This is a genomic window from Mycobacterium sp. IDUB_5 (genome assembly GCF_055419565.1).
This window is the reverse complement of record NZ_JBVAXX010000007.1, coordinates 1-55,351: the sequence shown is the minus strand read 5'-3', so window position 1 is coordinate 55,351 and position 55,351 is coordinate 1. Positions and strand designations below refer to the sequence as shown.

The following is a 55,351-nucleotide window of genomic DNA, read 5'->3' as shown; positions in this document are numbered from 1 at the left end:
ATCGAGGCCCTGATCGCGCTGAAACCCGACGCGCTGGTGCACTACGGGCCGACCGCCGCGCACGCCGACACCAACATCGAGGTGATCACCCGTTTCCTGCGCGCCGGCATCGACGTGTGCTCGACCGCGATGACACCGTGGATCTGGCCGACCATGCACCTCAATCCGCCCAACTGGATCGAACCCGTCACCGTCGCATGCGAACTGGGGGAGTCATCGTGCTTCACCACCGGCATCGACCCCGGCTTCGCGAACGACCTGTTCCCGATGACGTTGATGGGCTTGTGTTCTGACGTCCGCACGGTGCGTGCCTCGGAGCTGCTGGACTACACCAACTACACCGGTGACTACGACCGGGAGATGGGGATCGGGCGGCCACCGGAGTTCACGGCGATGCTGGAGAACTCCGACATCCTCGTGTTCGCCTGGGGTGCAACGGTTCCGATGATCGCCCATGCTGCGGGCATCATGCTCGACGAGATCACCACGACGTGGGAGAAGTGGGTGACCCCCGTCGACCGGCCGACCGCCAAGGGCGTCATCGAGGCGGGAAACGTTGCGGCGGTGCGGTTCACGATCAACGGCATCTACCGCGGCGAGACCCGCATCCAGCTGGAGCACGTCAATCGCATCGGCAACGACGCCGCACCGGAGTGGCCGTCGGGCACCCAGAACGACGTGTACCGCGTCGACATCGAGGGCACACCCAGCATCACTCAGGAGACGGCATTCCGGTTCACCGACGGGTCGGGCCGCGACGCCGCGGCTGCCGGATGCCTGGCCACCGGTTTGCGTGCGTTGAACGCAGTCCCCGCGGTCAACACGCTGTCCCCCGGTTGGGTCACGGCGTTGGACCTGCCGCTGATCCCCGGGGTGGGCACGATCCGCTGACCTCAGCGGCGCTTCTCCAGCACGACATACGCGAGCGGGATCTGGGTGCGTTCCGGGGCGGCGGCCAGCCGTTCGGCGATGCCCTTTTCCAGCTGTTCGTGCAGGTGGGCGGCGCGAGGATTTGTCAGGCCGCCGTCCAACGCTGTCGTGAGCGCGGCGAAGATCGAGGCTCGCGCGAAGCCGGCCCAGCGCGCCCCGAACTCCACGGCGTCCTTGTCGACCTGGTAGCGCTCCCAGAACCGGTCCTGCGCGTCGACGATCTCCAAATGCGCGATCTCGAGGCGCTCGAAGATCCCCGACGGCGCGAACGGAGCCGTGAAGTCGGCGGCTTGGCGCGCCACGGTCGGGATGCACATCTGCGCGGACTCCTCGGCGCTGATCACGCCGGCGGCCGTCACTTCGGCGAGCGCGTCGGCCATGGCTGCGAGCAGCGGCCGGAACCCCGCGTCGCCGTCGTCTCCGATGCCCATCGTCGTCACGACCAGCCGGCCGCCGGGACACAGCTCGCGGCCGCGGAACGCGACGAACTCGTGCCAGTCGCGCGCGGCCTGACTGGCGTAAGCCGCCTGCAGCTCCCGGTCGCCGCAGGTGGCGACCTGCAGGTGGGGGCCGAGCACCGGGCCGGGCACCCGGCTCAGCCACTGGATCGCCCACGCGCTCCAGCCCAGATTCACGCTGTTCGACGGCATGATCTGCGAATAGAACGAGCGGCCGACCGCGGAGGCGTAGGCCGCCCGATCCTTGGCCAGGTAGGTGTCCGGGTCTTCCTCGAGTGTCCGGAACAGCGCGGTGAAGTCGTTGTCCGGTCGGTCGGTGTGCGCGACGAACACCGAGTGTTCCGGCCGGGTTCTGCTGCGCAGCACCGCGATCGCCGCGCCGATCGGTAACAGCGAATTGTGTCCGGTCGCGGCGCCGTAGTCGGCCAGCACGATCGGCTGCGGCGGGATGGGCAGCGGCACCGCGGCGGCGGCCTCGCTGAAGATCTCGGTCGCCCGCGTCAGCCCGGCAGCCTGCAGCCGCGACCCCGCGGTGTAGGTGCCGCTGTCGACCGGTTCCGGTCGCACCACGATGCTCGACTCGGGCATCTTCGAGACGGTAGTCCTTGGGCGCGGTCCGCGCCGACGAAAAGCGCGGGGTGCGACCCGGCATGCGACACTGTCGCACGTGTTGGGACGGGTCGGGCCCCGCATCGCGCTGATCAGTGCGGTGATGACGCTGATCGTCGGTGTGGCCGGCTTGATCGTCACGCTGGTGCTGAATGCGGTGGTGTTCGACGACTTCGACGCCTACGGCGAGATCCCGGTGCCCGGGTCAGGCCGGGTGGAGCTGCCCGCGGGGGAGGTGACGATCACGTTCCACACTGTGGTGACGGGAGGGATCGACGGCGGCTTCCCGGTGCCACCGCTGAAGTTGGGTGTCGACGCACCCGACGGCGTGGCCGATCCGGTGCTGACCGAAGTCATCAGCTCGACCACCTCGGTGAACAACGATGTGCGCGTGCGGATCTGGACCGCACAGATCGCCCAGGGCGGGGTGTACGACGTGCGCGCGGACGGTCAGGTGGGCGGCTACATCAACCCGCGGCTGGCGTTCGGGAAGGATAGTTCACCCGGCTGGGCGCTGTGGGTCAGCGGCGGCGTGATCGCGCTCGGGCTCCTCGAACTCGCGGTCGCGATCACGTGGTGGGTTCGGTCGGGGCGCCGGCCGCAACCGCTGCCCGGTCCGGTGATCCTCGACGACGCGGTGTGGCCGGGCCCCGTCCCGCCTCCGGTGCACAGTTACCAGCCCACCGACGAGGCGGTGCGCCTGGAGCAGCTCAAGACGCTGGCGGCGCTACGCGACTCGGGGGCGCTGTCGGAGGCCGAGTTCGAGGCGGAGAAGCGCCGCATCCTCGGCACGCTGTAGGCGTGGCTCAGCTGCCGCGGGAGACCCACTCGTCGTAGTGCACGAGCTCGTCGCCCACGGTCGTGGAGTCGCCGTGGCCGGTGTAGACGACGGTGTCGCCGGGCAGCGCGCCCAGGCGTCCCGAGATCGATTCCAGGATGGTGGGGAAGTCCGAGTACGACCGCCCGGTGGCGCCCGGCCCCCCGGAGAACAGCGTGTCGCCGCTGAACACCGCGGTCAGCTCCGGTGCGTGCCAGCAGACCGAGCCCGGGGAGTGACCGGGTGTGTGCAGTGCCCGCAGTTCGATACCGGCCACCTGGAGCGTATCGCCGTCGTTGACCGCGCGGAAGTCGCTGTCTGGGTGCGTCATCCGCCACAGGACGTCGTCGGCGGGGTGCATCAGCACCGGGGCGTCGAGAGCCTTGGCGAGCTCGGGTGCGACGGTGACGTGGTCGTTGTGGCCGTGGGTGCACACCACCGCGATGACGTTGCGGCCGCCCACCGCCTCGATGATCGGGGCCGCGCTGTGGGCGGCGTCGAACACCACCACGTCGGTGTCGTCGCCGACGAGCCAGATGTTGTTGTCGACATCCCAGCTGCCGCCGTCGAGCTCGAAGGTGCCGCTGGTGACGAGCCGCTGGATGGCGCTCACAGCACGACCACCGAACGCAGCACCTCGCCGGCGTGCATCTTGTGGAACGCGTCTTCGATCTGGTCGAGCCCGATGCGTTCGGAGACGAACTTGTCCAGCGGGAACCGGCCCTGCAGATACAGCGAGATCAGCGTCGGGAAGTCCCGTTCGGGCAGGCAGTCGCCGTACCAGGACGACTTCAACGACCCACCGCGGGAGAAGAAGTCGATGAGCGGCATCTCCAGCGTCATGTCCGGCGTCGGAACCCCGACCAGGACCACGGTGCCCGCGAGGTCGCGGGCGTAGAACGCCTGCTTCCACGTCTCGGGCCGCCCGACGGCGTCGATCACCACGTCGGCGCCGAAGCCGTCGGTGAGGTCCTGGATCGTCTCCACCGCATCCAGTTCCTTGGCGTTGATGGTGTGAGTGGCCCCGAAGTGCCTGGCCCACTCCAACTTCCGGTTGTCCATGTCCACGGCGATGATGCGCTTGGCGCCCACCAGCGCCGCGCCGGCGATCGCGGCATCACCGACGCCGCCGCACCCGATGACTGCCACGGTGTCGTCACGGTTGACCGCGCCGGTGTTGATGGCCGCACCCACGCCTGCCATCACGCCGCAGCCGAGCAGCCCTGCCGCGGCGGGGTCGGCGGCCGGATCGACTTTGGTGCACTGACCTTCGTGGACCAGGGTCTTGTCGGCGAACGCGCCGATGCCCAGCGCGGGGGTCAGCTCGGTGCCGTCGGTCAGCGTCATCTTCTGCGCGGCGTTGTGGGTGTCGAAGCACAGGTGCGGGCGGCCGCGTTTACAGGCCCGGCACTGGCCGCACACCGCGCGCCAGTTCAGGATCACGAAGTCACCGGGCTCGACGTTGGTGACACCCTCGCCGACCGTCTCGACGATGCCCGCGGCTTCGTGGCCGAGCAGGAACGGGAACTCGTCGTTGATGCCGCCCTCGCGGTAGTGCAGATCCGTGTGGCAGACCCCGCACGCCTGGATGTCGACGACGACCTCACCCGGCCCGGGGTCGGGGATGACGATGTCCACCACCTCGACCGGCTGGCCCTTCGAACGAGAGATCACTCCGCGCACCGTTTGAGTCATGCCTGAACCCTAATATGTCGTGCACACTTCCAGACATGGCCGATCCCATGCCTGCGGTGTTCCTCTCGCACGGCGCCCCGCCGCTCGTCGACGACGCGCTGTGGGTGTCCGAACTACAGACCTGGTCCGCGGACCTGCCGACCCCGACGGCCATCCTCATCGTCTCCGCCCACTGGGAGGCCGCGCCGCTGACCATCGGGTCCACGGACTCGCGCACTCCGCTGACCTACGACTTCTGGGGATTCCCCGAGCACTACTACGCCACCAGCTACGACGCCCCGGGAGCGCCGGAACTCGCTGTGGCCGTGCAGAAATCGGTGGCATCGCACACCCCCGTACACCATGACGCGGACCGGCGTCTCGACCACGGCGCCTACGTCCCGCTGACCGTGATGTACCCCGACGCGGCGATTCCCGTCCTGCAGATCTCTCTCCCCACACTGGATCCGGAGCAGCTGCTGTCCCTCGGCTCACGTCTGCGGCCGTTGCGCGACGAGGGTGTACTGATCATCGGGTCGGGGTTCACCACGCACGGGCTGCCCTTCCTCGAGGATCCCTCGCCGGGTGCGACCCCTCCCGCGTGGTCGGTCGAGTTCGACCTGTGGGCACACGAACGGCTGGCCGCGGGAGACGTGGACGCGCTCGTGGATTTCGGCCACCGCGCACCGGGCATGCCGTATGCGCATCCGACGGTCGAGCACTTCGCGCCCCTGTTCGTCGCACTCGGTGCCGCGACCGATCCGGCGCTCCCGCCGCGCCAGGTGATCGACGGCTACTGGATGGGCTTGGCCAAACGGTCCGTGCAGCTGACCTGAGCGCCGGCGTCGCTACGCTCATGACCGATGAGCGCACTCGACGCCCTGGCCGACTGGCCCGTCCCCACCGCGGCCGCTGCCGTCGTCGGCCGGGACGGGGCCCTGGCCCACCACGGCGACCAGACGCAGACGTTCCCCCTCGCCTCGGTGACCAAGCTGCTCGCCGCACGCGCCGCACAGATCGCGGTCGAAGAAGGGGTCTTCGAGCTCGACACCCCGGCCGGGCCGCCGGGGGCCACCGTGCGCCACCTGCTGGCGCACGCGGCGGGCTACGAGATGACCTCGGAGAAGGTGCTGGCCGCACCCGGTACCCGGCGGATCTACTCCAACCACGGCTTCGCCGTGTTGGCCGACGTGCTGGAGCGCGAGTCCGGCATCCCGTTCACCGAGTACCTGAGCGAATCGGTGTTCGCCCCCCTGGAGATGTCGGACACCACCCTGGACGGGGGTGCGGTGGCAGCCGGCTACGGCGCGACGTCGACGGTCGCCGACCTGACGGCATTCGCCGGCGAGCTTCTGACGCCCGCTCTGGTGTCGGACCAGATGCACGACTCGGCGATCTCGGTGCAGTTCCCCGGCCTCGACGGGGTGCTGCCCGGCTACGGCCGGCAGAAGCCCAACGACTGGGGGCTGGGCTTCGAACTGCGCGACGGCAAGACGCCGCACTGGACCGGGGCACACAACTCTGTGCGGACCTTCGGGCACTTCGGGCAGTCGGGGACGTTCCTGTGGGTCGATCCAGACGCCGCGCTCGCGCTGATCGTGCTCACCGATCGGCCGTTCGGTGACTGGGCCCATGACGTGATGCCGGCCCTGTCTGATGAAGTTCTGAGAGATTACAGGGCGGACTAGCGCAACACGCGCCTCACAAGGCACAATTGCACCTGAAGAAACAATTTCATCTGCTGACTCACTCGGAAACCACCAGGTCGTTGGGGAAGACGTCCCTCGTGGAGCCGAAGGAGCAACAGATGCGTGCAGCGAATCAATTCGCCGACACGACGACGGGTGTGGTGTACGTGCATGCCTCACCCGCGGCGGTGTGCCCGCATGTCGAGTGGGCGTTGTCGTCGACCCTCAACGCGAGGGCGAATTTGAAGTGGACGCCGCAACCGGCCATGCCCGGGCAGCTGCGTGCCGTGACGAACTGGGTGGGCCCCGTGGGCACCGGCGCCGCGCTGGCCAATGCCCTGCGGTCATGGTCGGTGCTGCGTTTCGAGGTGACCGAGGACCCGAGCCACGGCGTCGACGGGCACCGCTGGTGCCACACCCCCCAGCTCGGGCTGTGGAGCGGCGCGATGAGCGCGAACGGCGACGTGATGGTCGGGGAGATGCGGCTGCGCACGCTGATGGCCTCCGGCGCCGACACGCTCGCGGCAGAACTGGACTCTGTGCTGGGCACCGCGTGGGACGAGGCTCTGGAGGCCTACCGCGACGGCGGCGTGGGCGCCGAGGTCAGCTGGCTCAGCCGCGGCGTCGGATAGCGGGCCTGGTAGCCGGTCCTAGCACCCGCAACGCGCCCGGCACCACGGTGAGCTCCACGGGCAGCGGGCACACATACTCGCCGTCGGCGTAGGCGGTGATTCCCGGGGACTCGACGAGGATGGTCTTGGCTCTGCGCGTCGTCACCTCGTCGAGGTCGACGTGGGTGCCCTTGAACACGGTCGGGAACAGCCGGATCAGCCGCGTGCGTGACGCCGACGCCACCATCGTGACGTCGAACAGCCCGTCGGTCGGGTCCGCGCCAGGGCAGATGAGCATGCCGCCGCCGTAGCTGCGGGTGTTCCCGAACGCGGCCAGTGTGAGCTCGGTCTGCACCACGTCGCCGTCGAAGGTGAGCCGGAAGGGCAGCAACCGCAGCTGCGAGATCTCGGCCAGCATCGCGAAGTTGTAGCGCATCCGCCCGTGCGGCCAGCGCATCCGGTTGGTCCTGTCGGTGACCAGGGAATCGAAGCCCGCCGCCATCACCGTGCCGAACCACCGCCGGGTGCCGTCGGCGCCGGTGATCAACCCGAGGTCGTAGGTGCCGATCGCGCCGTCGACGACCGCGTCGGCGGCTGCCTCGGGCGCGGTGGGGATGCCGAACGCGCGGGCGTGGTCGTTGCCGGTGCCCGCGGGGACGATGCCCAGCGGGGTCGATGTCTCGGCGAGAATCTGCAGCGCCAGCGAGACGATGCCGTCGCCGCCGACCACCACCAGCGCGTCCATCTCGCGCTCCAGTGCGGCCTCGACGAGCTCGCGGGCGTGTGTGGGATCACGGCCGACGAGGGCGACGACGTCGACGCCGCGGGCCTGGAAACGGCTGATCGCTCGTTCGGCGGCGTGGCGGGCGTTGCCGTGACCGGAGGCCGGATTGGTCAGGACGACGATCCGGTTCACGGAATCAGCTTGCCCGGGTTCATGATTCCTGTCGGATCGAGCGCCGACTTGACCGCGCGCAGCACGGCGACGCCGAGGTCGCCGACTTCGTCGCGCATCCAGGGGCGGTGGTCCGCACCCACTGCGTGGTGATGGGTGATCGTCGCGCCCACGCGCATCATCGCCTCCGAGGCGGCGGTCTTGGCGGCACGCCACTGCTCGATCGCGTTGCCGCGCTGGGCGGCCACGACGGTGAAGTAGAGCGACGCACCGGTGGGGTAGACGTGCGAGATGTGGCACAGCACCAGCGCCGGCGTTCCCGAATCGGCCAGCGAGCGCGTCAGGGCCTCGGTGACAGCTGCTTTCAGGGCCGAGACGTTCGACCAGGACGTCGCCGTCTCCAGCGTCTCGCACAGCGCGCCGGCCGACAGCAGCCCGTCCCGCAGATAGGGGGCGTTGAACCGACCGTGCTCCCACGCACGCGCCGGACCTTCGCCGAGTGAAGTTCCACCCTTGGCGCTCAACAGCTCTCGCGTCTCGGCGTGCCGGCTCGCGGCATGCGCCTCGGTGCCCTCGAAGGCGGTGATGGCCAGGCAGCCTCCGGTGATCTGGGATTCGCCGATGCTGTCGGTGGTGGCCAGGTTCACCCCGGTCTCCGCCTCGTCGGAGAGCCGGATCACCGTCGGTCCGGTCCCGGTCTGGGCGACGGCCCGCAATGCGGCTGCGCCGGTGGCGAAGTCGGGGAACGACCACGCCTCGTAGCGCGTGGTCTCGGGGACCGGATGGACACGCACCCGCACTTTGGTGATGATGCCGAAGACGCCCTCGGAGCCGAGCAGGACGTGCCGCAGGTCCGGTCCGGCGGCCGAGGCCGGCGCACGACCCACGTCGAGCACGCCCGCCGGGGTCACGGCGCGCAGACCGCGCACCATGTCGTCGAAGCGGCCGTAGCCGGCGGAATCCTGACCCGACGACCGGGTCGCGGCGAAGCCGCCGATCGTCGCGAAACAGAAGCTCTGCGGAAAGTGGCCGAGTGAGAAACCGCGCTGCACCAGCAGTTTCTCGGCCTCGGGCCCGGTCAGGCCCGCCCCCAGTTCGGCCTCCCAGGAGACCTCGTCGAGCGAATGCAGCTCGTCGAATCGGCGCAGATCCACCGACACCACGGCCTTGAAGTCTCCGCGCATCGGGTCCAGGCCGCCGACCACGCTGGTGCCACCGCCGAACGGGACGACGGCGATACTGTGGTCGGCGCAGAACCGCAGCAGCGTGGCGACCTCGTCGTCATCACCGGGCACCAGCACCGCGTCCGGACCGTCCTGCACGCCGAAGTCCCTGCGGCGCAACAGATCCAGGGTCGACTTCCCGCCCGCGCGCAGCAACCGGTCCCGGTCATCGACGAGGACGTGCTCGGCGCCGACGATCGCGGCCAGGCCGTCGCGGTCGCTCGGCGAGAGCGCCGACGGGCGCACCCTGACCTGCTCGAGGGTGGGCTCCGCCGCGGGCTGGGCGTCGATGCCCAGAGCCTGGGTGAGCAGCGACCGAATGCCGGGGGACAGGGGCGTCGCCGCGGCGGGATCACCCCAGGCGTTCCATGCCATCGGGGGTCGTGTGGGCTGGCCAGCGAGCGAAGACATGCGTTACAGTATTACAGATGGTGTCAATCCGTAACTCCGATTCGGGTGTCGAGAAGCGCATTCTCGATGCGGCAGCGGCGTGCATCCTCGCCTACGGCGTCGAACGGACGACGATGACCGAGATCGCGCGACGGGCCCGGGTCAGTCGGCCCACCATCTATCGTCGCTGGCCCGACATCCGCTGGGTGATCGCCGAGCTGCTGACCGTGCGTATCGCCGGCGTCCTCGAGCAGGTGCCCGACCGGGGCCCCGGCAGGGAGGCGACGGTCGAGCGCGTGGTGGCCGTCGCCGAACACCTTCGCAAGGACGAGATCGTGCAGTCGGTGATCCGCAACGCGCCCAACCTGGCCATGGTCTACATCGCCGAACGGCTGGGCACCAGCCAGCAGATCCTCATCGACGCGCTCGCCGCGGCGATCAAGGCCGGCCAGGCCCACGGCAGCGTGCGCCCCGGCGATCCCCACGAGCTGGGCGCGATGTGCCTGCTGATCACCCAATCGACGATCCAGTCCGCGCAGATGGTGGAGAAGCTGCTCGACGGCACGGCCATCAACGTGGAACTGGCCCGCGCGCTCAACGGGTACCTGGCGCCGTGAGCCGCCCCGTGACCGCGGCTTTGAACGCCGGTCGACGCTCCGCAGAGCTGCAGGAGCTCGGCGACGGTGCGCCGCTGGACGTGCTGGTCATCGGTGGCGGCATCACCGGCGTTGGGATCGCGCTGGACGCGGCGACACGCGGGCTGTCGGTGGCCCTGGTCGAGAAGCACGACCTCGCCTTCGGAACCAGCCGGTGGAGTTCCAAGCTGGTGCACGGCGGGCTGCGGTACCTCGCCAGCGGCAATGTCGGCATCGCCCGTCGTAGCGCCGTCGAGCGCGGAATCCTGATGACGCGCAACGCCCCTCACCTGGTCCACGCGATGCCGCAGCTGGTGCCGCTGCTGCCCGAGATGAACCGTGCCTCGCGCGCACTGGTCCGATTCGGCTTCGCGGCCGGCGATGGGCTGCGGGCTCTCGCCGGCACGCCCGCATCGGTGCTGCCGCGGTCCCGTCGGATCGACGCCGCTGCGGCCATCGCGTTGGCGCCCACCGTGCGTCGCGACGGACTGGACGGTGCGCTGCTGGCCTACGATGGGCAGCTCGTCGACGACGCGCGCCTCGTCACCGCGGTCGCCCGCACGGCCGCCCAGCACGGCGCCCGCATCCTGACCCGGGTCGAGGCGAGCGCGGCGTCGCGCACATCGGTGACGCTGACCGACACGCTGTCGGGCGAGACACTGGACGTATCGGCACGGGCGGTGGTGAACGCGACCGGCGTGTGGGCCGGTCAGGTCGACACGTCGTTGCGGCTGCGGCCCAGCCGCGGGACGCACCTGGTGTTCGATGCCGCGGCGTTCGGCAATCCGACTGCGGCGCTGACGATTCCGATACCGGGCGAGATCAGCCGGTTCGTGTTCGCCATGCCCGAGCAGCTCGGTCGCGTCTACCTGGGCCTCACCGACGAAGACGCCCCGGGCGCGATCCCCGACGTGCCCGAAGCGACTCCGCAGGAGGTGCAGTTCCTGCTCGACACGGTCAACACGGCGCTCGCGACCTCGCTCGGACCGACGGATGTGGTCGGCAGCTACGCAGGGCTGCGGCCGTTGATCGACACCGGCGCCGGCCGCACCGCAGACGTCTCACGAGAGCATGCGGTCACCGAGTCGCCGAGCGGGGTGCTCAGTGTGATCGGCGGCAAGCTGACCGAATACCGTTTCATGGCGGAGGATGTCGTTGACCGCGCGATCTCGCTGCGCGGACTGGCCGCCGGGCCGTGCCGCACCCGCAACCTCCCGCTGATCGGGGCGCCCTCGAATCCTGCTGCCGCGCAACAGGCGTCGGATCTGCCGGAGTCGCTCGTGGCGCGCTTCGGCGCCGAGGCGCCCGACGTGATCGCCCGGGCGACGTGCCCGCGACCCACAGAGACTGTCGCCGAGGGCATCGATGTCACGCGCGCAGAACTCGAGTACGCCGTCACGCACGAAGGAGCGCTGAACGTCGACGACATCCTCGACCGGCGTACGCGCATCGGCCTGGTGGCCGCCGACCGCGAACGCGTCCTCGCCGCGGCGCAGGAGATGCTCGCCGGGAGAACCGGCTAGATCACAGCGGGATGTTCTTGTGGCGGCCGCGGCGCATCGGCGCCTCGGCGAGCGCCTGGGTCAGCTTCGAGCGCGTGTGCGCCGGGTCGATCTTCTCGTCCACCACGCCGATCTCGATGGCCGAATCCACGCCGCCGGCGATCTTCTCGTGCTCGATGGCCAGCGCCTCGTGCAGCGACTCCCGCTCCTCGGGGGCGGCGGCGGCCAGCTTCTTCTTGTGCAGGATGCCGACGGCTGCCTTGGCGCCCATGACGGCGACCTCGGCCTCGGGCCATGCGAACACCTTGGTGGCGTTCAGCGACCGCGAGTTCATCGCGATGTAGGCGCCGCCGTAGATCTTGCGGGTGACCAGCGTGACGCGCGGCACCGAGGACTCACCGAATGCGTGCAGCAGCTTGGCGCCGCGACGGACCACGCCGCCCCACTCCTGATCGACACCCGGCAGGTAGCCCGGCACGTCGACGACCACGACCAGCGGGATGCCGAACGCGTCGCACAGCCGCACGAAACGGGCCGACTTCTCGGCGCTCTCGGAGTTCAGGCAGCCGCCCAGGCGCAGCGGGTTGTTCGCGATTACGCCGACGGTGCGGCCGGCCAGCCGGCCCAGGCCGACGACGATCGACGGGGCCCAGCGGGACTGGAACTCCTCGAACGGCACACCCTCGTCGAGGAGCGCCTCGATCAGCGGGTGCACGTCGTATGCGCGGCGCGCCGACTCGGGCAGCAGCGCCTTGAGGTCGGTGTCGCCTGCCTCGGCCTTGGTGCGGTCGAAGTGGCCCTGCTGGCAGAACAGGCCGACCAGGCGACGGCCGCGCTCGTAGGCGTCGAGCTCGTCGTCGGCGACGATGTGGCACACTCCCGACTTCTTGTGGTGCGCCTCGGGACCGCCGAGGGAGACCATGTCGACGTCCTCGCCGGTGACGCTACGGACCACGTCGGGACCGGTCACGAAGACCTTGCTGTCGGGCGCCATCACGATGACGTCGGTCAGCGCGGGACCGTAGGCGGCGCCGCCGGCGGCGAAGCCGACCACGACGGAGATCTGCGGGATGTACCCGGACGCGCGGATCATGGCCTCGAAGACCAGGCCGACGGCGTGCAGCGCCTTGACGCCCTCGGCCAGCCGGGCGCCGCCGGAGTGCCAGATGCCGATGATCGGGCTCTGCTCGTCGATGGCGACGTCGTAGGCGTCGACGATGTGCTTGCAGCCGTCGACACCCATCGCGCCGCCCATCACGGTGCCGTCGGTGCAGAACGCGATCGTGCGCACGCCGTTGACGGTGCCGGCAGCCGCCAGGACACCGGACTTGTCGCGCTCGTGCAGCAGCTCGACGCTGCCGTCATCGAAGAACGTGGCGAGCCGCAGCATCGGATCGCGCGGGTCGAGGGACTCGTTGACGTCGGTGGCGGGGCGATTCTCGATGGTGGTCATGGATGTCTCCTGCTTTCAGTATCTTCCGAAGGCGAGTGCGACGTTGTGCCCGCCGAAACCGAACGAATTGTTGATGGCGTACTCGTAGTCACCCGGCCGTGGGCCGCCCGCCACGACGTCGAGGTCGATCTCGGGATCGAGGTTCTTCAAATTGAGTGTGGGGGGAATGACGCCGCTGCGCAGCGCCTGGACTGTGAGAATGGACTCGACGGCGCCTACCGCACCGACCGAGTGGCCGAGCGCCGACTTGGGCGCGTAGACCGCGGGTCGGTGTCCGCCCATCGCGTTGTTGATCGCCTTGCCTTCGGCGACGTCACCGACGCTGGTGCCCGTGGCGTGGGCGTTGACGTGGTCGATGTCGCTCGGCGCAAGACCGGCCAGCTCGATGGCGCGGCTCATCGCGTAGCCGGCGCGCTCACCGTTGGGGTCGGGCGCGACCATGTGGAAACCGTCGGAGGTGATGCTGGCGCCCATCAGGCGCGCCAGGATGTTGGCTCCGCGCGCCTTGGCATGCTCTTCGGTCTCGATGACCATCAGTGCAGCCGCCTCGCCGAACACGAAACCGTCCCGATCCTTGTCGAACGGGCGGCAAGCGCCGGCCGGGTCGTCATTGTTGGTCGACATCACGATCCGCATCTGCGCGAAGCCCGCGATCGGCACGGCTTCGATGCGCTGTTCGACACCGCCGCAGATCGCGATGTCGGCCTCACCGAGCACGATGTTGCGCCACGCCTGGGCGATGCCCTCGGACCCGGACGCGCACGCCGAGACCGGGGTGACCACCCCGGCCTTGGCGCCACGATCCAGACCCACCACGGCCGACGGGCCGTTGGGCATGTACATCTGCACCGACAGCGGGGACACGGCCGAGGTGCCGTGGTCCCGCATGCCGTCGTAGGCGAACACCAGCGCCTCGGCACCGCCGAGGCCGGTCCCGATCGACACCAGCAGACGGCTGGTGTCGACGTCGGGTGACCCGGCGTTCTCCCAGACACGACGTCCGAGCACGGTGGCCATCTTCTGCGGGTAGGACATCCGACGGTTCTCGACCTCGGTCAGTTCCCCGACGAAGTCCTCCAGCAGATGGCCACCGATGCGCACCGGCAGGTCGAACTCCTCGACGAAGGGGTCTTCGAGACGGCGGATGCCGCTCTTGCCCTCCAGCAGCGCCTTCCAGGTGCCTTCGGCATCGGTGGCGACGCTCGTCGTCATGGCCATACCGGTCACGACGACGTCGGGGAGTCCGTTCCCTGTTGTCGGTGCAGCCATACTCAGACGCGTGTCCTCTCGGTTCTCGTGAACTCGTCAGGCCTAGTAACGACCGAAGGCCAGAGCCACATTGTGGCCGCCGAAACCGAACGAGTTGTTGATGGCGTACTGATAGTCGCCATACCGTGGCTCGCCCGCGACGACGTCGAGATCGATCTCCGGGTCCGGCGTCTCGTAGTTGAGCGTCGGAGGGATGACACCGTCACGCAGGGCCAGCACCGTCAGTGCCGACTCCAGCGCGCCCACAGCGCCGATCGAGTGGCCCAGCGCCGACTTCGGCGCGTAGACCGCGGCGTGCTCCACACCGGCGACGCGGAGGGCGTTGGCCTCCGCGGTGTCACCGATCGGCGTGGCCGTGGCGTGCGCGTTGACGTGCGAGATGTCCTTGGGGGACAGGCCCGCGGTCTCCATCGCCCGCTTCATGGCCGACCCGGCACGCTGGCCGTCGGCGGCCGGGGCCACCATGTGGAACGCGTCGGAGGTGATGCCGGCGCCCATCAGGCGGGCCAGCGGCTTGGCGCCGCGGGCAAGGGCGTGCTCCTCGGTCTCGATGATCATCATCGCGCCCGCTTCACCGAAGACGAAGCCGTCCCGGTTCTTGTCGAACGGACGCGACGCGCGCTCCGGCTCGTCGTTGCGGGTCGACATGGCGCGCATCATCGAGAACGCCGCGATGGGCAGTGCCTCGATGCCGCCTTCCACGCCACCCACGACGGCGAAGTCCGCGTCACCCATGACGAGCTGGCGCCAACCGTGGGCGATGGCCTCCGACCCCGACGAGCACGCCGACACCGGGGTGATGACCCCGGCGCGGGCGCCCAGTTCGAGACCGGCGACCGCCGCCGCACCGTTGGGCATGATCATCTGAACGGCGAGCGGGGACACCTTGCGGGGCCCGCCCTCGTTCATCGCGTCGTAGGTCTCGACGATCTTCTCGCCGCCACCCAGACCGGTGCCGATGATCACGGCGAACCGGTCCGGATCGACCTCCGGCGTGCCCGCGTTCTCCCAGAGTCGCTTCGACAGCAGCTTGGACATGCGCTGCACGTACGACATGCGACGCATGTCGATGCGGGTCATGTGGCTGTCGACGTCGTCGACCAGGTGACCGCCGATACGCACCGGAAGGTCCCACTTGGTGACGAACTCATCCTCGAGGACGCGGATGCCGCTCTCGCCCGCCAGCAGGCCCTTCCACGTGCTCTCGATGTCGCCTGCGAGTGACGTGGTGGCCTCGATGGCGGTCACCACGACACTCGGGAACCCGCCGTTAGCAGTGGAAGGACGTGTCATTCTGCGGCGAACTTCTCGCGCAGCGCGGCAGCAGCCTCGGGGTTCTCTTCCTCGAGCTTCTGGATGTAGGCGACGACGTCACCGACGGTGCGCAGACCCGCGAGGTCCTCGTCGGGGATCTTCACGCCGTACTTGTCCTCGGTCTGCACGGCGATCTCGACCATCGACAGCGAGTCGATGTCCAGGTCGTCGACGAAGCTCTTCTCCGGGGTGACCTCAGACGGCTCGATGCCGGTCACTTCTTCGATGATCTCGGCGAGACCGGAGATGATTTCTTCCTGAGAGGCGGGCACGGTGGCTCCTTCTATTTATCGGGTGTTACCTGGGGTGAAACGTTGGTTGTGTCGAGATGTGCCGGCTCAGACGGGGCGCAGTGCCTGCGCGAGTCCGTCCAGGTCGGCGGGGGTCTTGATGGGGTGGGTGGGGGTGCCCTTGAGCTCGCGCTTGGCGATCCCGGACAGCGTGCCCGCGGGCGGGAACTCCACGAGTGCCGTCACCCCGAGCTCACGCATGGTGGCGGTGCACAGATCCCAGCGCACGGGACGCGTCATCTGTGCGACGAGCTTGGTCAACGCGTCGTGCGCGGAGGCGACGGGCCGGCCGTCGGCGTTGGACAGCAGCGTGACCGACGGCTCCGACGGGGTGATCCGGTCGGCCACGGTCGTGTACTCGGCCAGCGCGGGCTCCATGTAGCGGGTGTGGAACGCGCCGGCGGTGGCCAGCGGGCGAACCCGAGCGCGGGCCGGCGGATCCTCGGCGAGCTTCTCCAGAGCACTGACCGCGCCGGCGGCGACGATCTGCCCGGCGGCGTTGCGGTTGGCCGGCACGAGGTCGAGCGCCTCCAGCCGGGCGAGCACCTCGGCTTCGTCGCCACCCAACAGGGCCGACATCCCCGTCGGCTCCACGGCGCAGGCCTTGGCCATCTCGCGGCCGCGGGTCGCGGCCAGGGAGACGGCCTCGTCGGCGGTGATCACTCCGGCGATCGCGTAGGCGGCGATCTCGCCGACGGAATGCCCGGCGGCGACGATGTCCTCGTCCCCGGTCAGCACGCCGCGGCGCGTCAGTTCCTCGTAGGCCAGCAGCGTGGCGGCGACGACGAGTGGCTGCGTGACCGCTGTATCGGTGATCTCCTGCGCGTCGGCGGTGGTGCCCAGGCGGGCCAGATCCAGGCCGCTGATCTCAGACCATGCTGCGATGCGCGCCGGCGCACCGGGCAGCTCCAGCCACTCGGCGAGCATGCCGGGAGTCTGGGAGCCCTGTCCGGGCGCGAGGAATGCAAGCACAGTCTTGTCGGGCACGTCTCTAAGAAAACATTGTGAAGGCGGTTTTGCGCCGTGTAAGAGACTATGAACTCTTTCTTAGGTTTTTGTTGACTCCCCACAAAACCGCATGTGATGGGACGTCATCGAGATGCAAGCGCAACATGTCACCTCGCAGGATGGCCCCACGGTGTGACTGACGCAACAGCACCGACCTGCCCGGATCCCGACGATGACGAGGGCCCGGACTGGCTCTGACGCCGCAAACGACCCACCGTGGAGGCGACCCGCAGCACATACGCGTCTCGCGGAACGGTGGCGTCACGTCCCGTGAAGTCGGCGACGCGTTTGAGCCGGTACCGGACCGTATTTGGATGAACGAACAATTTGCGGGCGCACGCTTCGATCGCGCCCCCGGAGTCCAGGTACGCGTCCAGCGTCTCCATCAGCGTGGGGCCTGCATCAGCCAGCGGCCTCATCACCTCTGCTTCGAGGGCGGCCGCGGCCGAGGCGTCGCCCAGCAGAGCGCGCTCGGGCAGCAGCTCGCGGGCCGCCACCGGCCGTGGCGCACCGGCCCAGCCGGCAACGGCGTTCATCCCGGCGATGGCCTCGGTGGCACTCAGATGCGCCGCGCCGAGCGTGGGCGCCATCGGCCCGACCACCACGGGCCCGTCGGCGAAGACCGTCATCAGCTCCGACAGGAACCGGTCGGTGTGCGACAGTCCGCCGGACACCACCGTCACCAGCCAGGTTCCGTGGACGTCGCACAGCGCGGCGCGGCCGTTGCGGGCAGCGACGTCGTGCACGTCCTCCGACGTCAGATCCAGCCGGTCCTGGCGCGGCAGGCCCACGATCACCGTCGCCGCCGCAGTCGCGTCCCAGTTCAGAGCCGCGGCCTGCGACTGCAGATCGGGGCCGATGTCTCCGCGCACCACGGCGTCGATCAGATTCGCCTCCATGCGGGTGTCCCACGCCCCGCGCGCCTCGGCCTGATCCGCGTACGCCATGGCCGCCGCGAACGCCAGGTCGCGGCTGTAGCGCAGGATGCCGGCGGTCAGCGCGGCCAGCTGCTCCTCGTTGCGTGCGAGCAGCGGTACGACCTCTTCGAAGAACTCCATCGTCACGCGCACCATCTCCACCGACTGGCGTAGCGCGATGCGGCGCCGCAGATCCTGCGGCACCACCTCGAAGGCCTGGGCGGTGTAGCTGACATCGCTGTCGGGATGGCGCATCCACTCGACGAAGTTCACCACCGCGGTCTGCACGACCAGCTGCACGCTCGCGCGTTGAGACGCCTCGAGCTCGCCGAAGAAGGGCAGCCGTTCGCCCATTGCCTGGACGGCCTCGGTGGCCAGGCGGCCCGAATACTGACTGAGCCGGCGGAGCACCGAGTCGGGAACGTTCTCCAGCACCTCGACCGTCGACCGGGGCGGGATGAACCGATTGTTGTCGGCCATCCCTAAAATCTACGCCTCGGTTTGGAGAAGTCCTCTAAATCGTCAGGCCACGCTGTATCCGATGTCGTCGGCTACGCGACTCCGGGATCGCTCGTCTGCTCCGGCGCCGCCATCACGTCGTCGATCTCGTACTTGCGCGCCGCCTCGACCGCCACCGCCATGTCGATGTTGCCGTCGCGGGCCAGGCCCTCGAGCACGGCGACCGTGATCGACTCGGCGTCGGTGTTGTAGTACCGCCGCGCCGCCGGCCGGGTGTCGGAGAAGCCGAACCCGTCGGTACCCAACGTGATGTAGGTGCCGGGCACCCACGGCCGGATCTGCTCGGGAACCGCACGCATCCAGTCCGACACGGCCACCACGGGACCCTCGGCGTCGGCGAGTGCCTGCGTCACGTACGGCGTGCCGGCAGGCCGGTCCGGATGGCGCAGCGCCTCCTTCTCGATGGCCACGCCGTCGCGGTTGAGCTCACCCCAGCTGGTCACCGACCACACGTCGGCGGCCACGTCCCACTCGTTGGCGAGCATCTCGGCCGCCTTGAGTGCCGACGGCATGCCGACACCGGAGACCAGGATCTGGGCCTTGTTACTGCGTTTCTCCGACGCCTGCTGGTAGCGGTAGATGCCGCGCAGTAGCCCCTCGACGTCCAGGTTCTCCGGCTCGGCCGGCTGGACGTAGGGCTCGTTGTAGATCGTGACGTAGAAGTAGATGTTCTCCGGGTTCTCGCCGTACATGCGGTGCAGACCGCTTTCGATGATGTAGGCGATCTCGTAGGCGAACGACGGGTCGTAGGCCACGACGGCGGGGTTGGTCGCGGCGAGCAGCAGCGAGTGCCCGTCGGCGTGCTGCAGACCCTCGCCGACGAGCGTGGTGCGCCCGGCCGTCGCGCCCAGCACGAAGCCACGCGCCATTTGATCGGCCGCCGCCCACAGGCCGTCGCCGGTGCGCTGGAACCCGAACATCGAATAGAAGATGTAGATCGGGATCATCGGCTCGTTGTGGGTGGCATAGGACGTGCCGACGGCGGTGAACGAGGCCGTCGAGCCCGCCTCGTTGATGCCCTCGTGCAGGATCTGGCCGACTTCGCTCTCCTTGTAGGCGAGCATCAGCTCCGCGTCGACCGAGGTGTAGAGCTGGCCGTTGCGGTTGTAGATCTTCAGGCTCGGGAACCACGAGTCCATGCCGAACGTGCGCGCCTCGTCGGGGATGATCGGCACGATCCGCTTGCCGATCTCCTTGTCCCGCAACAGTTCCTTGAACGTGCGGACCGTCGCCATCGTCGTGGCGACCTCCTGCTTGCCCGACCCCTTCTTCAGGGCCTTGTAGGTGTCGCGGCCGGGCAGCGTGAGCGCCTTTGTCTTGGTGCGGCGTTCGGGCAGGAACCCGCCCAGGGCGCGGCGCCGGTCGAGCATGTAGCGGATCTCCGGCGCGTCCGACCCGGGGTGGTAGTAGGGCGGCAGGTACGGGTCGTTCTCCAGCTGCTCGTCGGAGATCGGGATGCGCTGGGCGTCGCGGAAGTCCTTGAGGTCTTGCAGCGCAAGCTTTTTCATCTGGTGCGTGGCATTGCGGCCCTCGAAGTGCTTGCCCAGCGTGTAGCCCTTGATGGTCTTGGCCAGGATCACCGTCGGCTGACCCTTGTGCTCCATCGCCGCGTGGTAGGCCGCGTACACCTTGCGGTAGTCGTGGCCGCCGCGCTTGAGGTTCCAGATCTCGCGGTCCGACATCGGCTCGACGAGCGCCTTGGTCCGCGGGTCACGACCGAAGAAGTGGTCGCGCACGTAGCCGCCGTCGTTGGCCTTGTAGGTCTGGTAGTCACCATCAGGGGTGGTGTTCATCAGGTTCACCAGCGCGCCGTCACGGTCGGCGTGCAGCAGTGCATCCCACTCGCGGCCCCACACCACCTTGATGACGTTCCAGCCCGCGCCGCGGAAGAACGACTCCAGCTCCTGGATGATCTTGCCGTTGCCGCGGACGGGGCCGTCGAGGCGCTGCAGGTTGCAGTTCACCACGAACGTCAGGTTGTCGAGCGCCTCGTTGGCGGCGACCTGGATCAGGCCGCGGCTTTCGGGTTCGTCCATCTCCCCGTCGCCGAGAAACGCCCACACGTGCTGGTTCGAGGTGTCCTTGATGCCGCGGTCGTTCAGGTAGTGGTTGAAGCGAGCCTGGTAGATCGCGTTCATCGGACCGATGCCCATCGACACCGTGGGGAACTCCCAGAAGTCCGGCATGAGCCGCGGATGCGGGTAGGACGGCAGGCCGCCGCCGGCGTGGCTGTGCTCCTGGCGGAACCCGTCGAGCTGCTCGGAGCTGAGCCGGCCCTCGAGGAAGGCGCGCGCGTAGATGCCGGGGGAGGCGTGGCCCTGGATGAAGACCTGATCACCGCCGCCCGGGTGGGCCTTGCCGCGGAAGAAGTGGTTGAAGCCGACCTCGTAGAGGGCTGCTGACGACGCATAGGTCGAGATGTGGCCGCCGACGCCGACGCCGGGCCGCTGCGCGCGGTGCACCATGATCGCCGCGTTCCAGCGGATCCAGGCGCGGTAGCGGCGCTCGACGTCCTCGTCGCCGGGGAACCACGGCTCGAGTTCGGTCGGGATGGTGTTGACGTAGTCGGTCGACGTCAGCGACGGGATGGCCACCCGCTGCTCCCCGGCCCGCTCGAGCAGACGCAGCATCAGGTAGCGCGCCCGCGCGGGACCCGACCGCTCAACCAACTGGTCGAACGACTCCAGCCACTCGGCGGTCTCGTCGGAATCGATGTCGGGCAGATAGGACGCGACCCCCTCCCGAATGACGCGAACGCGATCGTGTTCGCCTGTGCTGCTGGAGTTTTGGGCCAGATCCTGGCGCACGAACTCGGTGGTCAACTTCCGCTCCTTGTCAGGCGGTGAAGCACACGCGGTCCGTCGAGTGGGTCTGCTCGCTTCGCGCAGTGCACGGTGGGTTACATCCTCGTCCCATCCTGCCGCAAGTGCAGTGCCGCACGCGAACGGTTGCATTTAGTACACCCGGTGTCGGGGTCGGCCGGTAACGTCTGCAGACCGTGCGTATCGGTGGGCGACGGGCTGCGCCGTTGCGGCTGTCCGCCTTCGCGGCCGGCTCCGCCGCGGTGTTGGCGATGATCGTCGTCGGCTGCACCAACGTCACCGCGGGAGAGGCATCGGCGCCCCCGGGGGAGGCGCCGCAGTACCGCGCGTCGGTGTCGGCGTCCCTGCACGAGTCCGCGGCGAGCTCGTCGGCGCGCGAGTCCGAACGTCAGACGTCGATGACGGTGGAGGCGGTGCACACGTCGTGCGAGGCGATGAGCACCAGCAGCGCTGACGCGATCGCCGCGGTCAACACCTACGTCGATGCGTTCAACACCGACCCGGTGGGCGCAGAGGGTGGGGCGCAGGCGGCGGTCGATGCGCTCAACCAGAGCGCGGACTTGGTGTCGGGCAGCATGACCGACACGCTGCCCGCCGAGCTTCGCGATGCGCTGGGCAGCTGGGTCGACGCTGCTCGCGGGGTTGCGACGGCGATTGCGGGGAACTATCCGGCCGAGGATTTCAACTCCGCGATCGCGGCGTTGAACGACTCGAAGACCACCGCGCTGGACCGTTGCGATGCGGCTTATCGGTGACGGCTCGGGGGCGGATGTTGCCGGGTGGGTTGCCGTGACCCCCAGGCGTGCGACGATAGTGGTCGAACGTGGCACAGCGCACAGCGTGCCGACTAGGCGCAAGGAGGACTGACCGTGGTGTCGGCGGGTGACCCCCCGAACTACGCCCGCATGCTGGGCATCCAAAAAGATCAGGTTGTGCAGGAACTGGGCTGGGACTCCGACGTCGACGACGACATCCGCGCCGACATCGAAGACGAGTGCGGTGGTGAGCTCCTCGACGAGGACTCCGACGAGGTTGTCGACGTGGTGTTGCTGTGGTGGCGCGACGACGACGGCGACCTGGTGGACGCGCTGATGGACGCGATCACCCCGCTGGCCGACGACGGCGTCATCTGGGTGGTGACCCCCAAGACCGGCAAGCCCGGTCACGTCCAGCCCGCTGAGATCGCCGAGTCCGCGCCGACGGCCGGGCTGATGCAGACCTCCTCGGCGAACCTGGGGGACTGGATCGCGAGCAGGCTGGTGCAACCTAAAGCCAAAGCGATCACGAAGCAGCGATGAGCGCTCGCGCGAAGAGCCGACAGCAGCGATGATTGGGGTCGGTGACCCAGCGCCGGACTTCACGCTTGCCGATCAGAACAACCAGCGGCTGACGCTGAGTGCGTTCCGGGGTGCCAAGAACGTGCTGCTGGTGTTCTTCCCGCTCGCGTTCACCGGGATCTGTCAGAAGGAACTCGACGAGATCCGCGACCGCCTCGACGAATTCGTCAACGAGGCGACGGCCACGCTGGCGATCTCGGTGGGCCCGTCGCCGACACACAAGGTGTGGGCCGCTCAGCGCGGATTCACGTTTCCGGTGCTGTCGGACTTCTGGCCGCACGGTGCGGTGAGTCAGGCCTACGGCGTCTTCAACGACGCGTCCGGTTTCTCGAACCGGGGGACGTTCGCGGTCGACCGTGGCGGGGTGGTGCGCTTCGCGGACTGCAAGGAGCCGGGGGAGGCACGCGATCAGGCGGTGTGGGACGCAGCATTGGCCGCTGTCCGCGACTGAGAGCGGATTTCGAGTTCGTCACGGTCGCCGATATGCTGCCCGGGATCGGGCGCGTAGCTCAGTGGTAGAGCTCTGGTTTTACACACCAGCGGTCGGCGGTTCGATACCGTCCGCGCCCACTGCTACGACGCCGCGGTGGCTCTGTCCTCGCCGGCCTGCTCCTTCCCTGTCTCGGCGATGGAGGAGACGTAGTCCGCGGATTCCCGCTCGCGGTCTTTGAGGTACTCGCGCAGTGAGTACGCGAACGCGGCCGCCCATGCGGTGATGATGACCGCGTAGGTGACGTTGCGGAGCAGCGCGCCAGCGTCGATCAGATCGCTGCGGAGCAAGGTCCTGGCGTTGGTGAGCACGATGATGCCGCCGACGGAAGCGCCCAGAAGCCGCGGCGGGAAATGGCGGACCAGCCAGGCGGCCAGCGGCGCAGCCACCATGCCCCCGGCGAGAATGGCGAGCACCCAGCCGACGTTGATGCCTTGCGAGCCAAGGCTGACCAGGAAGCCGAGGCTCGCCGCGATGGCGATCACGATCTCGCTGGTGTCGATCGAGCCGATGACCTTGCGCGGTTCGATGCGGCCGCTGGCCAGGATCGCCGGAGTGCCGACCGGGCCCCAGCCGCCACCGCCCGTCGCGTCGACGAAACCGGCGAGCAGGCCGAGCGGTGCGAGGAACCGCCTGCGCAGCGGCTTGCCGAGATTGTGGCGCGGGATGCCTTGGAAGGTGAACCGGCCCAGCACGTAGAGGCCGAGGGCGAGCAGGATCAGCGACATGACGGGTGCGGCGGCCTCGGTCGACAACTTCGACAGCACCGTCGCTCCCAGAAATGCGCCGACAGCTCCGGGCACGGCGATCCTGCGGACCACCTGCCAGTCGACATTGCCGAAGCGCCAATGGGAGAACCCGGAGATCAGGGTGGTGCCGATCTCGGCGAGGTGGACGGTGGCCGATGCCGCCGCAGGATTGGTCCCGATGGCCAGCAACAGCGTGGTGGTGGTGACGCCATAGGCCATACCGAGGCTGCCGTCGACGAGCTGCGCGGCCAGGCCCACCAGAGCGATCAGGACGATGGTCTTCACGATGTTTTCTCCCACAGGCAGAGCGCAGTGACATGAAGGGGATTCCCCGCTCGTACCATCGCGTCGGCTTTGCGATCACCGTGAGGTGAACTCAGGGTGCCAGCGCCGCGGTTGGCTACATTTGCCGCCGTGGGAGGCCTACCCTGGGGTAAACGCGCCGACATGGTCGTTCACGGTCTGTCTCCGTTCAATGCCGAACCGCCACCGACAGCACTGGCCGGCGCCGACATCACACCCATCGACACGTTCTACAGCCGCAACCACGGCGAGGTGCCCCAGCTGGCGCCGCAGGACTGGCGCGTGGATATCTCCGGACTGGTCGACCGGCCGCTGACTCTCGGCATGCACGAGTTGCGCGACTTTCCGGCGCACACGGTCGAAGCGACCCTGCAGTGCGCAGGCAACCGGCGCGCGGGCCTCGTCGATGTCCGCCCGATCGCGGGAGAGGATCCCTGGGGGCCGTGCGCGACGTCGACGGCGGTGTGGGGCGGCGTTCGCCTGGCCGACGTCCTGGCCCACGCCGGGGTGCAGGGCGAACCCGGCCGGCATGTCGAATTTCTGGGACCCGACATCACGGACCTGGCCGAGCCGCCGCAGGCCTACGGGAGTTCGATTCCGCTGCACAAAGCCCTGTCGGCCGAGGTGCTTCTGGCGTGGGAGATGAACGGCGAACCGCTGCCGCCGGTGCACGGGGGGCCCGTGCGCGCCGTCGTGCCCGGCTACATCGGCGCGCGCAGCGTCAAGTGGGTGCGGTCGATCACGGTCCGGGATTCACCGTCGGACAACTACTTTCAGGCGGTTGCCTACCACCTGCTGCCTGCCGACGTCGACCCTGACACCGTGCCACCGCGGACGGGTATCTCACTGGGTCCCGTCGCTCTCAACGGTGACATCCTCAACCCCGCTGACGGTGACCGGGTACCGGCGGGCACGCTCGCGGTCACCGGTTACGCCTACGCGGGTGACGATCGGACAGTGGTGCGGGTCGACGTCTCGGCCGACGGTGGAACCACGTGGCAGCAGGCCGTTCTCGACCCCCAGACAAGTCCGTGGACGTGGCGGCTGTGGCGAACGACGATCGAGGCCCGGCCCGGGCCCCTGCACCTGCTGGCTCGAGCGTGGGACAGCACCGGGGCTCTGCAACCGGAATCGGCGTCGTCGGTGTGGAATCCCAAGGGTTACGCGAACAACTCGTGGGCGCGGATCTCGGTGACGGTATGCGAGTAGACATCATCGAGACGTCGAGCCTGGGCGATCGCAGCTATGTCGTGAGCGCCGACGGCGTCGCCGTCGTGATCGACCCGCAGCGCGATGTCGACCGAGTCCTCGCTGTGGTCGAGGAGCGCGGTGCCCGCATCACCCACGTCCTGGAAACCCACCTGCACAACGACTACGTCACCGGCGGACTCGAACTCGCCCGCACCGTCGGGGCGCACTACGTGGTGCCCGGCGGCGAGGAGCTGGGGTATCAGCCGCACCGCGTCGGCGACGGTGACGTCGTCGACGCCGGACCTTTCACACTGCGGGTGCTGCACACACCCGGCCACACTCTGGAGCACGTCAGCTATGCCCTCGACGACGCGTCCGGACGTACGGTCGGCGTCTTCACCGGCGGCTCGATGCTGTTCGATGCAACGGGCCGCACGGATCTGCTCGGTGACGAACACACCCGCGGCCTGAGCGCGGCGCAGTTCCGGTCCATCCGACGGCTGGCTGACGAACTGCCCGACGACGCACAGGTGTATCCCACCCACGGATTCGGCAGCTTCTGCTCCGCGACCGCCGTCGACCGTGACGAGTCGACGGTCGGCGAGCAACGGCAGAGCAATCCGGCGCTGACGCGCGACGAGCAGACGTTCGTCGATGAGCTGCTCGCCGGGCTGTCCGACTATCCGGCCTACTACGCCCACATGGGCGTCATCAACCGAGAGGGCCCCGCACCGGTTGATCTGTCACCGCCGCGCCGCACCGACGTCGACGAGCTGCGGCGGCGGATCGAGGCCGGCGAGTGGGTCGTCGACCTGCGTCACCGGACCGCCTTCGCCGCCGGGCATCTCGGCGGCAGCTTCGGCTTCGAACTGTCGGACTCGTTCGTCAACTACCTCGGCTGGCTCTACGGCCGGGGCACTCCGCTCTCGGTCATCGGTGACGACGAGGAGCAGATAACCACGGCGCAAAGGGAATTGGCCCGCATCGGTATCGACCGCGTCGAAGGCGCCGCCCCGTTCGACGGCACAGGGCCCGTGCGGTCGTACCCGGTCGCTGACTTCGCGGAATTGGCGGCCCGTCTGGGTGACGACGGTGTCGTCGTGCTCGACGTGCGGCGCACCGACGAATACGACGACAGCCACATCCCCGGCGCGGTCAACATCCCACTGCACGATCTCACCGATCGCCTGAACGATCTGCCTGACAAGCAGATCTGGGTGCACTGCGTGAGCGGGTACCGCGCCGCGGTGGCCGCATCGATTCTCGATCGCGGCGAGCGGTCCGTCGTGTTGATCGACGACACCTACGGTCACGCAACGGAACTCGGTCTCACGACGTCGACGTGAGGTTGGCTCAGTCCGGCCGGCCGTACACCGCCACGACGACGCTGCGGTCCAGACTGTTGGCCGACCAGACGCCGATGGCGGTGTTGGCGCAGTCCGACATGGTCGACCATGCCTGCGGGTCAGCGTGCCACAGCCGCAGGACCTCGAGACCGCTGATCGCCAGCGCCGGGTTGATCGCGACCGTTTCGGCGACCGGCCCGTGAAATCCGGCGGCGTCGGCGCGGCTCTGCGGAGTGGAGCCGTCGGAGCCGAGGTGCCCGTCGAGCGCGCGGTCGGCGAGTAGGTTCTCGGTGTGCCACTGCGCTGCCAGCCTCAGTTTCGGGTCGATCCGGATATCCGTACGGCATCCCGTGTCGTAGCGGGCGGCGTAGGCGTTGGCCACGACACTGTCGTTCAGCCGGGAGTTGTCGGCACGCGCGACGGCGCAGGCGCCCGTCGTGAGCGCGCACAGGACCGTGAACACCGCCCACAGGGTGAGCAGGTTCCGCGTCGTCGTGAGGTCGCGGGCGGCGGTCATGGCGGTGGGGGGCGGTAGCCCGCAGCCGAGTTCCGGAGTTGCCAGATCTGAGCGGGGCACAGTTCGTTGACCGCCTGGGTGATGAGGTAGGACGCTTGATAGTCGTCAGGATTGGCGAAGTCGGTCTTGACGTCCCCCATCAACTGGGGATAGGTCCGACCTGCCGTGACGGCGTCGCACAGGCGTCGCCCGTAGGCCAGGGCGTCGTCGGCGTTGGCGAAGTGATACCCCGGCCGCACGGTGACGTTGACGAGATAGGCGACGGCGTCAGCACCCGCCGATGGTGAGAGCACCAGCGCGGCAGCGACAGTCAGCGCGGCCGCGCCCCCTCTCACACCGGTTCGAAGTTGGAGACCAGCCACCGGTCACCGACCCTGTCGAGCGTCACCCGAACACTGGACGCGGTGTTGGTCGGCGCCGCACCGTCGATCGTCAATGCCTGGTTCACCGCCAGCAGGACCACCGCGTGGCCTTCAGAGGCAGACACAGATGCCGCTGCCGGTACCGTCGCCACCGCGGTGATCTTCTGTTGCTTGGCGCCCTGCGCGACGACGTCGGTGACCAGCTTCGTGTACTCGTCGCGGAAGTTGTCGGTGAGCCGATCGGCGGCGGCGCCGAGATCCGCGTCGACGGTGTCCGGTCGGTACGACAGCATCGCGATGGCGCTGTCGGTGGCGGCGCGCACCGATTCGGTCGTGGCCGTCTCCGCCGATCGGACCGTGTGGTCCTGCCACTTGAGGAAGGCAGCCGCCAGGGTAAACAGCAGCGCCAGAGCGGGTAGGAGGCCGTAGGCGAGGAGCCGTGGCCACCGGCGCGATCTGCCCTCTGCGGCAACGGTTTCCGCCGTGTCTCGCCCGTCATCGGTAGTGGCTCCGGTGTCGTCGGTGTCGTCGGCCACCTGCTCGACGATATCCAGGGTCATGGGCGGCTCCTCGCTGATCAGTCGGGTGCTCACGGCACGAACTCGACGTTGGACACCTTGGTGGTGTGATCGACGTCCTGCAGGCTGATGCGCAGTCGCCAGCCCCGGGGTGGCTGCTGCGGCGCGGCGGCAGTCGACGTCTTCATCGACACCGTGACCAGGACCTCGGCGTGATCGTCGGATGCCGAGAGCAGACCGGCTTCTGTGACGGTGCCTTCCGACGACGACTGGACCTTCTTCACGACGTCGACGAAGGGCTGCGACCGCTGCTGGAAGTCGTCGCGGAACGTCCCGGTCGCGGAGTCGAGGATCCGTTGCACATCGGCCTCGGCCTGGGTGTAGCTGATGGTGGTGAAATTGATCGCGGCCTGCCGAGCCACCTGAACGTAGTCATCCCGTCGCGTCTGGGATTCGTGTGCCCGGTGATCCCGGAAGCCGAACCACCCCACCAGAGCACCGGTCGCGGCGACGACGACGATGCCTGCGGCGACGGCGGTCCGGAGGCCGAGCCATCCGGCGCGGGGTCCACCGGTCTCCTGAGGCGGGGAGTCGTCGCGGTCCTCGCCGGGTGCGGTGTCGGCGGCGGTCTCGGTCACGGTGTCGGGGGGATCAGCATGTTCTGCCATGTCTTGCCTTTCGGGCCTTCTGCGAGGTCGGACTGGGTATGGGGCCGGCCATCCGGACCGATGTAGGTCCCGGTGGCCGGGTCGTAGGGCACCAGGGCGACCGGCGGTGCGGACGTCTGCGGTGGCGCGGCCGGTGGCGCACCTGCGGGTGGCGGCGCGTCGGTGCCCGGCCAGGGCACGCCGGGCGCGTACTGCGGCACGCCCTGTCCGGTGATGGTGGCGTTCGGGTCACCCTTCCAGTTGAACCCGTCGTTGAGCGGCACGTACTGTTCGTCGCTCTCGCACATCTCGACCGTCGGGGCGCGCTTGGCGGGATTGTTCTCGCACGGAATGTTGCGCACGCCACGGACATTCAGCGACGAGTCCTGGGGAACGCGGCAGTACAGTTCGCCGGCCGGCCTTTCCGGATAGTCCTGTTCGGCCGGGGAGCGTTGCTGCTGCACCGGCAGGAATCCGGTGTTGCACGGTGGCGGCAGGTTCAGGTTCAGATTGAAGTCCAGATAGATTCCGCGGTAGTCCTGTTTGGTTCCCGAGTTGGGCAGCGCGATCGCCGACATGACCGCCGTCCCCTGCGGATAGAGCACCAGGAGCTGCTCGATGTCGGCCCGATAGGTGACCGCGATCTCGCCGAGACTGACCATGTTGGCCAGCAGCACGGGAAGAGCGGGTGCGACGCGGTCGAACAGCGCCTTGCCCTCGGCCAGCGCCGGACCGCCGACGGTGAGCAGGTCGGCGAACGCGGTGTCCTGGGCCTGCAGCTGCCCGGTGATGGACCGGACCCGCTGGGCCCAGGTCGCGATCGAATCGGCGGTGCGCGCCTGGGAGTCGAGCACCGGGGGTGACTGATCGATCAGCGCGGTGATCGGGTCGACGTTCTTGCCCGCCTCGATCGCCAACGCGCTCGATCCGTCCACGATTCGCGACAGCTCGGGGCCGAGGCCGGCGACCGCGGTGGCGGCCTCGTCGACGACAGTCTTCAGATTGTCGGGCGGAATCGCCCTCAGCGCGGTGTTGGTCGCACCGAGTAGCTGACCGATGTCGGGGGGAACCTGCACCTGCGCGGCGGGGATGACATCACCGTCGCGCAACGTCGCCGGTGCCGCGCCGCCCCCGTCGGAGCGCGGGGTCAATTCGACGAACTGCTCCCCGATGGCCGACCGGCTGTGCACGGCGGCGGACACATCCGCGGGCACGGCCGTGCTGGAATCGAGTGTGAGCACTGCGCGCACTCCGCCAGGGGTCACGTCGATCGAGGTCACCCGCCCGATCTCGGAGCCGCGATACGTCACGACCGACGACTCGTAGAGTCCTCCGGTGGCGGGCATGTCGAGGGTCACTTCGTATCGGCCGACACCGAGCAACGCCGGCACCTGCACGACACCGAAAGCCATGATGCCGCCCGCGACGACGGTGATCGTCGCGAGAATGGTCAGCTGGATCCATACGGTGCGGGGCAGACGGATCATCAGTACGCCCCCCACCGGTACGGAGCGACGAGCGGGTTACCCGCGGTGTAAGGGCTCGGCATCTGACCGATCGTGCGGCCCCACTGCATCTCGAGTTCGGTGAGGTTTCCCTCCCACCTCGTTCCGGTGAACAGGCCGCTGTCCAACCGGCTCAGCGTCAGATCTATGACGAGGGTGATGTTGGCGAAATCGCCCCGAAACCAGTTGGCCACAGTGCTTTTCACCCACGGATACGTCGACAGGAAATCCAGACCCCTGGTCAGGGCAGGGCCTGCATCGGCCAGCTCGCGAAAGACCGGCGCGATACTGCGGAGGTTGGCGACCAGGTCCTCCCGGGTCTGGGTGATCGTGGAGGTGGCGATCGCGCTGAACTTGCCCACGGCGTCGATGGCGTCCACGAGATGGGCGCGCTGCTCGGCGAGGACGGCCAACGCCTGCGGAATGGTGGTCAGCGCACGCTCGACGGTCGGATCCTTCTCGGCGACCTGGCCGGCCAGCGCGTTCAACCGCTCGGTGGCGTGGATGATGTCGTCGGTCTGCGCGTTGAGGCGGGTGACGAAGGTGTCGAGCTGAGTCAGCAGGCTGCGCATCTCGTCCTCGCGGCCGGCGAGCGCCGTGGCGAAGGCCTGGTTGATCTCCTGCAGCTGCCCGATTCCGCCGCCGTTGAGCAGGATCGACACCGAGGCCAGGGTCTGTTCTGTGGTCGGGTACGTGGCCGCCGCGGACAGCGGGATGACCGACCCGTCCTTCAGTTCTCCCTCCGGCCGTGCGTCGGTGGGTGGGGCCAGCTCGATGTGCATGGAGCCCAGCAGGCTCGTCTGCCCGACCTTCGCTGTCGCATTGGCAGGCAGGTGGACGTCACCGTTGATGCGCATTGTCACCAGTGCATGCCAGTCCTGCACCTCGATCTTGGTGACGTTTCCGACGTTGACGTCCGCGACCCGCACGCGGGTGTTCTGCTGGATCACCACGACGTCAGGCAGCTGCGCCTGGATCGTGTAGGTGTTCGCCCCGTCGCCTTCGGTACCCGGCAGGCTCAGCGAGTTCAGTCCGCGCCATTGGCAGCCCGGCACCGCCAGCAGCACCGCGGTGGCGGCCAGAGCCACCAGCACACGGCTCACGGCGATCCGCCCGGGGGGGCGGGTACCGCGAACAGACCCGGCAGGCCGAGCGCCGGATCGGTGGAGATGGCGGGGCCGGGCACCGGCTGCGGGGGTGCATCCGGTCTGAGCCGGTCCTCGCTGTAGGTGATCTCGTTCGGGCGCGCTGCGGCGCCGACGAAGGGGTTCACTCCCAGCGGCGGGAAGTTGTACTGACGGTTCTTGATGATCGGCGCCAGGTACTGCACGCACAGCTTCGACGATTGTTCCCAGCCCCTGCGCGACGCGGCTTCGATTGCGCTGCAGATGAACTGAACTGTGTCGGCGAAATTGACCGGTGCGAGGATGCCGGTGACGGCGCTCTGCGCCGGCTGGTAGATGTTCATGAAGTTCTGGAACACCGTCGGCGCGATGTGCAGGACCTGTTTGACGTCACCGCGGCTGTCGTTGAGAGCGGTGGTGATGGCGGCCAAACGATCGACGGTGACGCCGAGGTTCTCCCGGTTGTCGGCGACGAAGCTTCGTAGGTCGTTGACGGCACCGTCGAGACTGTGGGTCGCGTCGGCGAACTCGTTGGGCGAATTGGACAGCAACGTCGACACCTCGGCGAGATTGGTGTTGAACGCGGCGAGCAGGTCACTGCTCGACGTCAGGGCGGACACCAGTAGTTGCAGGTTGCGTACGGTGCTGAAGATGTCGGTGCTGTGATCCCCCAGGGCCGAGATCGCCTGCGACAGCTTGATGATGGTGTCTCGTGCGGTGGCACCCTGACCGCGCAGGTTGGCCGCCGCGGTGTTGACGAACTCGCCGACCGCGCTGGCGCCTCCCGGGGTCGTGGGCTGCAGCGCGGCGGTCAGCTTCTCCAACTGGTCACGGAAGTCGTCCCATTCGACGGGCACGGCCGTGCGGTCGAGGGGGATCGTCGAACCGGGCGACAAGGTCGGTCCACCTGAATACGCGGGAACCAACTGGATCGCGCGCGCGGTCACCAGCGATGGCGACAGGATCGCCGCCTTGGCATCCGCGGGCACCGGATAGTCGGAATCGACAGAGAAGGTGACCTTCGTCTGCGTGGGCTGCGGTTCGATGCGGTCGATGGTGCCGACGGCAACACCGAGGATGCGAACCTCGTCGCCGGTGTAGAGACCGTTGGCGTTCGCGAACAACGCGGTGAAGGTGTTCTCGCTGACGCGGTTCCACCACGGCGTGGCCACGACGGTCGCTGCGACGGTGAGGATGAGCACCAGGGTGGCCGCGAGCGCGATGCGCGCGGCCCGCATGTGCTTGGTCATCAGTTGCCCCCATCGGGCGCCGGCGGGGGAATCGTCGGTGCCGGTGCGGGACCGGACGCCGCGGGCGGCCCGGGTGGCGGACCGCCAGGAGCCGGTGCGGGTAGCGGCTCGCGATAGGGATAGCGCGGGTCGCCGGGCTTGCCGGTGATCGCGTCGGGCAGGGTGAGATTGGGGTCGCCGCCCTGCCCGGTCCGGGGATACGGCACCGGCAACGGCGGGGTGCCCGGCTGACCGATCGGCGGGTCGACCAGCTGAGACGGGGCGAGCACATTCGGGTCGAGACCGAGGTCGGAGAACGCGGCGTCGATGAAGGGTTGGGCGAACTGGCCGGGCGCGAGGTTGACCACCGAAGCCTTGAAAAACGGGCCCGACCCGAGAACCTCGCCGAACGACATGGCGTAGCGGCGGAGCAGGTAAAGGGTGCGCTGCAATTCCTGCTTGCGATTGTCGAGGATGCCCAGCACGCCGTTGAGCTTGTCGGTGGCGGGCTTGAGCGCCTCCCGGTTGTCGGCGACCAGCCCTGAGATCTCGTGCGAGGCGGCTGTCACGTTCGTCATGAGCGCGTCGATCGAATTCCGCTGGGACAGCAGCTCGGCGAGAAGCGAATTCGTGTTGGCGACGAGTGCGGCGATCTGATCGCTGCGCTTGGCGAGTACGCCGGTGACCGCGTTGGCGTTGGCCAGCAGACTCCGCAACTGAGCGTCCCGGGCGTTGAGGGTCTCGGAGAACCGGGCGGTACCGTCGAGCGCCATGCGCAGTTCCGGTGGCGTATCGGCGAAGGTCTGCGCAAGTGTGCTCAGCGACGCCGACAGCTGGGTGGTGTCCAGCCCACTGATGGCGGTGGTGAGGTCACCGAGCGCGGTGGGTAGATCGTAGGGAGACACCGTGCGCTCCACCGGGATCGGACCCGTCAGCGTGCCCTCACCGCGCGGTGTCACCTCGAGCATCTTCGTGCCGAGCACCGTCTCGGTCTTGATGGCGGCTTCTGTGCGGTCACCGAGTTCGACATCGTCGCGAACGGTGAAGTCCACGCGTACCCGCGTCCCGTCGAGCGCGACATCGGACACGTCGCCGACCTGCAGACCAGACACCTGGACCTTGCTGCCCGGCTTGATACCGCCGGCTTCGGCGAAGTAGGCGGTGTAGTCAGATGTGCCCTTGATGAAGGGCAATTTGTCGTAGGAGAAGGTCGCGATCACCGCGGCGACCAGAATCAGAACGCCGACGGCGCCGACGACGTGCCGGTTGCGGTCGGCGAGTGGCTTGAGCCGGGGGACCCTGAGAAGCACTTTCAGACGCGTCATTTCGGTGTGCACCGTCCCGAGACCTGGTCGGCGAGCTTGACGTAGACCGGTTCGCCGCCCTTGCCGTTCACCTTCAGGACCGCGTCGCACAGATAGAAGCCGAAGTAGTCGCCGTAGAGGCCGTTGCGAGCCAGTACCTGGTAGGCGTCGGGCAGGGTCTTGACCAGGTCGTCGACATAGTCGTGATCGGCCATGATCTGGCCGGAGAACCGATCCGTCTGGGTGACCGCCTCCTTGATCGGCGGCCGGGCTTCGGCGAAGAAATCGGCGACGGTGCCGGCGGCGGCGTTGACGTAGGCCGTTCCCGTCACGATGTCGGACCGCCGCTCGGCAAGGGCCTGGGTGAGTTCGGCAAGCTTGCCCAGCCCTTCGGAGAACTGGTCGTCGTGCGCGGCGAACGTATCGAGGACGGTGTTGAGGTTGGTGATCACCTGACCGATCAGCTCATCGCGACCGGCCAAGGTCGACGTGAGCGCCGAGGTCTGCGCCAGCACCGAGGCGATCGTGCCGCCCTGGCCTTGAAAAACCTTGAGTAGCTCGCCGGAGAGGGCGTTGACCTGGTCAGGGTCGAGTGCGCGGAACAGCGGCCGGAATCCGCCGATCAAGGCGTCGACGTCGAGGGCGGGCGATGTGCGGGACAGCGGAATCTGCTGTCCCGCTGACAATGTCCGCGGCGATCCGGGTCCTTCCTCGAGCGCCAGGTACCGGTCTCCGATCAGGTTCTCGTAGCGCACCGCGGCCCGGGTGCCTTCGGTGAGTGTCAGCTTGTCGTCGATCGCGAAATCGACGGTGACGGTGCCGTCTTTGTGCAGGGTCAGGTTCTTCACCTTGCCGACCTCCACACCGGCGATGCGCACGAAGTTGCCGCCTTTGAGGCCTGACACATTGGTGAACACCGCGCTGTAGGTGGTGCGCGGATCGAACCGGAACTGACCGAAGACGGTGACCAACGCGAACATGAAGGCCAGGCACAGCGCGATGAAGAGCGCCACGCGTTTGAGGCCGCGCGGTGTCCTGCGTGTCATGGCTGGCTCCCGTCGGGTGGCGGTGCGGTGGCAGGCGGAGGTGGGGGTGGGCCCGGCGGTGGCAGGGGCCCCGGCGCGGGGCCGCCGGGGTACCGGATGCGCGGTGGTTCGGGGATGGCCTTGGTCACCGGGAAGTAGTTCGCGATACCCGGGAAGCCGATGCCGGGATTCGGTCGCACATCCAGGCCGGTACCGAATCCCGTGTCGGTCACCAGATACTTGACCGGAAAGTTCTTGCTGACGTCTGGCAGCGATCCGCAGCTGGGCCGTCCGCCCGGTCCGCCCGTCGCGTTGACCCGCGGGAGGTTGTCGGGGTAGCGGTAGGGGTCGTCGCCGGCCAGCAGCGCCGCATCCATGACAACGGATTTGCCGTTGCCGCCCAACGCGTCTCGGCCGCCGTTCTCGAGGAACCACTGGGCGCCCTCGAACAGGCAGGTGTAGGTCGCCGAATACTTATCAAGGAGCCCGGTGGTCGGTACGAGCAGGTTCAGCATGCGCACCAGGTTCGGCTGGTTGCCGGCGAGCAGGCTGGTGCCCGACTGTGAGAAGCCGACGGCAGACAACAGCAGGTCGTCGAGGGCCTTCGCGTTCGCGCTGATCGTCGTGCTGGTGGTGGAGAACGAGTCGAGTGCTGCCAGGATGTCCTGTGCTGCACCGGAATAGGCGTCGGCTGTGGCGCCGAACAGCTGCCAGTCCCGCTGGACGGTGGGCATCCGCGGGTTCATTGCGAGCAGCACCCTGTTGGTGTCGGTGATCGCTTGCCCGATCGTGGCGCCCTTGCCGCGCACGGCTTCGCCGACCGCGGAGAGCACCGCGTTGAGCTTCGCGGGATCGATCGCCTGCATCACCGATTGCAGATTCTGGAAGACCGTGTTGACCTCGACCGTCACGTTGCGGGAGTGCAGAACGGAATTGCGCTTCAGGGTCTGGGCGCTGGCTCCTTGAGGCGGCACGATCAAATCGACGTACTTGGCTCCGAATGCTGTGCTGGCCTTGATTTCGGCCTCGATGTTGGCCGGCATGAGCGCAAACGGCTCGGGATCGATCTTCAACGTGAGTGTGGACAGATCCGTGCCGTGCGGGTCGGTGCGAACTCCGATGGCGTCGACGACCCCCACCTGCACGCCGCGCATCTTGACCTTCGCGCCGTTCTCCATCACCAAGCCGGACCGGTCGGAGACCAGGGTGAGTGGGACGGTGTCGCGCAGGGTGCCGTTGAACAGCAGGACGGTCACCGCGACGAGCGCCGTGATCACCACGAGGAGGATGGGCGCAAACCAGATGGGATCGACGGCGTTCCCGCGGCGGGGGGAATTGGTGCGCTCGGTGTTCACGGTCGTCATCCCGACAGATGGAAATTGCCGGACTGTCCGTACACGGACAGCGTGATGGTCAGGAGGATGAACACCCCGGCGGTGATGGAGGTGCGCACGGCCCGTCCGACCGCTTCGCCCACCCCGGCGGGGCCGCCCGAGGCTGTGAACCCGTAGTAGGTGTGTATCGCCATGACCGCCGCCGCCATCGCCAGTGCCTCGGTGAACGACCACAGGAGATCAGTGGGGTGCAGGAACGTCGTGAAGTAATGGTCGTACACGCCGCGTGACTGTCCGTAGATCATGGTCGTGCCGAATCGCGTGGCCAGGAACGACATCAGCACGGCAACGGTGTAAATCGGGATCACCGCGCAGATTCCCGCGACGATGCGCGTCGAGGCGAGATAGGTCACGGAGCGGATCCCCATCACCTCCAGCGCGTCGATCTCCTCGTTGATCCGCATGGCGCCGAGCTGAGCCGTTGCTCCAGCGCCGATCGTCGCGGCCAGCGCGACCCCCGCGGTGGCGGGCGCGATGAATCGGACGTTGAGGAAGGCGCCGAGGAATCCGGTCAGGGCCTCGATTCCGACATTGGACAGGGTGTTGTAGCCCTGGACGGCGATGAGGGCTCCGGTGGTCAGTGTGAGGAAGCCGACGATCACGACGGTGCCGCCGATGACTGCCAATGCCCCGGTGCCCATCCCCATGACCGCGATCAGTCGCAGGACCTCGCCCGGGTAGCGGCGCACGGCGTCCACTGTCGAAACGAGCGCGGTCCCGTAGAACGCGGTCTGCTCACCCAGCCGGCGGGTGGCGCCGACCGTCCTGCCTGCGAGGTCGCCGACGATCGAGGGGTCCCGGTCCTCGACGGCGGTCATGGCGCGACCTTCACGCCGAACGCAGTGGACACGATGTTGATCAGGAACAGTGCCATGAACGCGAAGACGACCGTCTCGTTGACCGCGTTGCCCACGGCGGTGGGCCCGCCCCCGACGGAAAGGCCTTTGTAGCAGGCGATCAACCCCGCCGAGAGGCCGAACAGCAGCGCCTTGACCAGTGACACGATCACCTGCGGAAGGCCGGTCAGCAGGGTCATGCCCGCAACGAAGGCGCCGGGTGTGACGTCCTGGACGAACACGACGAAGAAATAGCTGCCCGCGAGTCCGATGACGGCGACCACCGAATACAGCATCAGCGCAACGAATGTCGCGGCGATCACCCGGGGCACCACGAGCGCTTGGATCGGATTGACACCGATGACCTTCAGCGCGTCGATCTCTTCGCGGATCGTGCGCGCCCCCAGATCCGCGCACATCGCGGTCGCGCCCGCTCCGGACACCACGATCGCCGTGACCACGGGTCCCACCTGTGTGACGGACGCGAGCGCCGCGCCCGCGCCGGACAGATCGCCCGCTCCGACCTCGATGAGCACGATGTTGAGCGTGAAGACGATCAGCACCGTGTAGGGGATCGACAGCACGACTGTGGGGACGATCGACACGCGAGCGACAAACCAGATCTGTTCGATCAACTCCCGTGACGCGAACGGGCGACGGAACATCGAGGCGATCGTCTCCCCGGCGAGCACGAAGAAATCTCCAAGGGCGAGCGTCGGTTTGGACCAGGCCGCTGCAAGTCCCACGTTCACCCCTTCCTGGCCGATCCCGGGGCTCGGACGTTAGGAAGGGGTGAATTAGCTGTCAACCACAGTGGCGCAGTGAACGCCAACGTCAATAGGGTGAACAGCCAGGTCGGCGGGTTAACAAGAGTTCACGTCAGCTCGATCGGATCACGGTGAGCCGAACTGTCGAGTGTTCAGTCGGAGAGCTGGGATATCCATTCCGCCGGATTGCGCCGCGCGCCGCGGTTGTACGGCAACCGGGCCAAGACGTTGGCCATTGCGCACGTGTTGCTCACCGCCGCGAAGGTCAGCCCGCCCCCGATGGCGGCCGCCACCCACTTGAGCTGCGGGACGACTACGCTTCCGAGAACCGATGACAGCACGATCGAACCGGCGACCAGCCGCACCTGCCGCTCGAGTTCCCATCGCTGGCGGCCCCGATCCACCGCGAAACCCTGCTTTTCCCAGCCGAGAAGGCCGTCGCGAACCACGCGGCCGTCGGCGAGCCCCCCGGCCTTCAGGACGTCGGCCGCCTGGGCTGCCCGCTGCCCGGATCGGCAGACGAGGGCGACCTGGCCGTCGAGCGCGGCGACCACCTCGTCACGGTGGGCTCTGAGGACGTCGAGCGGCACGTTGACCGAACCGGGTATGTGCGCTGACTCGAACTCGGCCGGGGTCCTCACGTCGATGATCCGTGGCGCAGACGGTGTCTGCAGAAGGTCGGACAACTCTGCTGTGCTCCACTGGGTCGGTGCGCTCATGGGTCAGTCCCTCCGAGGTGTCGGTTCAGGTCGTGTTGGGGCGGTACCCGCCCGTCGCGACGCGACAAGCCCCTACGCTCACCGTGATCAGAAGTCCTCGAGTTCGGCGGCGGTGGCGCCCACTGCGCGCACCACGTCCGTCGTGACCTCGGCGAACGACCGCTGTTCGCCCTCGGTGATCCACTGCGCGAACGCAATACCGAACGCCATCACCGCGAGATGGGCCGCGACGTCGGCCGCCAGCGGTTCGACGCCGCGGGACCGGAGCTCGTCGGCCAGGGTGCGACCGAGGTAGGCGAGCTTGAGCGCTTCGCGTTCCTGCAGCGCGGGATTGTCGTCGATCACCGACTGCCGCAGCCGGGAGTGGGAGCGGCGTTCGTCGTCGAAGAACCCTGCAGAGGACCGCAACGCGCGGACTGCCAAGTCTGTGGCCGACGCATCCGCTGGCGCGTCAGTGAGCCCTGCGATGAAGGCGTCGGTCAACGCCTGCTGCCCGTGGAACAGCACTTCGCGTTTGTCGGTGAAGTGGCGGAAGAACGTCCGCTCGGTGAGGCCGACGGCCTGCGCGATGTCACCTGCCGTCGTCTGCTCGTACCCGCGGGCCGCGAACAACTCCAGCGCGGCGTCCTGTAGCCGCTCCGCAGTGCCCGGCTCCCACCTCGCCATATGCCGCAGTCTAGTGATGACAGTGACTGACTTCGAGTGTACGGTCGAAGTCAGTAACTGACATCACTCGAACAAGGGGTCACCATGCACGTGTTCATCACCGGAGCGTCCGGGTGGATCGGCAGCGCCGTCGTCGACGAACTGCTGGCCACCGGCCACACCGTCAGCGGCCTGGCCCGCTCCGATGCCTCCGCCGCCGCACTCGACGCGCAAGGGGTGGCCGTCGTACGCGGCGACCTCGACGACCTCGACGCCATCGGGACCGCCGCTCGCACCGCCGACGCCGTCATCCACCTCGCCAACAAGCACGACTGGGCGAACATGGCCGCCACCAACGCCACCGAACGCGCGGCGACACAGGCCATCGGCGACGCGCTCGTCGACACCGGCAAGGCGTTCCTGCTTGCGTCCGGCCTGATGGGCCTCACCGACGGCAGGCCCGCCACGGAAGACGACCCCTCGCCGTTCCTCGGCGCCCAGTCGCCCCGCGGCGGCAGTGAGAACCTGCTGCTCGACTTCGCCGAGCGTGGAGTCCGCTCCGTCGCGCTGCGGTTCTCGCCCACCACGCACGGCACCGGCGACCACGGCTTCATCAACCGGCTGTGCGAGATCGCGCGCGAGCGTGGGGTGTCGGGATATCCAGCTGACGGGGGCAATCGGTGGGCGGCCGTACACGTCTCCGACGCGGCCCGGATGGTGGTCCTCGGTCTCGAGAAAGCGCCGGCCGGCGCTCGCCTGCATGCCGTGGCCGAAGAGGGCGTGCCCACCACGGTGATCGCCGAGGCGATCGGAGCGGCCTTCGGCCTTCCTGTCGCCGCCATCCCGCCGGACCGCATCGCCGAGCATTACGGCTGGATCGGTGGATTCTTCAGCGCCGATATGGCCGGGACAAGCGTTGCGACACAACATCTTCTGGGCTGGACGCCGACCGGTCCGACGTTGGTCGAGGACATCTCCGGTGGTGCCTACGCGCCGTCCGCCTAGTCGCGACTAGTCGGGGACGGGACGTGACGGTGACGTCTCATCGCGTCTCCCACGATCGGACGCACCCGCCGCCGATTCCGGCCGCGACAGCCGATGCACCAGCTCGCTGCGGGAGTGGACGCCGAGCTTGCGGTAGATGCTGCGGAGGTGCGAGTCGACCGTTTTGGGGCTGACGAAAAGGGCATCGGCGATGGCGCGCTGGGTGATTCCGGTGGCCGCCAGCTCGACGACGCGGTATTCGGCGCTGGTGAGATCGCCCTGGGCCGACAGCACCGGCGCGGCCCTCAACTCGGCGCGGGCGCGGCGGGCCCACAGCGGCGACCCGACTGTGTCGAAAATCCGCACGGCCTCGCGGAAGTCATGCTGCGCCAGCGCCCGTCGGCGACGCCGACGGTGGATCTGGCCGCGGGCGAACAGAGTTCGTGCACGCTCGAACGGCATCGGCAGCCGATCGTGCTGGATCATGGCGTCGGCCAACGCGTTCTCGGCGCCGTGGAGGTCGCCGGTCGCCGCCAGCAGCAGGGCCCGCCCGCGCAGCGCGACGACGAGCATCCAGGCGCGATCCAGCCGACGACCGTTGCGCTCCATCAGGTCGACCAGCGCAGCGGCCTCGGCGGTGCGGCCCAGCCCCACCGTGGCCTCGATGGCGTCGGGGACTCCGCCGGCTATCAAGATCTCCGTAAAATCCGGTTCCGCGAGCAGATGATCGGCATAGGGCTGGAGGGCGTCGATCGCGGCCGCGTAATCACCTAGGGAGACCTCCAGGAAGCCGAGGCTGGCCAGCGCCATCTGGCTCGCCTGCACCGCCCCTGCCCGCTGGCCCACCTCGTAGGCCTCGGAGGCAAGGCGCCGGCATGTGTCGGCGGCACCGGTCTGGGCCGCGTGGTACGCCCTGGTGAGGAGGGCGTTGAACGCGATGAATCCGTCGTCGAGGTGCTGTGCGCCCGTGGCCAACTCGGCGCAGATGTCGGCGGCTGCCTCGTGGTTGCCCCGCCACATCTCGACGAAGGCGAGATGGAAGTCGATGTAGTACAGCTCGCCTTCCTCGCCGAATTCCTGGCACCCCTGCCGGATGTGTTGTAGTCCGGCGAAGGCCTCGTCGAGCTCCCCGGTCCAGGACTGGGCGACCGCGAGCAGGGCCGAAGAGCGGAAGGCCAGCGGGATCGACCGGCTGTCGGCGCCCTCCATCGCCGCCACCTCGCGCAGTGCCCCGAGGTCAACGCCGAGCCCGCACACGCAGTCGATCATCATTCGAAGGCCCAGCGCCTCGACCAACAGCACGGCGCTGCCGAGCAGCTGTGCCTCGTCGGCGGCGGCGCGGACGCAGGCCTGGGCCTCCTGCGGGCGACCCGTGTTGTACAGGCAGTAGGCCAGCAGCACCCGCATCCGGACCGACAATTCGGGATCGTCGTCTGCTTCGGGCGCGTAGCGGACCAGAACGTCACGCGCCTCGCCGAAACCGTTGCCGTAGATCTGGATTCGCGCCAACACCATGGCGGCGCCCGCGCGCTCGGGACCGGCCTTCGCCACGCCCAGCACATCTTGGAGCACCGCCTCGGCGCGAGCGGAATCGCCGGCATCGAAATGTGCTGCCGCCGCACGGATGCGCACAGCCGGATCGTCGTAGCCCAGCGACTCCGCCAAGTCGAGCAGTTCGGCCGCCTCGGCGGGCGCTCCGCGACTCAGTGCGATGTCGGCGGCATCGCTGAGCGCCCGGGTGGTGGCGGCGTCGCCGACGATGGAACCCAGCGCGAGATGGCGCGCCCGCGACTCGAATTCAGGTACCACCTCGGCCAGTCGCCGATGTACCGCGCGCCGGTCCGCGGGGCCGGCGCCGGTGTAGACCGCGTGCGCGAGCAGCGGGTGGACGAATCGGACCCAGTGGCCGGACAGCGTCACAATGTGCAGCGATTCTGCCCTTTCCAGCAGTGTCGCAGTGTGCGTCCTCGGGATGTCGAGGGCCTCGGCCACCAGCTCGACCGTCGCCCTCGTCGCCGCCGCGACGACGAGCAGAACCCGGCGCACCTCTTCGTCGAGAAGGGCGACCCTCGTCCCGACCAGGTCGACCAGTGACGTCGGAACCTGGAGCTGACCGTCGTCGGTCAAGGTCCGGGTGAGTTCGAGCGCGTAAAACGGGTTTCCCCGCGACAATTCGTGAATGCGTGTGAGGGCGCGGCGCGGCACCCGTCGGTGCAGCGCGCTCCCCACGAGGGCGTCGACATCGTCGACCGTGAAGCGTGGCAACGACATGTCGGCCGACCACGCCGTGGTGGCATCGCGCAGCCATGCCGCAGACGGTGAATCCCGATGTCCCGAGCGTACTGTCGCGAGCACACCCATGCCGAGGTCGAGGCGCCGCAGCACGAAGCCGAGCACGAACCCGGTCGAGGCGTCGAGCCACTGGGCGTCATCGACAGCCAGCAGCACCGGATTCTGCCGGGCCAGCGCGGCGAGCACAGTCAGGGTGCCGGAGGCCACGGCGCGGGCGGACACCGGCTCGGCTTGCGCGCTGCCGCGCAGCAGGACGTGGTCGAGCGCGGCTCGCTGCGGAGGGGCCAGGCTGTCGAGCAGAGGTGCGTCGACGTCGTGGAGCAGGTCACCGAGGCCGGCGTAGGCGACCGCCGTCTCGGCCGGCGACGGCCGAGTCCGGAGCAGACGGAAGCCGGAACGCTGCGCTTCGTCGATGATCTCGCGCCACGCAGTGGTCTTGCCGATCCCCGGTTCGCCCTCGATCACCAATAGCGCCGACCGGTCGGCTGCGGCGGACAGAAAGTCCGCGGCGATGCGTTCCTCGGTCGGCCGCTCGACCAATCCCCACACGGCAGCAGAATGGCAGCATTGGTGGCAACTTGCCAGTCGAATGAAGGAAAATGCCGAGCTGCTACTTGGGTGTCACACACGCATGCCGGCAAAGGTCGACGATGACAGCCGACACGGCCCGAGCGAACGTCGGGCCGTGTCGGATGTTGTGTCACGACCCGATCGAGACGTCCTGTTCGTCGTGCCCGAACTCGACCGACTTGCCCGCGTAGGTACCCGTGCATGAGGTCACCACGTGGTAGGAGGTCAGGAGCAACGGTGCCGGGACGGTGAAGTCGGCGGTGCCTTTCGCGGCTATCGCGAAATTCCTTGACGCACCGGGTGTTCCGTTGTCGCTGGTGGCGTTGTAGGTGCACTGACCGCTGATGTCCGCGGAGTTCGCGACGTTGACCTTCCAGACGCCGAGGCCCTTGCTGAACGACACGCGTACGGCGTTGGTCGGTGCCGGGCACTCAGCCCCAGCCGGGACGGTCTTGCCGTCGGGGCACTGGACGTCGGGCTTGGGTGCGGCGGTGCACTGCTGGCCCGCGGGCACTGTGGGGCTGGTCGACCCCGGCGGGCACTGCACCGGCGGAGCCGCCGTGCACTGCTGACCGGCCGGTACCGTCGGCGACGCCGATCCCGGAGGGCACTGCACGGGTGCTGCGGGGGTCGGCGGAGCGCCGAGGGCGACGGCAACGGTGTCGTCCTCTTTGTCCTCGTCGCGGATGAAGCCGACGCCGAACTCGGTGTAGGCGCAGTCGCGAACCGCGGCGCCCGCTGCCCCGCTCATCATCGCCCCGATCGCCTGGCCTTGCGGATCACCGTAGCCCTTGTACGTGGCGACGCGGCCGTTGTATTGCCCCGCGGGCGGGACACCCGGCGCCCGGTTGCCGACTGCTGCCTGCGCTTCGCCTTCGAGGGCGATGTTGTACTTGAGCGGGCCACAGGCTGAGCCCTGGCGGGCGCTGTTGACCGCGGCCCTGATCGGGTCGAGCGGATCGGCGTGGGCCGCGGGCGCACCGACGAGCACATGCCCCGTCAGTAGGATCGCGGCGCACGCGAGAATCGCTGCGAGCCAGCGTTGTCGTGTCACGGTGATCTCCCCAGAATCGGCGACACGATCGGTTGGACCGCGTCGGATGACTGCCCACTCCAGATAGCGGACCCACAGAAAGATGGCACGCCACGCCGGCGGTGACATCGGGCGAACACCTGAAATCTTCGTCAGCCGGCGAAGTCGGGACACAGGTTGGTGGTGGCGGCGCTGACGAACAGCGTGCCTTGCCCAGGTGGCAGCATGTAATCGTGTTCGGCCGCGTCCATCGCATCGAGAACCGTTGTGCCGCTTCGTAACAGATCACAGGTGTGATAACCGGCGCCGACGGTGTCGGCGACGGTGGCGCCCGGCAGCACGATGTTCAGGGTCGCCAGCTCGTCGAGGAAGCCGTCACGCGGCTCGGCCGAGGCCACAGGAGCCGCCACGGTGGCGAGGGCGGCGGCCGCCGCCGCAGCAGCAGAGGAGACAGCGATCGACCACATGGGTGGTCCTTTCGTGAAGCCGCGGGGATTTCGCGGCGGAGCAAGTGAGGACGTCTGCCGCATCCGGGCAGATCACGCGAACGTTAACGCCGGCGGTCACCGCCCGATATCGGGTGTTGACCTGATTTTCCGGGCCGGATTCGTCCCCGCGATCAGCAGCAGCCGGTGGCCTTGCGCTCGGCCAGGTGTGCGTGCTCGGCATTGTCGCCGGCGCGCACCGCGCTCAGGAACTCGTCGAGATCGATGCGACGTCCGCCCAACCAGGTCCCGGCCACCTGCACGGTGTCGATCAGCGCTGCGGGGTCGACCTCCCACGGATCGGCGGTCAGCTCCACGAAATCGGCGAGCTTGCCGGGGCTGATGGATCCGACGAGGTGCTCGCGGCGCAGCGTGCGGGCCGCGTCGATCGTCTGTGCGCGCCACGCCTGATCCAGCGAGATCGCCTGCTCGGGGCAGTGCACCGTGCCCTTGCGGGTGCGCCGGGTCACCGTGGTGGCGATGTTGACGATCGGCGTCGGCGGCGAGACCGATCCGTCGTTGTGCAGCGAGACGCACGCGCCCGAGGCGACGGCGTCCGCGAAGGCCGCCCACCGCGCACCGTACCGGGGGTCGAACATCGCGCCGTCGAGCAGTTCGCCCCAGTAGTAGTACTGAAACGGCGCCATCGACACGTGCACCCCGAGCCGGGCCGCGCGATCGAAATGTTCTCGCGTTCCGGCCCCGCAGTGCTCCAACCGCCAGCGGTGGTCGGTGCCCAGCAGGTTGTGCTTCTTCAGTGCGTCCTCGTAGGCGTCCAACGCGAGATCCAGTGCCAGGTCGCCGTTGGCGTGGAACGCCATCTGCCAGCCCGCCGGTGCCGCCTTGTCGAGGATGGTATCGAGCTGTTCGCGACTATAGTTCATCGAACGCGCCCCGCCCGCCACTGCGGGATCGATGCCTGCGGTACGGGTGGCCTCGGTGTCGAGGTAGGGGAACGAGATCGCGATGTTGCCCACCCACGGGGATCCATCGGTCCACAGCTTGACCCCGGACTTGGTCAGCCACTCCTCGCCGGCCGTGAACGTCATTGGCTCCCAATAGGTATCGGTGACCGACATCTCCCACATGCTCACACGCAGCGGGCACGAGGGAGCCGCCGCCAGCGCCTCGTATCCGGCGGCGAACTTGGGGTCGTAGGTCATGTCCGACGTCGAGGTGTAGCCGCCGCGCGCCATCAGCGCGTAGTAGCTCGCTGCCGACGCCAGCGGGTCGCCCATCTGCGTGAGCAACGGCATCGTCACCGCAGTCACGACGGGCAGCTCGAAACCCTGCCCGTTCAGCGATCCGTCGGCGTTGCGGCCGAACCGGCTGGCGACGGGATCGGCCGGCGGATCGGTGTCCCAGCCGCGGGCGCGGATCAGTGCGGAGTTGAAATAGACGCCGTGCCCGGAGTTGTCGGTCACGACCGCGATGCGATCACCGAAGATCTCGTCGAGTTCCTCGGCTTTGGGCGACGGATGACCCTGCAGCAGTGCGTCGTAACCGGCGAACCACAGCGGAGTTCCGGGACCGGTGTTCGCCAGCGCGTCGGCGAAGATCTCCTGCACCTCGGCCCACGACGTCGCGACCCACGGTGCGATCGAGCGGGCCGGGGCCTCGGTGGCGATCCCGCTGATCAACGGATGACTGTGCGGCTCAACGAATCCCGGGACCAAGACCGTGGCTCCGCTGTCGACCTCCTCGGCGCCCGGCAGCGCGGTCCGGCACTCGTCGAGGCTGCCCACCGCGACGATGCGACCGTCGGACACCGCGACGGCCTGTGCGCGCGGCACGGCCTCGTCCATCGTGATGACGGTCCCTGCGGTCACGATCACGTCGGCCATGGCCACAGTCTGACATCGATGTGACAAGCTGCCGTGGTGTTCGCAGCAGTTTGCCGGAGCCGTGCCGCCGGGATCGCGCTGGGTGTGCTCGCCGACGCGGCGTTCGGCGACCCGCGGCGAGGTCATCCGGTGGCGGTGTTCGGTAGCGGGGCGGCCGCGCTCGAGCGCCGCTGCTACGCCGACAACCGGGAGGCGGGCGTGGTGTACGCGGGCGCCTTGCTCGGTGCGGTGACGCTGACGGCCGCCGGTGTGGGGTGGCTGAGCCGGCGCACAGCGGGTGCCGCTGACGTGGCCTGGGTCGCGGCGGCGACATTCACTGCCCTTGGCGGAACCTCGCTGGCCCGAACCGGTGACCGGATGGCCGACCTGGTCGGCCAGGGAGACCTGGCCGCGGCGCGAGAGCTGCTGCCGTCGCTGTGCGGCCGTGACCCGTCGGTGCTCGACGGGGCGGGACTCACCCGTGCCGCGCTCGAGTCGATCGCGGAAAACACCTCGGACGCGCAGGTGGGGCCGCTGCTGTGGGCTGCCGTCGGCGGTGCTCCCGGTGTGCTGCTGTACCGCGCGGCCAACACCCTGGATGCGATGGTGGGCAACAAGTCGTCGCGGTACCGCCGATTCGGCTGGGCGGCAGCTCGATTCGACGATCTGCTGAATCTCGTCGCGGCCCGGCTGACGGGTCTGCTCGTCGTGGCGTGCGCCCCGCTGGTGGGTGGCTCGCCGCTGGGGGCGATCCGGGCGTGGCGCAGCGATGCCGCCCGGCATCCCAGCCCCAACGCCGGAGTCGCCGAAGCGTCCTTCGCGGGGGCGCTCGGAATCCAGCTGGGCGGACCCACGCAGTACGCCCACGAACTGGAGATCCGCCCCACCCTCGGCACCGGACGGGCACCTGAGGCAGGTGACCTCCGGCGGGCCGTCCGACTGTCGCGGGCCGTTCAGGTCGCGGCCGCCGCCGCTGCCGTCAGCGTCGCCTGCCGTAGCGGTCGGCCAGCTTGTCTTCGCGCGTGACCGGCTCGGCCGGTGCGCCCCTTTCGCGGCGGCGAGCCTGCACCTCGGCGTAGACGAAATAACCCACCCCGATGGGGGCGATGATGCCGAACGCGATCCACTGGATGCCGTAGGACAGGAACGGCCCGGCCTCCATGCGCGGCAGCGGGACGACGCCGAGCCCGCCCGGTTGATCCTCGACCAGCTGCAGGTACGACCCCGCCAGCGGAACACCGACCAGCGCGGAGATCTGACCGGGATTGATCGAATACACCTGCTGCACACCGGCGTCGCGGAACGGGTCCTTGCCGACGGCGACGGGTTCGGGGTCGCGCAGCCGGGCGGTGATCGTGACCGGATCGGTGGGGGCGGGGCTGATCTCGGGCACCGCGGAGCCGGTCACCGGCTTCACATAACCGCGGTCGACGAGCACGGTCGGGCCGCCGTCGACGGCGAAGGGCACCAGCACCTCGAACGCGGGATCGCCGTCGATCACCCGCAGCCGGGCCACGACCTGGGCGCCGGTCAGATACCGCCCGGTGGCCGTCACGCGTTTCCACTGCTGCTCCGGTGCCGACGAATCCTGTTGCGGCAGAAGCGTCGTCAACGGCACCGGATCGGCATTCAGCGATGCAGAGATCTGGGCGTTCTCCCGCGACGTCTTGGTGTTCTTGTGCAGCTGCCACGGTGCGAGCACGGTGAAGCACAGGTAGGCGAACGCGATCACCACGACGTAGAGCGCGAGCCACTGCGGGCGCAGGAGGAAGGCGAGTCGGCGCACTCCTCAGCCCGCCTGCCGCCGCTCGGCCAGCTGCTCGTCGACCCAGGCGTGCAACCCGGGCAGGGCGGCGTCGATGACCGCGAACACGGCCTCGAAGTCGTCCTGGGTGCCGTAGTACGGGTCGTCGACGTCCAGGGCGTGCTTGCCCGATCGGGGATCAAACGATCGCAGCATCCGCAGCCGGTCGGTGGGCACACCGCGTTCGGAGAGCATGCGCAGGTGGTTACGGCCCAGCGCCACCACCAGATCGGCGTCTAGGTGGTCCTCGGTCATCTGCGCAGCACGGTGGGCGCTCGGATAACCGTGGTCGCGCAGCGTGACGCCGGCCCGGCGATCGGCCGGTTCGCCTTCGTGCCAGTGGCCGGTACCCGCGCTGGTGACGCGGACCGCGTCGGACAATCCGCGCTCACGGAGTTGGTGGGCGAACATCTTCTCGGCCATCGGGCTGCGGCAGATGTTGCCCGAGCAGATGAAGGTCACGTGCAGCTGATCAGACACCCAGCACCTCACGCAGCGCCGCGACGTCGGCGACATGGGCCAGGGCGGGACTGTCCGACCCCGTGAAGTCGGCGCGACCGTAGCCCCAGTCGACGACGATCGTGCCGATTCCGTGTGCCGCGGCACCCTCGACGTCATGCGAACGGTCGCCGATCATCACGACGCGCTCGGGGAGCGGCGCCAGCTGGGCGAGCGCATGCGCGACCACGTCGGCCTTGCCGGCCCGGCTGCCGTCCACGCTGGCCCCGGCGATGACCTCGAAGAAGTCGTCGAGCCCGAAGTGCTCCAGAATGCGCTGCGCCGTGGGTTCGGCCTTCGAGGTCGCCACTGCCAGCCGCACGCCCGCGCGGGTCAGGTCGGTGAGCAGGTCAGGAATGCCCGCGAACGGGCGGTTCATCGACCAGCCGCGGGTCGTGTAGTCGGCGCGGTAGGCGGCCATCGCCTCGCCGGCCTGCTCGCCGAGGCCCATCGATTCCAAGGTGTGGCGCATCGGGGGTCCGACGATTCGACTCACGAGGTCACCCTCGGGAACCGGCGCGCCGATAGCGGCCAGGGCGTGGTGGAAGCTGGCGACGATGCCCTCGGCGGAGTCGGTCAGCGTGCCGTCCAGGTCGAAGATCACCAGATCGCCGCGGCGCACCTGGGTCACCCCGGCTGCGCTGTCCACCATGTCCGTCACGCGACCCATTGTCCCTGATGCCGGGAGTGGCTGGACCCGCGCACTACTGTCGTGATGTGGCAAGTCCCGAGGTGATGCGATGACGGTGCGTCTCGCCGACGTCATCGAGGTGCTCGACGCGGCCTATCCGCCGCGGCTCGCGCAGAGCTGGGACTCCGTCGGTCTGGTGTGCGGAGACCCGGCAGAACCTGTCGAGTCCGTCACGATCGCCGTCGACGCGACGCCCGAGGTGGTCGCCACGGTGCCGGAACGCGGACTGCTGCTCGCCCACCACCCGCTGCTGCTGCGCGGTGTGGACACGGTGGCCGCCGACACCGCCAAGGGGTCGCTGCTGCACGCCATGATCCGCACCGGTCGCGCCTTGTTCACCGCGCACACCAACGCCGACAGCGCCGCACCCGGTGTCTCGGACGCCCTCGCCGAGGCTCTCGGGTTGACGGTCACTGACGTCCTGTCACCCGAGCCGGCGACCCCGGCACTCGACAAGTGGGGCGTGTACGCACCGCGAGACAGTGTTGCGGCGGTGCGCGCCGCGATGTTCGACGCGGGAGCCGGTCAGATCGGTGACTATGCGCAGTGCAGCTGGAGCGTGACCGGGGTCGGCCAATTCCTGCCGCTCTCGGGAGCGTCACCCGCGATCGGCGCGGTCGGCACCGTCGAACAGGTCGACGAGGACCGCGTGGAGATGGTGGCGCCGCGATCCCGACGCGCGGCGGTGCTCGCCGCTCTGCGCGCCGCACATCCCTACGAGGAGCCCGCGTTCGACGTCGTCGCCGTCGAACCGGCACCCGGCGGCACCGGGTTGGGCCGCATTGCGGCGCTGACCGATCCGGAACCGTTGCGCGCCTTCGTCGCCCGAGTGCGTCGCGGACTGCCCGCCACCACGTGGGGGGTACGTGCATCCGGCGACCCGGACGCGATGGTGTCGCGGGTGGCGCTGTGCGGCGGGGCGGGGGATTCTCTGCTCGCCGAGGTCGCCCGCGCGGGCGTGCAGGCGTACGTAACCGCCGACTTGCGCCACCACCCCGCCGACGAGCATCGGCGCGCATCCGGTGTTGCGCTCGTCGACGTCGCGCACTGGGCCAGTGAACACCCGTGGTGCGGCCAGGCGGCCGCACTCCTGCGTCGGCACTTCGCCGACGTGCCTGTCACCGTCTCCACGGTGCGCACCGATCCATGGAATGTCGAGGAATGTTCGCATGAAAGCTGATGTGGCGCAGCAACGTCTGGTGCTCGAGCTCGCCGATCTCGACGCCGAGATCGGTCGGCTCGACCACCGGCTGAACAACCTGCCCGAGCAGGTGAAGCTGGAGGCTGCCCAGAGCGCGCACCACGAGGCGAACGACCGGCTGGCCGTCGTCCAGCTCGCTCTCGCCGACATCGACGCGCAGATCGCCAAGTTCGAGAGCGAGATCGACGGGGTGCGTCAGCGGGAGGACCGCGACCGGCGCCTGCTCGAGGGCGGCACCGTGGATGCCAAGCAGCTCACCGAGATCCAGCACGAACTCGACACACTGGAGCGCAGGCAGGCCAGCCTCGAGGATTCGCTGCTGGAAGTCATGGAGCGGCGTGAGGAGCTGGCCGCCGACCAGGATCGGGAACTGGCCGGTATCGACGACCTGCAGAGCGCGATGACCGATGCCCAGCGCAACTGCGATTCGGCGCGCACGCACCTCGCCCAGCTCGCCCACCAAGCGCGTTCGCGGCGTGAGGAACTCGTCGCCACGATCGACGAATCCCTGGTCTCCATGTACGAGCGTCAGCGCGCTCGTGGCGGGACGGGTGCGGCCACGCTGCAGGGCCGGCGGTGCGGGGCGTGCCGACTGGAGATCGACAGAGGCGAGCTGGCGCGCATTGCCGCCGCGCCTGACGACGAGGTGCTGCGGTGCCCTGAGTGCTCGGCAATCCTGCTGCGGGTCAAGGGCACTGGCGCGTGAAAGTGCTGATCGAGGCTGACGGGGGGTCGCGCGGTAACCCCGGTCCGGCCGGGTACGGTGCCGTCGTGTGGTCGCCAGATCGCGCCGAAGTCCTCGCAGAGGCCAAGGAGTCGATCGGCCGGGCCACCAACAACGTAGCCGAATACCGCGGCCTGATCGCAGGTCTCGAGGCTGCTTTACAGGTCGGTGCCACCGACGTCGAGGTCCGGATGGACTCGAAGTTGGTCGTGGAACAGATGTCTGGGCGCTGGCGTGTCAAACATCCCGATCTGGCTGCGCTGCACCGGCAGGCTCAGGAGCGTGCGGCCGCATTCGAAAGTGTCAGCTACACCTGGATTCCTCGCGAGCAGAACAGCGCTGCTGACGCGTTGGCCAACCAGGCCATGGATGCCGCCGCGGAATCCGAAGCGGTGAGGGTGAATCCGGCGGGATGGACAGGGGCGAAAGGTGCGCCGACGCGACTGATGCTGCTGCGGCACGGGCAGACGCCGTTGTCGGTGGAACGCCGCTACTCTGGGCGCGGAAACCCGGATCTGACCGAACTCGGTGTGCGGCAAGCCCGTGCCGCGGCCGCCTACCTGTCGCAGGTGGGTGGGATCGACGCTGTGGTGTCGTCTCCGCTGCAGCGGGCGCGAGACACAGCCGCCGCAGCGGCCGGAGCACTCGGGTTGGATGTCGAGGCCGACGACGATCTGATCGAAACCGATTTCGGCGCATGGGAAGGGCTGACGTTCCTGGAGGCCTCCGAGCGGGACCCCGAGCTGCACCGACGCTGGCTGGCGGACACCGCCGTCGCGCCCCCGGGTGGGGAGAGCTTCGATGCGGTGGCGCGCAGGATCACCCGCGTGCAGCAGCGTCTGCTCGCCGAACGAGCCGGCCAGACAGTGCTGGTCGTCTCCCACGTGACTCCGATCAAGACGCTTCTGCGAATGGCTCTGGATGCCGGTCCGGCGATTCTTTACCGGCTCCACCTGGATCTGGCATCGCTGTCGATTGCCGAGTTCTACCCCGACGGTGCGGCGTCGGTGCGACTGGTGAATCAGACCGCCTATTTGTGATCGGTGTGCAGGTGCACGCGCTCGCCGTGGAGGCCGAATAGGGCGATCGCTTCGACAGGTCCGTCGACGGCGCCGAACCAGTGCGGAGTCCAGGTCGAGAACTCCACGGCCTCACCGGGTTTGATGGTGAAGTCGCGGTCGCCTAGCAGTAGTCGCATGCGGCCGGAGAGCACGTACATCCAGTCGTGGCCCTCGTGTACCGGGAGCTGCTCGGGCGGAGTGCGCCTGCGTGCGCTGACGCGGATCTTGTAGGCGTGCAGTCCGCCGGCCGGACCCTGGCCGGTCAAGGGCCAGAACGTGATCTGGTTTTTAGTGTGCGCACCACCGCGCACCCGCGGATCTTCGACGTCGGGTTCGCGCAGCAGTTCGTCGGTGCTGACCGACAGCGCACGGGCCAGCCGCGGCAGGTGATCCAACGCGAGCCTGCGTTTGCCCGACTCCAGTCGGCTCAGCGTCGAGACGTCGATGTTGGATCGGGTCGCCACATCGTCGAGCGTCATGCCTCGTTGAGTACGTAGATCGCGCAGCCTGCGCCGCACCCGAGCGTCGACCCCGTCGTCGTCATTTGCCTGCATGGCAAGAAAGCTTGGCAGATCGTGCAGGCCGCGAGCAAGGTGGTGGCATGGCGAAGCGATGGGATTGTGTGGTGATCGGCGGCGGAGCAGCCGGCCTGAGTGCCGCGCTGGTGCTGGGCCGCGCTCGGATGCGCACGCTGCTGGTAGATGCCGGCGCGCAGAGCAACCGGGCCGCGCACGGCATCGGCGGCCTCCTCGGTTTCGACGGCGTGCCACCGGTGCAGCTGTACGCCAGGGGCCGCCAGGAGTTGTCTCGGTACCCCTCGGTAGAGGTGCTCGACGGCGAGATCACGTCGGTGACAGCGCACGAGGGCGGCTTCACGATCGGACTCGCCGGCGGCGGCACGGAAGAGGCTCGGCGTGTGCTGCTGGCGGGAGGCATGCGTTACCAGATGCCGGATGTCGCCGGCCTTGACGGATTCTGGGGTGATTCGGTGTTCCACTGCCCGTTCTGCCACGGCTGGGAGGTGCGGGATCAGCCGCTCGGGGTGCTCGCGCAGGGGGAGCGCGCGGTCCACATGGCGGTGCTGTTGAGGCGCTGGAGCAACGACGTGGTGGTGCTGTCCGACGGTCCTGCCGAGGTGAGCGGCGCCGGTCGCACGCAGCTGGCGGCACACGGCATCGCGATCGATGAGCGCCCGATAACACGCGTGTCAGGCTCTGACGGGCACGTGGACGCGGTGGTCTTCGAGGACGGGACCGCGCTGACCCGGCGCGGGTTGCTGGTCGCGAGCACGTTGCATCAGCGCAACGGGCTGGCGCGGGCGCTCGGTGTGGCGTTCGCGCCGCCGGGCCCGATTTCCGAGGAAACCATTGCAGTGGACGCGATGTGGCAGACCTCGGTGCCCGGTGTGTTCGCCGCGGGGGATGTGAGCGCCCAGATGCCGCAGGTGGCGGCTGCAGTGGCCTCGGGTTCGGCTGCTGCGGCCTCGATTGTTCGCAGTGTTGTGGAGGAGGAAGCATGAGTACGGACGCCGATCAGGACACGAAGTCGCACTGGGAAGCCAGATATGCTGAGCGAGAACGTATCTGGAGTGGACGGGTCAACCCCTGGGTTGGGGAGGTGGCGGGTTCCCTCTCGCCGGGCCGGGCCCTCGATCTCGGCTGCGGCGAAGGCGCCGACGTGCTGTGGTTGGCCGAGAAGGGGTGGGATGTCGTCGGGGTGGACATCTCCGAGACGGCCTTGGGCCGTGCCGCCGAGGAGGCAGCGCGGCGAGGGGCCGTGCTGCAACGGGTGACTTTGCGGCAGATGGACCTCTCCGACGACTTCCCGGAGGGGACGTTCGATCTGGTGTCGGCGCAGTTCCTGCAGTCGATGGTGCGGCTGGACCGGGAGCACATCTTCACCGCGGCTGCTCGTGCCGTCGCGCCGGGCGGGGTGTTGATCATCGTCGACCACGGTGCGGCGCCGCCGTGGGCGAACCTGCATCACGACCACGAGTTCCCGACAGTCGACGGTGTTCTGGCCCAGATCGACCTAGTTGCGGAGGAATGGGAGCAGCTGCGCGCCGAGCCTGTCGAGCGGGATGCGATCGGGCCGGACGGGCAGGAGGCGGTGTTGATCGACAACCTGATCGTGCTCAGGCGCCGAGCCGACGCCTGAGCTCGGCGACGCCCGGACCGCTGAGTTGCGGCAGCGCGTCGGGGCGGCCCGCCATTGCCATGAGCAGGGCCTCACCAGGGCCGCTCACGTCAGGGCCACGCCCAGCCGACCAGTCGAGATCCGTGGCGACCATGTGGAGGCCACGCGTTCGGAGCGCACCGCGAATCAGCGGAGCGATGCGCGCGAAGCCAAGAGCCGCTCGCAGGGGACCGGCGGCGATGGTGCGAGGCAGATCCAGCGGTCGGCGGACGTCCTGGTGGTGGGTCATGCACTCTGTCAACGCAATACGGCCGCCGAACCCTGAACTGACACCGCGGGGCTCGGCGTTGGTGTGGACGGCGGTGGTGATGTGTTCGCGCGACCATGTCGACAGGCGCGCGACATCTGCGGTGTTGAGCCGATCGACCCGACCGAGGTGCAGCGCCATCTCTGCGAAGAAGCCCGCCCTGCTGCGATCGAGGTAGGCCACCACGTGCGCCCCGACGCCGCGGACCCGCCAGTCGCCGCACAGGCTCGGCGCGTTCCACTGCTCATCGTCGAGGCTGGCGAGTAGCTCGGCGAAACTCTGCCGCTCTGTGATCGCCCAGTCCGTCACATCCATTGTTGTTCACTATGGCAGTCCTGCCTGTCGGTGGAGCGCGCTAGTGTCGTGGCATGTTCGCACAGGTGTTCGATATCGACGGGTCGGCCACGGAGGCTGAGCTGCGCGAGGTTGTCGCCCACTGCGAACGACTCAAAGCCGAGGCTGCCGCGGTGCAGGCGCGGGCGACCGCGCTGTGGGCGTCCAAGCGGCGCGCCGCTGAGACCGCGGCGGGGATGCCGGCGGCCAAACGGGGTCGCGGGTTGGCCTCAGAAGTGGCGTTGGCGCGCTTGGATTCCCCGGCCCGCGGTGGTCAACATCTCGGGTTCGCTCGGGCGCTGGTCGAGGAGATGCCCCACACCCTGGCCGCGCTGCACGCCGGCGTGTTGACCGAGTGGCGGGCCACCCTGATCGTC

Annotated in this window: 55 protein-coding genes, 1 tRNA gene and 1 pseudogene (1 of these 57 cut by a window edge); 21 read left to right on the top strand and 36 right to left on the bottom strand. The window is 68.6% G+C overall.

Annotation, left to right across the window (positions count from 1 at the left end; translation table 11 throughout):
• Window positions 1–891: the 3' portion of an NAD(P)H-dependent amine dehydrogenase family protein gene (locus ACZY1G_RS22775; RefSeq protein ID WP_463823691.1), read on the top strand. The gene continues 195 nt to the left of window position 1, outside the view; 891 of the gene's 1,086 nt are visible here — the last part of the coding sequence; its start codon lies beyond the left edge, outside the window; the stop codon is at window positions 889–891.
• A 2-nt stretch (window positions 892–893) separates the two neighbouring features.
• On the opposite strand, the gene ACZY1G_RS22770 is transcribed toward ACZY1G_RS22775, so the two are convergent.
• On the bottom strand, window positions 894–1,976 hold the full coding sequence (locus ACZY1G_RS22770) for a class I SAM-dependent methyltransferase (protein ID WP_463823690.1): 1,083 nt from the start codon (window positions 1,974–1,976) through the stop codon (window positions 894–896).
• 79 nt (window positions 1,977–2,055) lie between these two features.
• Between ACZY1G_RS22770 and ACZY1G_RS22765 the strand changes: the two genes are divergently transcribed.
• Window positions 2,056–2,796: an SHOCT domain-containing protein gene (locus ACZY1G_RS22765; RefSeq protein ID WP_463823689.1), complete on the top strand. Its 741-nt coding sequence runs from the start codon at window positions 2,056–2,058 to the stop codon at window positions 2,794–2,796.
• Between the two features lie 7 nt (window positions 2,797–2,803).
• On the opposite strand, the gene ACZY1G_RS22760 is transcribed toward ACZY1G_RS22765, so the two are convergent.
• Together ACZY1G_RS22760 and ACZY1G_RS22755 are read right to left on the bottom strand one after the other, a co-directional pair.
• Window positions 2,804–3,427, bottom strand: coding sequence for an MBL fold metallo-hydrolase (locus ACZY1G_RS22760; RefSeq protein ID WP_463817324.1), 624 nt, complete (start codon window positions 3,425–3,427; stop codon window positions 2,804–2,806).
• Window positions 3,424–4,509, bottom strand: coding sequence for an S-(hydroxymethyl)mycothiol dehydrogenase (locus ACZY1G_RS22755; RefSeq protein WP_463817323.1), 1,086 nt, complete (start codon window positions 4,507–4,509; stop codon window positions 3,424–3,426). Before ACZY1G_RS22755 ends, ACZY1G_RS22760 begins: the two co-directional genes overlap by 4 nt.
• Before the next feature lie 35 nt (window positions 4,510–4,544).
• Here ACZY1G_RS22755 and ACZY1G_RS22750 point away from each other — a divergent pair, with 35 nt between their 5' ends.
• The 3 genes from ACZY1G_RS22750 (at window position 4,545) to ACZY1G_RS22740 (ending at window position 6,808) form a co-directional block, all read left to right on the top strand.
• Complete coding sequence (locus tag ACZY1G_RS22750; protein ID WP_463817322.1) at window positions 4,545–5,324, top strand: dioxygenase family protein; 780 nt, start codon at window positions 4,545–4,547, stop codon at window positions 5,322–5,324.
• A gap of 27 nt (window positions 5,325–5,351) precedes the next feature.
• Entirely contained in the window at window positions 5,352–6,176 is an 825-nt protein-coding gene (locus ACZY1G_RS22745) for a serine hydrolase domain-containing protein (protein WP_463817321.1), read from the top strand.
• Between the two features lie 119 nt (window positions 6,177–6,295).
• The gene (locus ACZY1G_RS22740) at window positions 6,296–6,808 is read left to right on the top strand and encodes a DUF3145 domain-containing protein (RefSeq protein WP_463817320.1); all 513 of its coding nucleotides are present in this window, start codon (window positions 6,296–6,298) and stop codon (window positions 6,806–6,808) included.
• Here the strand turns inward: ACZY1G_RS22740 and ACZY1G_RS22735 are convergent.
• Together ACZY1G_RS22735 and ACZY1G_RS22730 are read right to left on the bottom strand one after the other, a co-directional pair.
• Window positions 6,789–7,703, bottom strand: coding sequence for a diacylglycerol kinase (locus ACZY1G_RS22735; RefSeq protein WP_463823688.1), 915 nt, complete (start codon window positions 7,701–7,703; stop codon window positions 6,789–6,791). The two genes, ACZY1G_RS22740 and ACZY1G_RS22735, sit on opposite strands and share 20 nt — an antisense overlap.
• On the bottom strand, window positions 7,700–9,280 hold the full coding sequence (locus tag ACZY1G_RS22730; protein ID WP_463817757.1) for an FAD-binding oxidoreductase: 1,581 nt from the start codon (window positions 9,278–9,280) through the stop codon (window positions 7,700–7,702). The genes ACZY1G_RS22735 and ACZY1G_RS22730 overlap by 4 nt, the downstream gene beginning before the upstream one ends.
• 53 nt (window positions 9,281–9,333) lie before the next feature.
• Here ACZY1G_RS22730 and ACZY1G_RS22725 point away from each other — a divergent pair, with 53 nt between their 5' ends.
• Entirely contained in the window at window positions 9,334–9,912 is a 579-nt protein-coding gene (locus ACZY1G_RS22725) for a TetR/AcrR family transcriptional regulator (RefSeq protein WP_463817318.1), read from the top strand.
• Window positions 9,909–11,453, top strand: a complete 1,545-nt coding sequence (locus ACZY1G_RS22720; protein ID WP_463823687.1) for a glycerol-3-phosphate dehydrogenase/oxidase — start codon at window positions 9,909–9,911, stop codon at window positions 11,451–11,453. Before ACZY1G_RS22725 ends, ACZY1G_RS22720 begins: the two co-directional genes overlap by 4 nt.
• A gap of 1 nt (window position 11,454) precedes the next feature.
• On the opposite strand, the gene ACZY1G_RS22715 is transcribed toward ACZY1G_RS22720, so the two are convergent.
• The 7 genes from ACZY1G_RS22715 to aceE all read right to left on the bottom strand — a co-directional run bounded on the left by ACZY1G_RS22715 (window position 11,455) and on the right by aceE (window position 21,024).
• The gene (locus ACZY1G_RS22715) at window positions 11,455–12,885 is read right to left on the bottom strand and encodes an acyl-CoA carboxylase subunit beta (protein WP_463817316.1); all 1,431 of its coding nucleotides are present in this window, start codon (window positions 12,883–12,885) and stop codon (window positions 11,455–11,457) included.
• Between the two features lie 15 nt (window positions 12,886–12,900).
• Window positions 12,901–14,154 (bottom strand): 3-oxoacyl-ACP synthase KasB, encoded by a 1,254-nt coding sequence (kasB, locus tag ACZY1G_RS22710; protein WP_463817315.1) that lies wholly within the window; start codon window positions 14,152–14,154, stop codon window positions 12,901–12,903.
• Between the two features lie 42 nt (window positions 14,155–14,196).
• A complete protein-coding gene (gene kasA, locus ACZY1G_RS22705) occupies window positions 14,197–15,447 on the bottom strand; it encodes a 3-oxoacyl-ACP synthase KasA (protein WP_463817314.1) in 1,251 nt (416 codons plus the stop codon).
• A complete protein-coding gene (acpM, locus tag ACZY1G_RS22700) occupies window positions 15,444–15,740 on the bottom strand; it encodes a meromycolate extension acyl carrier protein AcpM (protein WP_463817312.1) in 297 nt (98 codons plus the stop codon). Before acpM ends, kasA begins: the two co-directional genes overlap by 4 nt.
• Before the next feature lie 66 nt (window positions 15,741–15,806).
• Window positions 15,807–16,730 carry an ACP S-malonyltransferase gene (locus ACZY1G_RS22695; RefSeq protein WP_463817756.1) on the bottom strand — a complete coding sequence of 308 codons (924 nt, stop codon included), beginning with the start codon at window positions 16,728–16,730 and terminating at the stop codon, window positions 15,807–15,809.
• 143 nt (window positions 16,731–16,873) lie between these two features.
• Entirely contained in the window at window positions 16,874–18,163 is a 1,290-nt protein-coding gene (locus ACZY1G_RS22690) for a PucR family transcriptional regulator (protein WP_463823686.1), read from the bottom strand.
• 71 nt (window positions 18,164–18,234) lie between these two features.
• Complete coding sequence (aceE, locus tag ACZY1G_RS22685; RefSeq protein ID WP_463823685.1) at window positions 18,235–21,024, bottom strand: pyruvate dehydrogenase (acetyl-transferring), homodimeric type; 2,790 nt, start codon at window positions 21,022–21,024, stop codon at window positions 18,235–18,237.
• Between the two features lie 176 nt (window positions 21,025–21,200).
• On the opposite strand from aceE, the gene ACZY1G_RS22680 reads away from it, so the two are divergent.
• The 4 genes from ACZY1G_RS22680 to ACZY1G_RS22665 all read left to right on the top strand — a co-directional run bounded on the left by ACZY1G_RS22680 (window position 21,201) and on the right by ACZY1G_RS22665 (window position 22,931).
• Window positions 21,201–21,779, top strand: coding sequence for a hypothetical protein (locus ACZY1G_RS22680; protein WP_463823684.1), 579 nt, complete (start codon window positions 21,201–21,203; stop codon window positions 21,777–21,779).
• A 114-nt stretch (window positions 21,780–21,893) separates the two neighbouring features.
• Entirely contained in the window at window positions 21,894–22,322 is a 429-nt protein-coding gene (locus ACZY1G_RS22675) for a DUF3052 domain-containing protein (RefSeq protein ID WP_463817305.1), read from the top strand.
• Between the two features lie 28 nt (window positions 22,323–22,350).
• Entirely contained in the window at window positions 22,351–22,812 is a 462-nt protein-coding gene (locus ACZY1G_RS22670) for a peroxiredoxin (protein ID WP_463823683.1), read from the top strand.
• Window positions 22,813–22,859: 47 nt separating this feature from the next.
• A tRNA-Val gene (locus tag ACZY1G_RS22665) sits at window positions 22,860–22,931 on the top strand.
• Between the two features lie 3 nt (window positions 22,932–22,934).
• On the opposite strand, the gene ACZY1G_RS22660 is transcribed toward ACZY1G_RS22665, so the two are convergent.
• A complete protein-coding gene (locus tag ACZY1G_RS22660) occupies window positions 22,935–23,885 on the bottom strand; it encodes a sulfite exporter TauE/SafE family protein (protein WP_463823682.1) in 951 nt (316 codons plus the stop codon).
• Window positions 23,886–24,047: 162 nt separating this feature from the next.
• Between ACZY1G_RS22660 and ACZY1G_RS22655 the strand changes: the two genes are divergently transcribed.
• Window positions 24,048–25,112, top strand: coding sequence for a sulfite oxidase (locus ACZY1G_RS22655; RefSeq protein WP_463823846.1), 1,065 nt, complete (start codon window positions 24,048–24,050; stop codon window positions 25,110–25,112).
• Window positions 25,103–26,440: an MBL fold metallo-hydrolase gene (locus ACZY1G_RS22650; protein ID WP_463823681.1), complete on the top strand. Its 1,338-nt coding sequence runs from the start codon at window positions 25,103–25,105 to the stop codon at window positions 26,438–26,440. The genes ACZY1G_RS22655 and ACZY1G_RS22650 overlap by 10 nt, the downstream gene beginning before the upstream one ends.
• Before the next feature lie 7 nt (window positions 26,441–26,447).
• On the opposite strand, the gene ACZY1G_RS22645 is transcribed toward ACZY1G_RS22650, so the two are convergent.
• The 14 genes from ACZY1G_RS22645 to ACZY1G_RS22580 form a co-directional block, all read right to left on the bottom strand.
• Window positions 26,448–26,957, bottom strand: coding sequence for a CAP domain-containing protein (locus ACZY1G_RS22645; RefSeq protein ID WP_463823680.1), 510 nt, complete (start codon window positions 26,955–26,957; stop codon window positions 26,448–26,450).
• Entirely contained in the window at window positions 26,954–27,292 is a 339-nt protein-coding gene (locus ACZY1G_RS22640; protein ID WP_463817259.1) for a DUF732 domain-containing protein, read from the bottom strand. The genes ACZY1G_RS22645 and ACZY1G_RS22640 overlap by 4 nt, the downstream gene beginning before the upstream one ends.
• Window positions 27,289–27,879: a hypothetical protein gene (locus ACZY1G_RS22635; RefSeq protein ID WP_463823679.1), complete on the bottom strand. Its 591-nt coding sequence runs from the start codon at window positions 27,877–27,879 to the stop codon at window positions 27,289–27,291. The genes ACZY1G_RS22640 and ACZY1G_RS22635 overlap by 4 nt, the downstream gene beginning before the upstream one ends.
• Before the next feature lie 29 nt (window positions 27,880–27,908).
• A complete protein-coding gene (locus ACZY1G_RS22630) occupies window positions 27,909–28,505 on the bottom strand; it encodes an Mce protein (protein WP_463817256.1) in 597 nt (198 codons plus the stop codon).
• Window positions 28,472–29,971: an MCE family protein gene (locus tag ACZY1G_RS22625; RefSeq protein ID WP_463823678.1), complete on the bottom strand. Its 1,500-nt coding sequence runs from the start codon at window positions 29,969–29,971 to the stop codon at window positions 28,472–28,474. Before ACZY1G_RS22625 ends, ACZY1G_RS22630 begins: the two co-directional genes overlap by 34 nt.
• Window positions 29,971–31,092, bottom strand: a complete 1,122-nt coding sequence (locus tag ACZY1G_RS22620; RefSeq protein ID WP_463817254.1) for a virulence factor Mce family protein — start codon at window positions 31,090–31,092, stop codon at window positions 29,971–29,973. Before ACZY1G_RS22620 ends, ACZY1G_RS22625 begins: the two co-directional genes overlap by 1 nt.
• A complete protein-coding gene (locus ACZY1G_RS22615) occupies window positions 31,089–32,363 on the bottom strand; it encodes an MCE family protein (RefSeq protein ID WP_463823677.1) in 1,275 nt (424 codons plus the stop codon). The genes ACZY1G_RS22620 and ACZY1G_RS22615 overlap by 4 nt, the downstream gene beginning before the upstream one ends.
• A complete protein-coding gene (locus ACZY1G_RS22610; protein WP_463823676.1) occupies window positions 32,363–33,667 on the bottom strand; it encodes an MCE family protein in 1,305 nt (434 codons plus the stop codon). The genes ACZY1G_RS22615 and ACZY1G_RS22610 overlap by 1 nt, the downstream gene beginning before the upstream one ends.
• Window positions 33,664–34,692, bottom strand: coding sequence for an MCE family protein (locus tag ACZY1G_RS22605; protein ID WP_463817251.1), 1,029 nt, complete (start codon window positions 34,690–34,692; stop codon window positions 33,664–33,666). Before ACZY1G_RS22605 ends, ACZY1G_RS22610 begins: the two co-directional genes overlap by 4 nt.
• Window positions 34,689–36,035 carry an MCE family protein gene (locus tag ACZY1G_RS22600; RefSeq protein ID WP_463817250.1) on the bottom strand — a complete coding sequence of 449 codons (1,347 nt, stop codon included), beginning with the start codon at window positions 36,033–36,035 and terminating at the stop codon, window positions 34,689–34,691. The genes ACZY1G_RS22605 and ACZY1G_RS22600 overlap by 4 nt, the downstream gene beginning before the upstream one ends.
• Complete coding sequence (locus ACZY1G_RS22595) at window positions 36,032–36,883, bottom strand: ABC transporter permease (RefSeq protein ID WP_463817249.1); 852 nt, start codon at window positions 36,881–36,883, stop codon at window positions 36,032–36,034. Before ACZY1G_RS22595 ends, ACZY1G_RS22600 begins: the two co-directional genes overlap by 4 nt.
• Window positions 36,880–37,566 (bottom strand): MlaE family ABC transporter permease, encoded by a 687-nt coding sequence (locus tag ACZY1G_RS22590; RefSeq protein WP_463817751.1) that lies wholly within the window; start codon window positions 37,564–37,566, stop codon window positions 36,880–36,882. Before ACZY1G_RS22590 ends, ACZY1G_RS22595 begins: the two co-directional genes overlap by 4 nt.
• A 254-nt stretch (window positions 37,567–37,820) precedes the next feature.
• Window positions 37,821–38,387, bottom strand: a complete 567-nt coding sequence (locus ACZY1G_RS22585) for a rhodanese-like domain-containing protein (RefSeq protein WP_463823675.1) — start codon at window positions 38,385–38,387, stop codon at window positions 37,821–37,823.
• 87 nt (window positions 38,388–38,474) lie between these two features.
• On the bottom strand, window positions 38,475–39,053 hold the full coding sequence (locus ACZY1G_RS22580; protein ID WP_463817247.1) for a TetR/AcrR family transcriptional regulator: 579 nt from the start codon (window positions 39,051–39,053) through the stop codon (window positions 38,475–38,477).
• Between the two features lie 84 nt (window positions 39,054–39,137).
• Between ACZY1G_RS22580 and ACZY1G_RS22575 the strand changes: the two genes are divergently transcribed.
• Complete coding sequence (locus tag ACZY1G_RS22575; RefSeq protein ID WP_463823674.1) at window positions 39,138–40,037, top strand: SDR family oxidoreductase; 900 nt, start codon at window positions 39,138–39,140, stop codon at window positions 40,035–40,037.
• 6 nt (window positions 40,038–40,043) lie between these two features.
• On the opposite strand, the gene ACZY1G_RS22570 is transcribed toward ACZY1G_RS22575, so the two are convergent.
• The 4 genes from ACZY1G_RS22570 to ACZY1G_RS22555 form a co-directional block, all read right to left on the bottom strand.
• The gene (locus ACZY1G_RS22570; protein WP_463823673.1) at window positions 40,044–42,857 is read right to left on the bottom strand and encodes a LuxR C-terminal-related transcriptional regulator; all 2,814 of its coding nucleotides are present in this window, start codon (window positions 42,855–42,857) and stop codon (window positions 40,044–40,046) included.
• Window positions 42,858–43,008: 151 nt separating this feature from the next.
• Window positions 43,009–43,932, bottom strand: a complete 924-nt coding sequence (locus ACZY1G_RS22565) for a hypothetical protein (protein ID WP_463823672.1) — start codon at window positions 43,930–43,932, stop codon at window positions 43,009–43,011.
• A gap of 131 nt (window positions 43,933–44,063) precedes the next feature.
• Window positions 44,064–44,378 carry a DUF732 domain-containing protein gene (locus ACZY1G_RS22560; protein ID WP_463823671.1) on the bottom strand — a complete coding sequence of 105 codons (315 nt, stop codon included), beginning with the start codon at window positions 44,376–44,378 and terminating at the stop codon, window positions 44,064–44,066.
• Window positions 44,379–44,530: 152 nt separating this feature from the next.
• Complete coding sequence (locus ACZY1G_RS22555; protein WP_463823670.1) at window positions 44,531–46,240, bottom strand: amidohydrolase; 1,710 nt, start codon at window positions 46,238–46,240, stop codon at window positions 44,531–44,533.
• A 36-nt stretch (window positions 46,241–46,276) separates the two neighbouring features.
• Here ACZY1G_RS22555 and ACZY1G_RS22550 point away from each other — a divergent pair, with 36 nt between their 5' ends.
• Window positions 46,277–47,245, top strand: coding sequence for a cobalamin biosynthesis protein (locus ACZY1G_RS22550; RefSeq protein WP_463823669.1), 969 nt, complete (start codon window positions 46,277–46,279; stop codon window positions 47,243–47,245).
• Here the strand turns inward: ACZY1G_RS22550 and ACZY1G_RS22545 are convergent.
• Genes ACZY1G_RS22545 through ACZY1G_RS22535 form a run of 3 tightly spaced genes read right to left on the bottom strand, consistent with a single transcriptional unit; the run spans window position 47,199 to window position 49,173 of the window.
• Entirely contained in the window at window positions 47,199–48,005 is an 807-nt protein-coding gene (locus ACZY1G_RS22545; RefSeq protein WP_463823668.1) for an SURF1 family cytochrome oxidase biogenesis protein, read from the bottom strand. The two genes, ACZY1G_RS22550 and ACZY1G_RS22545, sit on opposite strands and share 47 nt — an antisense overlap.
• 3 nt (window positions 48,006–48,008) lie before the next feature.
• The gene (locus tag ACZY1G_RS22540; RefSeq protein WP_463817237.1) at window positions 48,009–48,503 is read right to left on the bottom strand and encodes a low molecular weight protein-tyrosine-phosphatase; all 495 of its coding nucleotides are present in this window, start codon (window positions 48,501–48,503) and stop codon (window positions 48,009–48,011) included.
• Window positions 48,496–49,173, bottom strand: a complete 678-nt coding sequence (locus tag ACZY1G_RS22535; protein WP_463817750.1) for an HAD-IA family hydrolase — start codon at window positions 49,171–49,173, stop codon at window positions 48,496–48,498. The genes ACZY1G_RS22540 and ACZY1G_RS22535 overlap by 8 nt, the downstream gene beginning before the upstream one ends.
• Before the next feature lie 88 nt (window positions 49,174–49,261).
• Between ACZY1G_RS22535 and ACZY1G_RS22530 the strand changes: the two genes are divergently transcribed.
• From ACZY1G_RS22530 to ACZY1G_RS22520, 3 genes are read left to right on the top strand one after another with little or no spacing between them, the layout of a single operon-like run.
• Window positions 49,262–50,392 (top strand): Nif3-like dinuclear metal center hexameric protein, encoded by a 1,131-nt coding sequence (locus ACZY1G_RS22530; RefSeq protein WP_463823667.1) that lies wholly within the window; start codon window positions 49,262–49,264, stop codon window positions 50,390–50,392.
• Window positions 50,382–51,119, top strand: coding sequence for a zinc ribbon domain-containing protein (locus ACZY1G_RS22525; protein WP_463817234.1), 738 nt, complete (start codon window positions 50,382–50,384; stop codon window positions 51,117–51,119). The genes ACZY1G_RS22530 and ACZY1G_RS22525 overlap by 11 nt, the downstream gene beginning before the upstream one ends.
• Window positions 51,116–52,177 (top strand): bifunctional RNase H/acid phosphatase, encoded by a 1,062-nt coding sequence (locus ACZY1G_RS22520; protein WP_463823666.1) that lies wholly within the window; start codon window positions 51,116–51,118, stop codon window positions 52,175–52,177. The genes ACZY1G_RS22525 and ACZY1G_RS22520 overlap by 4 nt, the downstream gene beginning before the upstream one ends.
• Here the strand turns inward: ACZY1G_RS22520 and ACZY1G_RS22515 are convergent.
• Window positions 52,168–52,752, bottom strand: coding sequence for a helix-turn-helix domain-containing protein (locus ACZY1G_RS22515; RefSeq protein ID WP_463817232.1), 585 nt, complete (start codon window positions 52,750–52,752; stop codon window positions 52,168–52,170). The two genes, ACZY1G_RS22520 and ACZY1G_RS22515, sit on opposite strands and share 10 nt — an antisense overlap.
• Window positions 52,753–52,799: 47 nt before the next feature.
• Between ACZY1G_RS22515 and ACZY1G_RS22510 the strand changes: the two genes are divergently transcribed.
• Together ACZY1G_RS22510 and ACZY1G_RS22505 are read left to right on the top strand one after the other, a co-directional pair.
• Window positions 52,800–53,717, top strand: a complete 918-nt coding sequence (locus ACZY1G_RS22510) for an NAD(P)/FAD-dependent oxidoreductase (protein WP_463823665.1) — start codon at window positions 52,800–52,802, stop codon at window positions 53,715–53,717.
• Window positions 53,714–54,355 carry a class I SAM-dependent methyltransferase gene (locus ACZY1G_RS22505; RefSeq protein ID WP_463823664.1) on the top strand — a complete coding sequence of 214 codons (642 nt, stop codon included), beginning with the start codon at window positions 53,714–53,716 and terminating at the stop codon, window positions 54,353–54,355. Before ACZY1G_RS22510 ends, ACZY1G_RS22505 begins: the two co-directional genes overlap by 4 nt.
• Here ACZY1G_RS22505 and ACZY1G_RS22500 read toward each other — a convergent pair.
• A complete protein-coding gene (locus ACZY1G_RS22500; protein ID WP_463823663.1) occupies window positions 54,333–54,956 on the bottom strand; it encodes a maleylpyruvate isomerase family mycothiol-dependent enzyme in 624 nt (207 codons plus the stop codon). The two genes, ACZY1G_RS22505 and ACZY1G_RS22500, sit on opposite strands and share 23 nt — an antisense overlap.
• Window positions 54,957–55,009: 53 nt before the next feature.
• Between ACZY1G_RS22500 and ACZY1G_RS22495 the strand changes: the two are divergent.
• Window positions 55,010–55,351: pseudogene (locus ACZY1G_RS22495) on the top strand (HNH endonuclease); the annotation flags it as partial.

What these genes read in the sequence shown, in the direction of transcription:
- ACZY1G_RS22770 (WP_463823690.1), bottom strand. Translation starts at nt 1,976, where the DNA reads ATGCCCGAGTCGAGCATCGTGGTGCGACCGGAACCGGTCGACAGCGGC.
- ACZY1G_RS22755 (WP_463817323.1), bottom strand. Translation starts at nt 4,509, where the DNA reads ATGACTCAAACGGTGCGCGGAGTGATCTCTCGTTCGAAGGGCCAGCCG.
- ACZY1G_RS22750 (WP_463817322.1), top strand. Translation starts at nt 4,545, where the DNA reads ATGGCCGATCCCATGCCTGCGGTGTTCCTCTCGCACGGCGCCCCGCCG.
- ACZY1G_RS22745 (WP_463817321.1), top strand. Translation starts at nt 5,352, where the DNA reads ATGAGCGCACTCGACGCCCTGGCCGACTGGCCCGTCCCCACCGCGGCC.
- ACZY1G_RS22740 (WP_463817320.1), top strand. Translation starts at nt 6,296, where the DNA reads ATGCGTGCAGCGAATCAATTCGCCGACACGACGACGGGTGTGGTGTAC.
- ACZY1G_RS22730 (WP_463817757.1), bottom strand. Translation starts at nt 9,280, where the DNA reads ATGGCATGGAACGCCTGGGGTGATCCCGCCGCGGCGACGCCCCTGTCC.
- ACZY1G_RS22725 (WP_463817318.1), top strand. Translation starts at nt 9,334, where the DNA reads ATGGTGTCAATCCGTAACTCCGATTCGGGTGTCGAGAAGCGCATTCTC.
- ACZY1G_RS22715 (WP_463817316.1), bottom strand. Translation starts at nt 12,885, where the DNA reads ATGACCACCATCGAGAATCGCCCCGCCACCGACGTCAACGAGTCCCTC.
- kasB (WP_463817315.1), bottom strand. Translation starts at nt 14,154, where the DNA reads ATGGCTGCACCGACAACAGGGAACGGACTCCCCGACGTCGTCGTGACC.
- kasA (WP_463817314.1), bottom strand. Translation starts at nt 15,447, where the DNA reads ATGACACGTCCTTCCACTGCTAACGGCGGGTTCCCGAGTGTCGTGGTG.
- ACZY1G_RS22690 (WP_463823686.1), bottom strand. Translation starts at nt 18,163, where the DNA reads ATGGCCGACAACAATCGGTTCATCCCGCCCCGGTCGACGGTCGAGGTG.
- ACZY1G_RS22670 (WP_463823683.1), top strand. Translation starts at nt 22,351, where the DNA reads ATGATTGGGGTCGGTGACCCAGCGCCGGACTTCACGCTTGCCGATCAG.
- ACZY1G_RS22655 (WP_463823846.1), top strand. Translation starts at nt 24,048, where the DNA reads ATGGTCGTTCACGGTCTGTCTCCGTTCAATGCCGAACCGCCACCGACA.
- ACZY1G_RS22650 (WP_463823681.1), top strand. Translation starts at nt 25,103, where the DNA reads ATGCGAGTAGACATCATCGAGACGTCGAGCCTGGGCGATCGCAGCTAT.
- ACZY1G_RS22645 (WP_463823680.1), bottom strand. Translation starts at nt 26,957, where the DNA reads ATGACCGCCGCCCGCGACCTCACGACGACGCGGAACCTGCTCACCCTG.
- ACZY1G_RS22635 (WP_463823679.1), bottom strand. Translation starts at nt 27,879, where the DNA reads ATGACCCTGGATATCGTCGAGCAGGTGGCCGACGACACCGACGACACC.
- ACZY1G_RS22630 (WP_463817256.1), bottom strand. Translation starts at nt 28,505, where the DNA reads ATGGCAGAACATGCTGATCCCCCCGACACCGTGACCGAGACCGCCGCC.
- ACZY1G_RS22625 (WP_463823678.1), bottom strand. Translation starts at nt 29,971, where the DNA reads ATGATCCGTCTGCCCCGCACCGTATGGATCCAGCTGACCATTCTCGCG.
- ACZY1G_RS22615 (WP_463823677.1), bottom strand. Translation starts at nt 32,363, where the DNA reads ATGACCAAGCACATGCGGGCCGCGCGCATCGCGCTCGCGGCCACCCTG.
- ACZY1G_RS22610 (WP_463823676.1), bottom strand. Translation starts at nt 33,667, where the DNA reads ATGACGCGTCTGAAAGTGCTTCTCAGGGTCCCCCGGCTCAAGCCACTC.
- ACZY1G_RS22605 (WP_463817251.1), bottom strand. Translation starts at nt 34,692, where the DNA reads ATGACACGCAGGACACCGCGCGGCCTCAAACGCGTGGCGCTCTTCATC.
- ACZY1G_RS22600 (WP_463817250.1), bottom strand. Translation starts at nt 36,035, where the DNA reads ATGACGACCGTGAACACCGAGCGCACCAATTCCCCCCGCCGCGGGAAC.
- ACZY1G_RS22595 (WP_463817249.1), bottom strand. Translation starts at nt 36,883, where the DNA reads ATGACCGCCGTCGAGGACCGGGACCCCTCGATCGTCGGCGACCTCGCA.
- ACZY1G_RS22590 (WP_463817751.1), bottom strand. Translation starts at nt 37,566, where the DNA reads ATGTTCCGTCGCCCGTTCGCGTCACGGGAGTTGATCGAACAGATCTGG.
- ACZY1G_RS22585 (WP_463823675.1), bottom strand. Translation starts at nt 38,387, where the DNA reads ATGAGCGCACCGACCCAGTGGAGCACAGCAGAGTTGTCCGACCTTCTG.
- ACZY1G_RS22580 (WP_463817247.1), bottom strand. Translation starts at nt 39,053, where the DNA reads ATGGCGAGGTGGGAGCCGGGCACTGCGGAGCGGCTACAGGACGCCGCG.
- ACZY1G_RS22575 (WP_463823674.1), top strand. Translation starts at nt 39,138, where the DNA reads ATGCACGTGTTCATCACCGGAGCGTCCGGGTGGATCGGCAGCGCCGTC.
- ACZY1G_RS22560 (WP_463823671.1), bottom strand. Translation starts at nt 44,378, where the DNA reads ATGTGGTCGATCGCTGTCTCCTCTGCTGCTGCGGCGGCGGCCGCCGCC.
- ACZY1G_RS22555 (WP_463823670.1), bottom strand. Translation starts at nt 46,240, where the DNA reads ATGGCCGACGTGATCGTGACCGCAGGGACCGTCATCACGATGGACGAG.
- ACZY1G_RS22535 (WP_463817750.1), bottom strand. Translation starts at nt 49,173, where the DNA reads ATGGTGGACAGCGCAGCCGGGGTGACCCAGGTGCGCCGCGGCGATCTG.
- ACZY1G_RS22530 (WP_463823667.1), top strand. Translation starts at nt 49,262, where the DNA reads ATGACGGTGCGTCTCGCCGACGTCATCGAGGTGCTCGACGCGGCCTAT.
- ACZY1G_RS22525 (WP_463817234.1), top strand. Translation starts at nt 50,382, where the DNA reads ATGAAAGCTGATGTGGCGCAGCAACGTCTGGTGCTCGAGCTCGCCGAT.
- ACZY1G_RS22515 (WP_463817232.1), bottom strand. Translation starts at nt 52,752, where the DNA reads ATGCAGGCAAATGACGACGACGGGGTCGACGCTCGGGTGCGGCGCAGG.
- ACZY1G_RS22510 (WP_463823665.1), top strand. Translation starts at nt 52,800, where the DNA reads ATGGCGAAGCGATGGGATTGTGTGGTGATCGGCGGCGGAGCAGCCGGC.
- ACZY1G_RS22505 (WP_463823664.1), top strand. Translation starts at nt 53,714, where the DNA reads ATGAGTACGGACGCCGATCAGGACACGAAGTCGCACTGGGAAGCCAGA.
- ACZY1G_RS22500 (WP_463823663.1), bottom strand. Translation starts at nt 54,956, where the DNA reads ATGGATGTGACGGACTGGGCGATCACAGAGCGGCAGAGTTTCGCCGAG.